The organism is Bradyrhizobium sp. WSM471, assembly GCF_000244915.1.
Taxonomy (GTDB): Bacteria; Pseudomonadota; Alphaproteobacteria; order Rhizobiales; family Xanthobacteraceae; genus Bradyrhizobium.
In genome coordinates this window covers 2,386,426-2,444,096 of the sequence record NZ_CM001442.1, presented here as the reverse complement: position 1 = coordinate 2,444,096, position 57,671 = coordinate 2,386,426, and the positions used below count along the sequence as shown (strand labels likewise).

The following is a 57,671-nucleotide window of genomic DNA, read 5'->3' as shown; positions in this document are numbered from 1 at the left end:
CCGCGGACATAGAGGAGACCGTTGATCGAGCTCGATCCGCCCAGCGTCTTGCCGCGCGGCTGGAACACCTGCCGGCCCTTCAGCTCGGGCTCGGGCTCGGTCTGGTACATCCAGTTGACGGTCTTTTCCTTGAACAGCTTGCCGTAGCCGAGCGGCACGTGGATCCAGATGTTGGAATCCTTCGGGCCTGCCTCGAGCAGCAGCACGCTGTGCTTGCCGTTGGCAGATAGCCGGTTGGCGAGTACGCAGCCGGCGGAGCCGGCGCCGACAATGACGTAGTCGAATTCAGGGTCGGAGGGCGTCAGGGAGGAAGTTGCGTTCATGCGCTACTGTTCTTTTTGTTTGGTGTGGGCGTTTCCAATCATCACTTAGCACGATCATGCAGCGACGCGCAGCGCCTCGACCAGCGACCTGAATGCACGGGCGTATTCCGCGCCCGCCCTTGCGATATCGGCGCGTCCGGCGCAGGCGACCGCGGCCTCCGTCACCGCGCCCAGCAGCAGCCGGGCCAGCGGCTCGACCGGCTGCCGCGCGATCAGGCCGGCCTCCATCGCCGCCGCAATCGCGCGCGGCAGCTTGCCGCCGAAATGTTTGGCGTCGATCTCGCGCCAGCGCTCCCAGCCGAGCACGGCCGGGCCGTCGCGCAGGATGATCTGGCTGGTCGGGCCCTTGGCGGTCGCGGCGAAATAATGCTGGGTGCCTGCGACCATCGCGGCGAGCACGTCCTTCTCGGCACGGGCCGTGCTGTCGATCTCGGCGACGAGATCGCGCGAGACCTGGTCGAACACCGCTTCGAACACCGCCTCCTTGGTCTTGAAGTGATGATAGACCGCGCCCTTGGCGACGTGGGCGGCTTCGGCGATCTCGTCCATCGTCGTCGCGGCAAAGCCTTGCGTCCCGAACAGGCGGCGCGCCGCCGTCAGGATCGCCTCCGATGTCGCTGCGCGCCGCTCCGCCTGTTTGGCCATGGGTCTGCTGTAGTCGAAACGGACGAGGACAGCCAGTTGACTTTTCGACCGTCGGTCGGTATTTACCGACTATTAGTCGGTTTTACTCGTGAGGTGCGCCATGCCGAGCCGTGATGTCGTCGAAGCTTTTGCCAAACGATTGGAGGACGGGGATTTCGTCGGGGCGATCCTCGACTACTGCACGCCGAACGCTGCCACCTGTGAAAACCAGGCCGAACCCCTCGTCGGACGCGACAAGCTCGCGGCCAAGGAGCGCGGCGTGCTGGCAGCCTTCAAGGAGGTCAAGGCAGTGCGCATCGGGCCGAGCCTGATCGAAGGCGACCATGTCGCCACGCGCTGGACCTTCAGATTCACCAACGCCGAAGGCATCATCCGAACGTTGGATGAGATCGCATGGCAGACCTGGCGGGACGACAAGCTGATCGAAGAACGGTTCTATTACGATCCGAAGCAATTGGGACGCTGAGCCATCTACCGAGGTCTTGCGGCCGCACCAGCGTCGCCGTCACCTATCGACGCCTATTTCGTTGCGATTGGCCGCGTCGGCGTTATCGTGCTGGTGGGTGCCGTTGGTCAAATCGAAAACGTCAGCCAGGTATTCCAGCCCGCCGGCCGGTTCGCGGCAGCGAATTCACCGTATCCCTTCAGATTGAGGTACCCCTGCATGTCTCGAACAGGAAACAGAAAGCCGACCTGAGGGCCTACGCCGAGGACGCGTGACCGGAAGCCACCGAGGATCGGGTGTTGTCCGGCATCGTCGGTGATCTGCTGATAGGCATATCCCACCAGCCCGACAAAGACCTGCTTCGAGAGAAACTGGGAAGCGCCCCAATCGAAGTGAAAATCAATGCCGTTCTGATATTGGGTGTCGTTGTTCTTGAAATTGTAGGTAAGTCCCACGACGGCGGAAAATTCGTGCCCTGCTTGCGGATTGAAGTAGGTGTAACCGCCGCCGCCATCGATAGCGCCGCGGCCAATGCCGAGATTGGCAAGGCGGTTTGGATCGTAGGCGCCGACTGGAATGTCGCCCGTCACATAAGTCATGAAGTTGTGAACGCCTGTATTCCACTTCAGTGTCGCCTGGGGATAGAGGTCACCGATGGAAGTGATGGAGTCGCCGATGCTCCCCGAGCGGGTTGCCCCGAACGGTCCGATGCCCGCCATCAGCGTCCCATTGAGGCCGGCGCTCGATCGCCCGAACAGGCCCGTCACGCCGATGGCGAATTGTCCGCCCAGCAGCGGCGTCGCGAACGTGTAAGTCGGATTGAGCAGCAGGAGATCGGCCTGCGCATTGAGATGTAGATCCAGACTGACGTTCACTGTCCTTGGAATTCCGCCCAACCGAATTTCTCTGGCCGCAGCTGTGGCCCCGAACGCCGATATGGACGTGTGATAGTATACCTCCGCCATGGACCAGCCCGGCACCGCGGGGGCTGCCGCGAGGCTACTGAAGCGGCCGGGGAGCCAGTACGAAACACCACTTTCATCCGCGTATGCCGCATCGGACACGCAACCGAGTGGCGCCATAGCAGCGCCGAAACTCAAGAGGATGAGCCAGAGCTGACATGTCTGCCTGGACGTGGCGCGCATCATTTGTCTGCCCCAAATTGCTGGCGAACAATTCGACCTATTTGCGCTAGTGCCTCAGCTCACCTTCCTCGCCGGCGGAAGTTTCCAGGAGTCATCGATGATGGAGGGAGCCTTTTCGCTCGGCCAGTACAGCCGCATCATCAGAACGAAGTCGCCGGAGGGCGCCGGGAGCCAGTTGGACTCCTTGTCCTTGCCCGGGGATTCATTCTGAATGTAGAGATCGGTCGAGCCGTCCGGATTGGATTTCAGATTTTGTCGCGCGCTGATCGAATAGCGGTCGATCGGATTGGCCACGAAGAAATACTCGCCGTTGTACATCGTCACCGACCAGAAGCCGAGCGCCGGCGGAAGCTGGCCCTTGGCAAAGTGCATGACGTATTTATGCGCGCCGCTGTATTTCCGGTCTTCCGCGTCTTTCTGCGAAGTCGGATAGACGGCATCCTGCGGCCGGTTGGCGCCGAGTCCAATGGCGGTGACGAGCGCCCGCATCAGGTAGTCGGTACCGTAGATGCCGGTTTTGGTCGTGAAGGCCCAGCCATTCTCGTCCTTGACGTCCTTGTTGACCTTGAACTGGAGCATGATCCGATCAAAGCCGACCTCGGGCACGCGCTTGACGAAATCCGCCTTGAGCTTGCTCGCGTCGAAGTCCTGGCCCGGTACGATGCCAATCCGGGCGAATTTGGCGATTTGCGGTGCATCCGCGGTCGTAGGCGGATTGCTCTTCATCAGTTCGCAGAGCAGTGTGAAATAGGCCACCGCGCCCATGCGGTTGACCTGCTCGCGCACCGCCGTCTTCATGTCGAGCGATTGATCAACCGTGCCCGCCGGCGGCGTGTACGGTTTGCCGTAGGCGCTCAGCGGCGCCAGCTTGAATTCGTCCTGGAGTTTGTGGACCTCCGCGTAATCCTCCGGCGTTCCGGTGCAATAGATACGGCCAAGCAGCCAAACGATGCTTGTAGGCGATTTGTACTCCGTGGCGCCCGCCGGCAATTCGCCTTTCCAGCCAGGGCCTGTGATCGCGCAGGTTTGCGCGCCGGTGCCTGTGGTCCGCTTGCCCGGAACCTGGAACACCGTGGTCCAGCCGTCCAGCATCGGAAACAGCGCGTAACGGTCTTTCATGTCGGGGATGCTGAGCACCCACGGCTCCTTGCCCACATCGAAAAACGCAGTCGTGTAAAGCGTGTCCGCATTCGGCGCCGTCACGTCGCGGAAGGACGCGTCGGGATATTTGCGCAGCTTGATGATCTGGCCCATCGGCGCCCGCGTCCCGACCGGCGTCGCGACGTTGGTGATGATTCTCCGCGTCATCTCCATCGTCACCAAAGGGTAGCCGAAGATATAAGCGTCTGTGGCGAGTGCGAACTCCTCAAGTCCGTCGCCGATGCCGAAGAATTCACCATGCTCGGCACGAGTTGACGTGGCCGTGGAGGCGCCGGCGAGCAGGCTCATACCTCCAGTCGTTACATTGCGACGGGTGATGTCCATGGAAATAAACTCCGTTGGCGTAAACCCCAAAATCCCTTGATCTCGCAAAGTCGGTCAGTTCTCTTGATCTGTGTCAAGCGTGCGTGGGCCGGCGTAGGCGCGCCAGAGAACGTGCAACATTTGCCGCACTGCGACTTGGCTCACATTCTTGGAATTGAAGGTGCGGCCTGGCTGTTCGGAGTGCCGGGTGGTGTGAGGAAGAACCGGAGCGCAAGAATCTCTTCCGGTCCGCCGCGCGGTTGAAGGATACCAGCTTCCATATTGCGCCCGTGTCCGTGGCGCTCTCGTCGGAGAGACAAGCTCCTTCGTCCTCTTGATTCAGATCAATAGGACACAAGCTCGCCCGTCGTCTGATAAATCGACTTCAGTAAGATCTCGCCAGGGGGAGTTCTGCATGAAGATTCTATTTCTAGCCTTCGCGATGATGGGCGGCCAAACAGCGATTCCAGTCAGCGAACGCGTGCCCCAACTCAATGTCGAAGCGACCTGCAAGGCGACCGTAGCCACTGACAAGGCGATGGCGCTGGATCTGCCGCAGTCCTACGACGACTGTATGCGCGACGAAAATTCTGCCCTGCAACAGCTTCATTCCGTATGGCTCACGAATTCCGGCAGCCTTCGAGACCGATGCGAAGGCGAAGCAACGGCTGGCGGCAGTGACAGCTATGTTGACCTGCTTACCTGCCTTCAAATGGCCGATTGGGCGAAATCGACGCCGGACACTCCGAAATTGAGGGGAGCGAGCAAGAACAGAAACAAGCTGTGACGCCAAACAGGCGATTATCATCCGTTCATTCCGGTCCAGGAGCTTCACCCCAAGTCCGCGACCGCGGTAACGCCAGCGCCAGGCATTTGTATCGATTTGTTATCGATACGACGTCACGAACACGCAGAAGTGGTCACAGCAATCGTCACAAGCTCGGATCATTCATAGTTCGTCAAAGGTTTGCAGCGAATTCTCCGGACCGGGCCGGACAAGCGGCTCGTGCTGCTGGGCTCTGGAATGCGGACTCAAACGACCAGCTATTTCGCGCGGCTGTTCGCCGGCGATCTGTCGGCCTTTGGCGGTCCCGCAACCGACGAAGCCGTCACCGGCCATATCCGCGCCGAACAGATGTCGCTGGTGCTCGGCTATTCGGTCGGCATCATGCTCGCCAATGCCTGCAACGCCATCGTGCTGGCGATCGCGCTGTGGCAGTCGCCCGACCGGATGTTCGCGCTGATCTGGGCCCTCACAGTGGCCGGCGCCGCGATCGCGTTCGGTCTGCAATCCCACGCCGCGCGCCGCATCACCAAGCCGCAATTCGTCTCGCGCCGCGCCATGCACCGGCTGGTGCGCAATGCCGCTCTTCTCGGCGCCGCCTGGGGCATCGTCCCGGTCGCGTTCTTTGCAGGCGCCTCGACCGGCGGGCAGCTCGTCATCACCTGCCTCTGCTCGGGAATGCTGGCCGGCGGCGCGCTTGCATTCGCCACGATCCCGATCGCGGCCATCGCATTCACGGCGCCCATTTTCCTGGGGATCGCCATCTGCCTCGGCAGGAACGGCGACCTCGCCTTCCTGCTGATCGCCTTTCTCGTCGTGGTCTACGGAAGCGTGTTGTTGCGCGGCGTGTTCGTCAATTCATTCGCGTTCGCACGGCGCGTGATGCGGCAGATCGAGGCCGAGCGTTCGGTGCGGCAGGACCCGCTGACCCATCTGCCCAATCGCGTCGCCTTCAGCGAAACGCTCGATGGCGCCTTGAAACGGCTCAGCCTCTCCGGCGAGGAATTCGCGGTGCTTCTGCTCGATCTCGATCGTTTCAAGGAGGTCAACGACAAGTTCGGCCATCCCGCCGGCGACGAGTTTCTGGTCGAGATCGCGAGTCGCCTGCAACGCTGCACCCGCGCGGCCGAGCATGTCGCACGCATCGGCGGCGACGAGTTCGCGCTGGTGATGGCCAATCTGGTGCGGCCGGAGGATGCGCTCGAGATCGCCGAGCGCTTCGTCGCGGCCTTCGACGAACCGTTCCGGATCGAGGGCCGCCAGATCGTCGGCGCGACCAGCGTCGGCATCGTGCTGGCGCCGCGTGACGGCAATACGCCGCTCGATGTCATGAAGAACGCCGACGCCGCGCTCTACCGCGCCAAGAAGGCCGGGCCGGGCACGGTCTGCTTCTTCGAGGAAGCGGACGACCGCTCGTCCCGCGACCGCAAGGCGCTGCAATCCGATCTGGAAGGCGCCATCGCCAGGGACGAGCTGTTCCTGGTGTTCCAGCCATTCCTCGACCTCGGCGGCAACCGCATCACCGGCTTCGAGGCGCTGCTGCGCTGGCAGCATCCCCAGCGCGGGCTGGTGCCGCCGAGCGAGTTCATTCCCATCGCCGAGGAAACCGGCTTGATCCACGAGATCGGCGAATGGGTCGTCCGCCGCGCCTGCGCGATGGTTGCCGAGTGGCCCAAAGAGATCAGGGTCGCCGTGAATTTCTCGGCCGCGCAGTTTCACAACAACGGCCTCCTCCAGATCATCGTGCAGGCGCTTGCGGACGCAAAGGTCGCGCCGCACCGGCTCGAGATCGAGATCACGGAATCGATGCTGCTGTCGAAATACGGCTCGGCCGCGTCCGTCCTGAATGCGCTGCTGGAGCTCGGCGTCACCGTGGCACTCGACGATTTCGGCACCGGCTTCTCCTCGCTGACTTACCTGCGCAAGCTGCCGTTCAGCCGCATCAAGATCGACCAATCCTTCATCCGCGACATGCTGGTGCAGCCGGACTGCGCCGCGATCGTGAAATCGGTGATTGGGCTCGCGCGCGACCTGCGCATCGGCGTGGTTGCGGAAGGCGTCGAGACCGCCGACCAGCTCGAATATCTGCGCCAGATCGGTTGCGACGAAGTTCAGGGTTATCTCATCAGCCGGCCGGTGTCGGCGGATGGCGTCCTGGCCCTGCTCGAAACGAAGAAGTTGCGGGCGACATACGCGGCGTAGACCCTCTGCGGCGCATCCTTCGAGACGCTCGCCTTTGGCGAGCTCCTCAGGATGAGGTCCTTCTTCGCGGCGAGACTTTAGACCCTCATGGTGAGGAGCGCCGCCTTACGGCGCGTCTCGAACCATGAAGGCCGGGCAGCTGCCTCAGACCGGATCCGCCCGCAGCAGCGTGTCCACCGTGATGGTGCCCCGTGCGCGCGAGACGCAGGCGCAGATCTTCTGGTTGCTTTGCTTCTGATGGTCGCTGAAGAAGACGTCGCGATGGTCGATCTCGCCGTCGATGGCAACCACGTCGATGGCGCACAGGCCGCATTCGCCGCGCTTGCAATCGTACATCACCTCGTGGCCGCTGGCATTCAGCACGTCCAGCATCGAGCGCTCGCGCGGGATCTCCAGCTCGACATCTGAGCCCTTGAGCCGCACGCGAAACGTCTCGGTCGGCAGCGTGCCGCTGGAGCCGAACGTCTCGTAGCGGAGATCGGGAAGCGGATGGCCGGCGCCGATCCAGGCGTGGCGCGCGGCATCCAGCATCCGCATCGGGCCGCAGAACAGCGCCAGCGCTTCCTTGGGCACCGAGGCGAACAGGGCGTCGAGATCGAGCCGCCTGCCCTCATCGCTGGCGTGAACGACCAGGCGATCACCGAGCGTTGCGGCGAGATCGTCGAGATAGGCGGCCTCGGTGCGCGAGCGCACCGCGTAGTGCAGCGTGACATCGGCGCCGCGCCGCGCGAGCGCCTGCGCCGCACCGAGGATCGGGGTGATGCCGATGCCGCCGGCGATCAGACAGTAGTTTTGGCGCGCCCAATCAACCGCGAGCAGCGAGGCGGGCGTCGTGACGTCGAGCCGCGCGCCCGGCTGCAAGGACCACATATAGCGCGAACCGCCACGTGAATCCTCGGCGCGGCGCACCGCGATCCTTAAACCCCGCGACGAGGCTTCCCCGACCAGCGAATAGGACCGCGTCTCGGGCTGCCCGTCGATGGTAACGCTGATATTGATGTGGCTGCCGACCGGATAGGCGGCGCCGTCGAACTGATCCGGCCGGATCAGGAATTCGCGGATGCCGGGCGCGAGATCGCGCGTCGAGACGAGCGTGGCCGGACTCCAGGTTTCGATGAAGCGCATGGCACTTCCCTCAATCGGTTGCGGACTTGATCAGCGCCAGCGCCGGCAGCAGGTCGAGATGGGTCCGGTTGCGTAGCGCGAGCCGCAGATTGCGCACCGCAAGCCGCGCGTGCTCGCGCATGACCGCCTCGGCGCGGGCGCCTTCGCGGTTCTCGATGGCGTCGATCACGACGCGGTGGTGCTCCTGCCCGATGAACAGGATTTGCTGTGCCTCGGGCAGCGCCGACTGCGCCATCACGAAACCGCTCGGGGACGCAAACGGCAGCGACGAGGCGCGGTCGATCTGCCGGATCAGCGGCGGGCTACGCGACAGTTCGGTGAGCAGGGCGTGGAAGCGCGCGTTCAGCGTGACATAGGACGAGAACGCATCGACCGAGATCGGGACCTGGCGCAACAATTCGTCAATCGCGGCCAGGCACTCCTTCAGCGGCTCGAGCTCGCGCGCGGAGACGCCGCGCTCGGCGGCAAAGCGCGCGGCGAGCCCTTCCAGCGTGCCGCGCAGCTCGATCGAGTCGGAGATGTCGCGCTCGGAGAACGCCTTCACCATGAAGCCGCCAGAGGGGATCGCCTCCAAGAGGCCCTCCTCCTCCAGCCGCACCAGCGCCATGCGCACCGGGGTGCGCGAGGCGCCGGTCGTCTCCACCGCCTGGAGCTCGGAGATGCGCTCGCCGGGGCGCAACGAGCCCGAGAGGAGCTGGTCGCGCAGCGCGAGCTGCGCCTTCACGGTCTGCGAGACGGAGCGGTCGACCTCACGCTCGGCCATGTCGGCTTACTCCGCGGCCTGGAGATGCTGGGGCGGGTTTTCCTTTGCCACCATCTTGTCGATCAGCTTGCGCGTCCACATGGCGCCGGCGTCGATGTTGAGATTGTAGAAGATGCGATCAGGATTCTCGTCCATCGCGCGCTGCTGCGCCTCGAGGATCAGTTCGTCCTCGTGGAAGATGCCGGAGACGCCCTCGCGGATCTCGGTGGTGATGCGCTGCTCGCCGAGCTGGTAGTTGCGAACGAAGGCCCAGAAATAGTGGCAGGTCTTCTCGGTCTCCGGCGTGATGGTGTTGAGCACGAAACCGTTGACGCCCTGCGAGCGGTCGCCTTCGGGCGCGCCGGTGCCGGTCGGCGCCACGCCGACATCAATGGCGATGGTGCACGGCGCCTCGAAGCGGATGATCTGCCAGCGGTCGACGAGGCCGGACTTGCCGGGTTCCTTGCCGAGCTGCTTGGCCCAGAACGGCGGCGCCTCGATGCCGCGCATCCAGCGCGTCACTGTCACCGTCTTCTCGCCATGGGTGACGTCGAACGGCGCCTCCGCGACCGCCTCGTTGCCGATGGACGAGCCGTGCACGAAAGTCTCGTGGGTGAGATCCATGAGATTGTCGAGCACGAGGCGGTAGTCGCAATTGACGTGGATGGTCTTGCCGTCGCCGGCCCAGGCGGGATCGTGATTCCAGTGCAGGTCGGGCACCAGCGCGGGATCGGCCAGCGCGGGATCGCCCATCCAGAGCCAGATGTAGCGATGACGCTCGACCACCGGATAGGCGCGCACGCAGGCCGACGGGTTGATGGTCTCCTGCGAGGGCATGAAGGTGCAGCGCCCTTGCGCGTTGTATTTCAGCCCGTGATAGCCGCAGACGACCGTGTCGCCTTCGAGCCGTCCCTTGGACAGCGGCACCAGGCGGTGCCAGCAGGCATCCTCCAGTGCGGCCACCGAGCCATCGGCCTTGCGGTACATCACGACGTGCTTGCCGCAGATCGTCCGCGGCAGCAGTGCCGGCTTGACGTCGGCGTCCCAGGCGGCGGCATACCAGGCGTTCATCGGGAAGGGTTTTGTCACCGGTCTCACTCCCAAGGCTTATGAATACGTTATGTATACAATAGCGGAGGAAGAGAATCATTCAAGAGCCAAAATTTCGTACTATAGTACCTTTATCTTAAATCGTGTATACAAACCCGTCCGCTGTCATTCCCCGCGAAAGCGGGGAATCCAGTACTCCGCGGCGGTCGTTGGTTCACTCAACTGGCGCCACGGCGTACTGGATCACCCGCTTTCGCGGGTGATGACACCTGTTGATGCGGCGAGTCTCCCCCCTGGAGGAGCAGTGGCAGCGGCGCTTTGGCTCGACGACTACGCCCCGAACACCTTCGCCAATCCTGCCTGAGCCTCCTGTTGAATCGCCTTCAGGTGCTCGGGACTGCGGAAACTCTCCGCGTAGATCTTGTAGACGTCCTCGGTGCCCGAGGGCCTGGCGGCGAACCAGCCGAAATCGGTTTCGACCTTGATGCCGCCGAACGGCTGGCCGTTGCCGGGCGCCTTGCTCAGGGTGGCGCGGACGGGATCGCCGGCGAGATCCTTCAGGCCGAGCTGCTCCGGTGTGACGGATTTCAGGATGTTCTTCTGCGGCGTGGTCGCGGCGACGTCGATGCGCGCGTAATGGGGCATGCCGAACTCAGCGGTGAGATCGTTGAAGAGCTGGCTCGGATCGCGGCCGGTCTTGGCCATGATCTCGGCCGCCAGCAGGCCGAGGATGATGCCGTCCTTGTCGGTGGTCCACACCGTGCCGTCGCGGCGCAGGAACGAGGCGCCTGCACTCTCCTCGCCCCCGAAGCCGAAGCCGCCCGTGAGGAGGCCATCGACGAACCATTTGAAGCCCACAGGGGTCTCGACCAGCTTGCGGCCGAGTTTTTTCGCGACGCGGTCGATGATCGAGCTCGACACCACGGTCTTGCCGATCGCGGCGTCCTTGCCCCAGTTCGGGCGGTGCGCGAACAGATAGGAAATCGCGGTCGCGAGATAATGGTTCGGATTCATCAGGCCGCCGGTGCGCGTCACGATGCCGTGGCGGTCCGCGTCGGTGTCATTGGCGAAGGCGACGTCGAAGCGGTCGCGCATCGCAATCAGGCTCGCCATCGCATAAGGCGATGAGCAGTCCATGCGGATCTTGCCGTCCCAATCCACCGTCATGAAGCGGAAGGTCGGGTCGATCGCCTTGTTCACCACGGTCGCCTTCAGGCCGTAGCGCTCGATGATCGGATGCCAATAATGCACGGCGGCGCCGCCGAGCGGATCGATGCCGATATTGACGCCGGCGGATTTGACCAGGTCGAGATCGATGACGTTGCCGAGATCGGCGACATAGGGCGTGATGAAGTCATAGGCGTGGACGTTCGCAGCTTTGCGTGCCCTGGCGTAGTCGATGCGCTTCACGCCCTTCAAGCCGTCGGCGAGATAGGCATTGGCTCGCTTCTCGATCACGGAGGTCGCGTCGGTGTCGGCCGGTCCGCCATGCGGCGGATTGTATTTGTAGCCGCCGTCCTCGGGCGGATTGTGCGAGGGCGTGACGACGACGCCGTCGGCAAGGCCCGAGGTGCGGCCCTTGTTGTAGGTCAGGATCGCATGCGAGATCACCGGCGTTGGCGTGTAGCCGCCGTCCTTGTCGATCATGATGTCGACGCCGTTGGCCGCGAACACCTCGATGGCGCTGACCAGCGCAGGCTCGGCCAGCGCATGGGTGTCGATGCCGATGAAGAGCGGGCCGGTCAGCCCCTTTTCACGTCGATAATCACAGATTGCCTGTGTCGTCGCCAGGATATGGCCCTCGTTGAAGCTGGTCTTGAACGAGGTGCCGCGATGGCCGGAGGTGCCGAACGCCACCCGCTGCGCGGGATCCGCGACATCAGGCTTGCCGGCGAAATAGGCCGTCACCAGCTGCGGAACGTTGGTGAGCGCGTCCGGCGAGGCCTGCTTGCCCGCCGCGGGATGAACATCAGCCACTGGATATACCTCGTCCTGTCGTAGAATTGCGCGATACCATAGCATCGGCCAAGCCCCCGCCAAGGGCACAACACCCGCGATGGGGCGGCCGTTCCTGAGATCATGCTATGGTCTTCCGATCGGGGCTTTTCGAGTCGGGGCATGACGCTGTTTCAGAGGCTCTTGGTTGTTCTGATGGCCTGGCTTGCGACGGCGGGCATCGCGCCCCCTGCGATCGCCGCGGAGTTCTACACCGAGGATTTGCGTATCCCGATGGCCGAGGCCGGACCGCAGGGGTTGGAGGCGTTCCTGGTCCGGCCGGCCGGGACCAGGCGCTATCCGCTGGCGCTGCTCAGCCACGGCTCGCCGCGCAGCTTCGACGATCGCGCGACAATGTCCGCGCACAAATATTACGGCATCGCTCTCGAATATGCCCGGCGCGGCTTTGCCGCGCTGATCGTGATGCGGCGCGGCTACGGCACCTCGCCCGGCGGACGCATCGACAGCGTCGGCGGCTGCGCCAATGCGGCTTATCTGCCGGCCGCGGCGGTCGCGGTCGCGGATTTGCGCGCGGCGATCGAGGCGATGGCGCGCAGGGCCGACGTCACCACATCAGGCATGATCGCTGTCGGCCATTCCGCCGGCGGGTTCGCCACCGTCGCGTTGACCGCGCAGGCGCCAGCGGGTCTCGCCGCCGCGATCAACTTTGCCGGCGGGCGCGGCTCGCGCGACGACGACGACGTCTGCAATCCCAACGGGCTGGTGCAGGCCTTCGCCACGTTCGGCAAAACCTCGCGCGCGCCGATGCTGTGGGTCTACGCCGCCAACGATTCGTACTTCGGTCCCGAACTCGCGCGCCGCCTCCATGACGGATTTCGCGCCAGTGGCGGCAACGCGAATTTCATCGCGGCGCCGCCGTACGGCGACGATGGTCACTATCTCTATTCGGTGGTGAGCCGTCCGCAATGGACGCCGTATCTCGACGCTTTCCTGCGCGAGCGAGGTCTCGGCCACGATGCTCTGAGCCCGCCTGATCCGCTCCCGCCGCCGGGCCAGCTCAGCGAGGCCGCGCGCGCCGAGTTCGCGCGCTATCTCGCCAGCACGATGCCGCACAAGGCTTTCGCGGTGTCGCCGAACGGCGGTTACGGCTGGCGTTCGGGGCGGGCGACAGTCGACGACGCCCAGCGCGATTCACTTGGCGCCTGCACAAAATGGTCGCCCACCTGCACGCTCTATGCGGTCGACGACAAATTGGCCGGGGCTGCGCCAAGCACATCAACCGACCAGAGCTCGCGGTCGCGATAGCCTCGCTGCGCCGCTGGCCGCTCGCGCCGTCCGAACCGGGCCGCACGACGGACCGCCAGAAAATCGGTTGTTAACTCGAAAGATATAATACGTGGTCCATGCTGCGGGATCGAACACACATCAATGCCCGCGCGACGTGGACACACGTTGCGATTGCCGTGCTTTGGTTGGCATCCAACTCCGTGCACGCTCAGGCTCTGAACGCCGCGGAACCGGCGTTGGCGGCTGGCGGTCACGATGCAGATCTCGGCGCTGGAGAGACGCCGGCCTCGCGGGCGGCGATTCGAAAAATCATCGAAAGAGAAACGGCCAAGACCGATCTGCCCGCCGACATAGCCGAGGCCGTCGTCTTCGTTGAAAGCGGATACAATCCGGCCACCATCGGCGCCGTCGGCGAGATCGGCCTCATGCAGGTTCGGCCCGAAACGGCAGCGATGCTCGGATTTCGGGGACATAACGCAGAGCTCGCAGAGCCCGACATCAACATCCACTACGGCGTTCTCTATCTGAGCCGCGCATGGCGCCTGGCAGGCGGGGACCTTTGCCGAGCCCTGATGAAATATCGAGCCGGTCATGACGAGGAGTCCATGACTCCGCGCTCCCAGGTCTATTGTCATCGCGCCCGCAATCGTCTTGTCTCCATGAACTCGACGAATGTGGGAAACCAGGCCGCCGCCGTCCAAGACGTAGCACCGGCGCCAACTCCGGCGCCCGCCGTCTCGAAGTCAGCACACAATCAGAAGTCAGCGCACAATCAAAAGAGACCGGCACAGCCGAAGGACGTTTACGCGCGTTACCGTCAAGGCACGGCGGTCGCGAGCAGGGCATATTGGGCAGCACAGGAAGCCCGGGTCCGCCTGATCAAGGCTCGCGTCGAGGCCAAGTGGAAGCGGGTCGCATCACGCCAATAGAATTAGAGTTGGCTGCCTTGAGACGAGCAGCGATTGGACGAACGGCATTTTTGAAACCGAACTTTGAAACCGAACCTGAATAGAGATCATGCACAACAGTTTGAGAGTTTTGTTTGCAATCGTCGCGACCGGCGCCGTGGCCTTGTCGGCCTTTCTCGCGATTCGGTTCCTGGTCGGTTTCAGTGGCTGAACCCGATGGCGCAGCTAGCACCATATCGTGCTGCGCCTGCGTCTAGAGCCGCTCGCTCAGCGCGAGCTTGTAGCCGACGCCGGTGACCGTGGTGACGACGGGCGTGCCGCTGCCGACGAGCTTGCGGCGCAGCCTCGCCACCAGGGCATCGACAGTGCGGATGTCGACCTCGGCCTGGCGATTGCTGACGACCTCGATCAGATAGTCGCGGCTGAGCGGTCTGCCGTCGGCGCCGACGAGCGCCGCGAGCAGGTCGAATTCGGCGCGCGTCAGCGCCACCGGCTTGCCGTCGCTGCCGAGCAGCTCGCGCCGCGTCAGGTCGATGATCCAGTCGCCGAAGGCGATCGAATTGTGGTTGCGCGCCGCCTTGCGGTCGATCGAGCGCCGCCGCAGCACGCTTCGCGCGCGCGCGAGCAGGTCGCGCAAGTCGATCGGCTTGGTGACGTAGTGGTCGCCCGCGACCTCGAGGCCGAGGATGCGATCCACATCGGTGTCGCGGCGCGTCACGAAGATGATGCCCGCATTGCTGGTCGCCTGGATTTCCTTGGCAAGATCGAAGCCGTCGCCATCCGGCAGCTGCACGTCGAGGAAGACGAGATCGGTCCGCGTCCGCAGCGCCTGGCGGCATTCCGCGCAGGAGCCGGCGCCGACCACGTCGAAATTGTTCTCGCTGAAATAACCGACCAGCATCGTCCGCGTCACCGGATCGTCCTCGACGACGATCAGTCGCTCGCGGCCGGCGACACGCAATTCCTGACCTGCGGAATCAGCCACGATGTTGGATGTCCTGTGTGCTTGCGAGCCGACCTGGAAGCTCAGGTCGCCGAGCGCGCCGTCCTGTGAACGTACATTCACGACTGTTCGAGCCCCCTCGAATTGCCTGCTGCAATACTAGGCGCGTTATCGCGCCCAAACAACATTGGTCACGATCTAGCCGTATTAAGTATGAATTGGCCCACACTTCTCGTCCCGCGCATCATGTTCGGGAGCCCCGCACAAGCAGCAGTCGTGCAGGGCTGAAGCCCCTTCCGCCGCCGCTTGCCTCGCCAAACGCTTCAAATCTACTGTGGCGTCCCGAAAAGTCTGCCCCAGGAGGTGGCGCCATGGAAGTCATCCTGCTCGGCACCGGCGGCCCGCGCCCGGACCCGCGCCGCATGGCGACGACCACGCTGATCAGGCTCGGCGAGGAAAATATCCTGATCGACGCAGGCCGCGGCGTCATGGTGCAGCTCAGCAAGGCCGGCGTGCCGCTCGGCTCCATCAACACGGTCTTTCTCACCCATCACCATTTCGACCACATCGGCGACCTCTACGATGTGATGCTCAATTCATGGTTGCACGGGCGCAAGGGCGACCTGCGCATCTATGGACCACCGGATACCGAACGGCTCGTCGATACGCTGGTCACGCAGGTCTACGACAAGGACATCGCCTGGCGCGATCAGGGCGAGCCGAGCTTCGGCGGCTGGAAACCGGTCGTCGCGACGGACATTATACCCGGCCCCGTTCTCGACACCGGGCGCTGGAAGATCAGCGCCGAACTCGTCTCGCATGGCGACGGCCTCGACATGTCGCCGGCCTTCCTCGCACGCTGGATGTGTCTCGGCTATCGCTTCGAGGCCGAGGGCAAGGTCATCGCAATTTCCGGCGACACCGTGCCCTGCCCCGGTCTCGAGCGACTGGCTGAGGGGGCCGACCTGCTGGTCCAGTGCTGCTTCCTCGCCACGCCGGAGATCGACAACGAGCACCTGCGCCGGCTTGCGAAATTCACGATCGCCTGCGGCGATACAGTCGGCAAGGTCGCGGCCAAGGCCGGCGTCAAGAAGCTTGCGCTGACCCATCACCGGCCTCGCACCGACGATTCCATGCTGGATGCGCTGCTCGCGGACGTCAGGCGGGACTACGCAGGTCCAGTCGTGCTCGGCGAGGACCTCACGCGGATCGAGGTCTGAGAAACTCGAGATGCGCGACGGCCGTGCGGCCTCAGGACGATCCAACCTCAACCCGAAATGACAACTGCTCTTCCGTTCCAGGCGCGATGTGCATCAGGCCCGGCTTGTCAGTGAATTCGCCGTCGAAGCCGGCGGGACTGGCATAGCCGCGCCAGGGCTCGATGCAGAGGAACGGAGCGCCCGACGGCTTCGACCAGACGCCAAGCTCGCGAAAGCCGCGCCATGACATTTCCAACCACGGCCCGGTGGACGCGCCCTGCTCCGCGGCATAGCGGACCGAATTGCTCGCGATCCGATCGAAGATGAGTGCGTCGTCGACGAACAGGGTTTCGGACAAGGGCAACACGGAGCCTTTGATCGGGCTCGGTTCTATTGCCGGACGCAGCAAGCCGCCGTCGAGACGGCGGACGGGAGATGGCTCTGCGTGCGCGAAGCTCAGCGCGTAGCTCTCTTTCGCCAGTCCCGGTTGGAGCGGCCAATTGAAAGCGGGATGGCCGCCGAGCGAGGCCGGCAACATCTCCTTGCCGGTGTTCGCGACCACGAGTGAAAGATCGAGACCGGATTCGTCGAGCGCATAGGTTGCCGTCAGGCGGAACGCGAAGGGGTAGAGCGCGCGCGTCGTATCGCTGTCTTCGAGCACCAGGACACAGCGACTTTCGCCACGTTCCGCCCACGCGAAGCGGCTGTCACGCGCGAAGCCGTGCTGGGTCATCCGGTAGCTCCTGCCCCGGTGCCGCAATTCGTCTTTGGCGAGACGCCCGACGATCGGAAACAGCAGCGGCGCATGTCGCGGCCAGGCCGGCTCCGCCTGCCAGACGAACTCGACGCCGGCATCGCTCGCCAGCGAACACATCTCCGCGCCTTGCGCCTTGATGGTCGCGGTGAGCCCGCCGCAGCGGATCGTGTGCGTGTCGTCGGTCATAACATCCTGTTCCGATCATGGCAGTTCACAGGACAGTTTCCAAATGTTCGCGGAATGTTGGAGCGACACTCTGCTCAAGAGCGCTGATAGTCGTCTTCAATCCGGATGATGTCGTCTTCCCCGAGATAGCTTCCAGTCTGGACCTCGATCAGCTCCAGCATGATTTTACCGGGGTTCTCCATCCGGTGCACCGCGCCCATCGGGATGTAGATCGACTCGTTCTCGTGCACGCTTTTGACGGTCTCGTTGACGGTGACGCGGGCGGTGCCGCGGACCACGATCCAGTGCTCGGCACGATGATGGTGCTTCTGCAGCGACAGCCGCCCGCCGGGCTTGACCACGATGCGCTTGACCTGATGGCGCTCGCCATTGTCGACCGATTGGTAGCTGCCCCAGGGCCGATGCACCTTGAGGTGCTCCTCGGTGACCTTCGGTGCGACCGCCTTCAGTTTTGTGACCAGCCGCTTCAGCCCGTTGGCATCCTTCTGGCGCGAGACCAGCACCGCGTCGGCAGTCGCGACCACGATGAGATCGTCGACGCCTTCGAGCGCGACCAGCGCGGAGTCGGTGGTGACGTTGCAATTGCGGGAATCCTCGAACACGGCGGTGCCGTGTGCGGCATTGCCTTGCGCGTCCTTGTCCGACAATTCCCACACCGCGTGCCAGGAGCCGACGTCGGACCAGCCGCAGGACACCGGCACGACCGCTGCGCGCGCGGTCTTCTCCATCACCGCATAGTCGATCGAGATCGCCTTGGCCGCGCCGAACGCCTCCGGCTCCAGCGTCACGAAGCCGAGATCGCGGCCGGCATTGCTCACGGCACTGGAAATCGCCTCCACGCTCGCCGCGTCGACCTTGCGGTATTCGTCGAGCAGGACGCTGGCCGGGAACATGAAGTTGCCGCTGTTCCAGAGATAGCCGGAATTGACGTAGTCGGCCGCCTTCACCGCATCCGGCTTCTCGACGAAGCGCGCGACCGCGTGCACCTCGCCGGAGATGACCTCCCCCGGGCTGATATAGCCGTATTCGGTCGCCGGCCGCTCCGGCTTGACGCCGAAGGTGACGATGCGCCCGGCGCTCGCGGCGGTGAGGCCCTGGCGGCACGCCGCGACGAAGGCGGCGTTGTCCTGCACCACGTGGTCGGCGGCGAGCGCGAGCACGATTGCCTCACTCGAGCGGTTCTGCGCGAACACCGCGCCGGCGGCGATCGCCGGGCCGGAATCGCGCCGCATCGGCTCCAGGATCACGTCGGCTTCGATGCCGATCTCGGCGAGCTGCTCCAGCACCATGAAGCGATAAGACGCATTGGTGATGACGATCGGGCGATCGAACAGCGAGGCCTCCGAGACGCGCAACAGCGTGTCCTGGAAGGTCGAGCGCGTGCCGAACAACGGCAGGAACTGCTTGGGGCGCACCTCGCGCGAAGCCGGCCACAGCCGCGTTCCGGCACCGCCGCACATGATCAGGGGAATAATTTTTTGAGACACGTGTGAGCTACTCGAGAGAGGGGTTTATACGCGGTGATAATTTCGATACCATTCGACAAAGCGGCCCAAGCCATCCGCCAGCGGAGTCGAGGGCGTAAAGCCGACGTCCCGTTGCAGGGGCGAAATGTCGGCGCGCGTCTCGAGGACGTCGCCAGCCTGCATCGGCAAAAGCGTGCGGATCGCGGGCTTGCCGATGATCTTCTCTAGTGTCTCGACGAACTCGATCAAATTGACCGAGCGGTTGTTGCCGATGTTGTAGACCCGATACGGCGCATCGCTCGACGAATTTTCCGGCTGCTCGGCGTTCCACGCGGGATTCGGCGTCGCGGGCCGGTCGAGGGTGCGGATCACGCCCTCGACGATGTCGTCGACATAGGTGAAATCGCGCCACATATTTCCATGATTGAAGAGCTTGATCGGCTCACCCGCAAAGATCGCGCGCGTGAAGAGCCAGGCGGCCATGTCGGGCCGGCCCCATGGACCATAGACAGTGAAGAAGCGAAGACCGGTCACCGGCAGCTTGTGAACATGTGCGAACGTGTGCGCCATCAGCTCGTTGGCCTTCTTGCTCGCGGCATAGAGGCTGACCGGATGATTGACCGAATGCTCGGTCGAATACGGCAAGGTGCGATTGGCGCCATACACGGAGCTCGACGAGGCGTAGACCAGATGCGCCAGACCGTGGCGCCGGCCGGCTTCGAGCACGGTGACGAAGCCATCACAATTGGCGCGGATGCTGGTGATGGGATCGTCGATCGACGCGCGCACGCCGGGCTGCGCCGCAAGGTGCACCACGCGGTCGGGCGAGACCTCGTCGAACACACGCGTCACCGCAGCGAAATCTGCAAGATCGATCTCGTGGAACGTGAAAGCATCATGCTTGAGCGTCTCGAGGCGAGCGCGCTTGAGCGCGGGATCATAGTAAGGGGTCACTGCGTCGATGCCGACAACCCGTTCCCCGCGCGCGAGCAAGCGCTCACAGACATGCATGCCGATGAAGCCGGCAGCGCCGGTAACCACCACGGGGGCCAAAATAAACTCCGTTGTTCGTCCTCATATACCGCATTGCCAGACTGAACCGGCAGAGGCAAGGGTTCAGCATCGGAGAATAGCACCCTCGCATCGGCAAGCTTAATGCCGGGCGCTTCGGATGTCAGCCTCCCCAAGTTAACCAGAAGCGGCGCCCTTTGCCTGTCGACGAAACATCGGACGCGCGTCCATAAAGGGCTCCCGACTGCCCGGAAGTCTTTCAACGAGTGTTCCCGGGGAGCACCGAACGAACAGCACCTGGCGGCATTCGGCGCAGGGCTCGGCCAGGCCCCCTCCGCCTGCCAGACGAACTCAGCGCCGTACTTCTGCTTGAGCCAGCACATCTAGGCGCCGTGGGCGTGGATGGTCGCGGTGAGGCGGCCGCTCCAAAACCTGTGAATTTCCTTACTCAACTCCCAACCTCGCGGGCGATCCGACCTTTTGCACAGATCACATCGGCGGCAACTTATTTCCCTGCAATCAGGGAAATAAACAGCGAAAGGATGGCACATAGTCGGGTGGCTCCAAGCCGAAAGACCGGAAAACCTCAGCAAGACTCGAGAGTGACGATGCTCGCGCGCAAACGTATCAGGGAATATCAAGACACCTAACAGGGAAAGAACAGAGCAATGAACACGCGGACCAGGTATCTCATACGCAGTGGAGACGCCCAAGAGTTCTAAGAACACTAAGCCGACCCAACTTTGAGACCCGCCGTCCTGCGAAGTGCGCCCCCTGTCTTTGAAGGAAGTAGGCGCCCTTACTGGTATCGCTCCAAACGATTTCAAGTAGAATAGCAGAAGCGTAGAGGGCAACGACTGCTGTCAGATCATAAAGCCTGAACTTCCGCGACGAGCGGGAGTTGCGCGAAATGATCGGTCGTGGCTACCGGTCCGCCGAAGTTGCTGCAGTCTTGGATCGAGCACGCCACGTTGCAGATGCCTACGAGCCCCTCACGTTTCGATTGGTCCTTCTCGTCTCCGGTGCTGTCGCCGTCCTGCCTACAACCATTTGGTTAGGGCGATTGGCTGGATGCTTGGCAGCTAGTTCGCTTCCCGCCCGCCTGCGTTTTGCTTAACATGGCCCATGGCAAGAGGGTATTCGAAGGCGATTCGATCACTTCATTCTGCCGCTATACGCGGTCATTCCCCTTGCGGTAAGAGCCCAGGCCGTGACGGGCAGATGCCTTGGTGGCTTGCGGACAAGTGGCGCGCGAGGCACTTTTCGCACCAAATCGAGCGACTCAGCCCCTATTGGCTGGCCTCAGTCATCTACAAATGCGCACCGACTATTCTCCGGACGACGATCTGAAACTATGTCCCCGAAGCCAGGCGTCGCGACTGAGTGTGGTCGGCTGCTGGAACTATCCGGATCAGCATCACCGCTTCACTGATGCCGCAGAGACGATCGCGGCAGCATACCCGGGACGAATAGGCCTTGCCCCGCTCCCTGCAGCCTAAATTCAGAGGTAAGCCGCATATGCGTGCTTCAAGCCGTCGTGAAGCGGTGTCGTCGCGCGCCAGCCGAGTCGGCTAGACGGCTGACGTCGAGCAGCTTGCGCGGCGTGCCGTCGGGCCGCGAGCTATCGAAACTGATCTCGCCGCTGTAACCGACGATTTCGGCAACCAGGCGCGCGAATTCGGCGATGGTTATGTCCTCGCCGGTGCCGATATTGGCCAGCTCGGCACTGGCATAGGTGTTCATCAGGTGCACGCAGGCATCTGCCATGTCGTCGACATAATGGAACTCGCGCCGCGGCGTGCCGGTGCCCCAAACGACGACATTCTTCGCGCCCGAAACCTTGGCCTCATGGAAGCGACGGATCAGGGCGGCGACCACGTGACTCATTTCGGGATGATAATTGTCGCCGGGGCCGTAGAGGTTGGTCGGCATCACGCTGATGAAGTCGCATCCGTACTGGCTGCGATAGGCCGACCATCTTGATCCCGGCGATCTTGGCAATCGCATAGGCCTCGTTGGTCGGCTCTAGCGGACCAGTGAGCACGGAGTCCTCGCGCAAGGGCTGCGCGGCGTCCTTTGGGTAGATGCAGGGCGGGCCCAGAAACATCAGCTTCTCGGCGCCGTTTCGATGCGCGGCCTGGATCAGGTTAGCCGCGATCGCGATGTTGCGCAGGGTGTTGTTGGCGACGATGCCGCCCACCTTTGCAGCGGCGAGGAAGATCACTCGCGTCTTCCCGAACCAGTCGAACCGCGGCCTCCTTGCGGAGATCGACCTCGCGCCGGTCCACGGTGATGAGTTGAGGCGCGCAAGCGCGCTGCCGACCATGCCGTGATGGCCTGCGACGCTCTTGCCTGCAGTTCAAACGGTACGTTTGCAACTCGTCGTGCCCGTTTGGCACCGCCAGATCGCTCTCCATCATCTCGGCGACGAGCTCTAAAAAGCTCTGCTTCGGCGTTCAGCCAAGCACCTCGCGCGCCTTGCTGGCGTCGCCGACGAGGAGATCGACCTCGGTAGGGCGGAAATAGGTCGGATCGATCTTCACGACCTTCTTGCCGGTCTTGGTGTCGACGCCGGTCTCGTCGACGCCCTCGCCGCGCCACGCGATGCGTCAGCCGATTTGGGCGAACGACAACTCGACCATCTCTCGCCCCAAGTGCATCTCGCCCGTGGCGAGCACGAAATCGTCGGGCTTGTCGGCTTGCAGGATCTTGTGCATGCCCTCGACATAATCGCGCGCATGGCCCCAGTCGCGCTTGGCCGAGAGATTGCCGAGATAGAGCGTCTGCTCCAGATGCGGGCGACGCCACGCGTGATCTTGCGCGTGACGAAGGTCTCGCTGCGGATCGGACTCTCGTGATTGAACAGGATGCCGTTGCTCGCGAACATGCCATAGGCTTCGCGGTAGTTTACCGTGATCCAGTAGCCGTAGAGCTTGGCAACGCCATAAGGCGAGTGCGGATAGAACGGCGTCGTCTTCTTCTGCGGGATCTCCTGGACGAGACCGTAGAGCTCCGAGGTCGAGGCCTGGTAGAACCGCGTCTCCTTCTCCATGCCGAGGATGCGGATTGCTTCCAGCAGGCGCAGGACGCCAATGCCGTCGGCATTGACGGTGTATTCCGGGCTTTCGAAGCTGACGGCGACGTGGCTTTGGGAAGCGAGATTGTAGATTTCGGTCGGTCGGATCTGCTGTACCAGACGGGTCAGATGGGTCGAATCCGTCATTGTCGCCGTAGTGCATCAGGAACGGGAGTTGCCGACATGCAGGTCCTGGTAGAGATGATCGACTCGCGCGGTGCTGAACAGCTCATTAACGCTTCTGGCGAATGACTATCGATTTTTGTCGTGGAACGCCGAATAGTGGAGATCGCTTGCATCTGACGTAATTCAAAGCATTAACCATGCGCCGCGACAAATGGCCAAGGTTTTAAATGCACTTTTTTTGTTGCCTTATCGATTTAATGGTTTAAAATTTAATAATCGTAACTCCTCGCTTCGGAATGCCGGCTCGACATTCGAACTAGGCCTGCGTTAGCGGTAGATTGGTGTTGGTAGGAGTATTGTCTTGGCCATCGAATTCAACTGGGCAGAGTCGGGGAACTCCAATTTTCAGCTCGCGACAGGCGTTACTCTCACCGCCGGCACGATCAATCCGAACGATCTGCTGATCGCAGTTGTCGTGCCGCTGGTGCCCCACACCGGCGACCACGGGGACGGACCGCTTGTTGGCCCTCCGTCTGGCCCTGTCACGCCTCCTTCGGGTTGGATACAACTTGATAATACAGCGCTGTCGCTCGATGGCGTGCCAGCGAACGCATCGGTCTTTTACAAGGTCGCAACAGGAAACGAGAGCGATAACCTCCATTTTGGTTGGACCAGTCAGTCGGACTATTCCTGGACGCTTCTGAGCTATTCGGGAGTGGACCCGACCTCGCCGATCGACGTCTTCGGAGGCGAGACCAACACGGGCGACTACGTTGATGAAACAATAGCCCCCTCGGTTACGACCACCAGCGCGAACGATACGCTCGTCAGCGTCTGGATCAGCAAGGGCGGCGCTGAGGACTATACAGCAGATCCGACGACGACGGTTCGCTCCAACACCAATTCGAACACGTACGAATTCCCGCAGATCATGGTCGGAGACGAACATCTGACGTCGGCCGGAGCAACCTCTCCTAATGAGATGGATCAATTGTATCCGACTAGGGACCAGCGCGGATTCTCGATCGCGCTTCGGGAGGCGGCATGCTTCATGGCGGGAACGATGATCCGTACGCCCGACGGAGAACGTGCGGTCGAGACGATCGTTCGCGGAGACCGAGTCGTTACGTCCGACGGCCAGCCGGAACGAGTGGTTTGGGTCGGGCGTCAGACCATTTCCATGCTGTTCGCTGATCCGCTTCGTATACTGCCGGTTCGCATTCGGGCCGACGCCCTTGGTGAGGGCGTTCCTTCGCGCGATTTTCTGCTATCGCCTGATCACGCAATCCTTGTCGGGGGTGTGCTCATTCAGGCCGGTGCGCTGGTTAATGGCACATCGATTGTACGCGAAACCAAAGTACCTCTGACGTTCACCTACTATCATGTTGAACTTGAACATCACTCGTTGATCCTGGCCGAGAACACGCCGGCGGAGACTTTCATCGACAATGTCGATCGTCTCGCCTTCGACAACTGGCACGAACACGAGGAACTGTACCCGGAAGGCAAAGCCATCGTCGAAATGCCATTTGCCCGCGCCAAGGCACACCGACAAGTACCTCGGGTCGTTCGTGAACTCCTCGCCGCAAGGGCAACTAATATGGCGGCGTCCAGCGCGCAGATAGTTGCCGCCTGATATTTCATGCTCGAACGAGCCGCTCGGGCATCGGGTCTAGGGTGGGCATCCGGGATAGATGGGTCTGGGCCAAGACACAACATCTTTGATGGCGTATCGCGATGAACCGTAGCCAACGAGGGGCAATAGACCGATCTTATCTCGCGGGGCCTTGGCGCGCGCGCGAGGTGATCTGCGGCAGGATCGCACGGGGATGACCCTTGGCGAACTTGCACTCGTCGTGTGCGCCCAGGTCGTGATCCTGGGTTCGATCGGTGCTCTAAAATTGCATGCTTGGCGATCGGACGTCTTAAATCGGAACTTCAGCTCCTCCTCCTGGCGTGATCAGGATGGTTCGCTTGAAGCCTCCTCCAATCCGCCCTCGTTCGACGCGCCGGGTCATGACGGAAGCTTTAAACCGAGGTTTTGGCAAACGTTTCCCGAGCCGGTTCTGACGATGGTCCGGCTGGTGACCGGTCAATTGGCCAGACCGAGACGCTTGGATAGCGCACGGAGATTACGCCCGGCGGCACGAAGCGGCAGCGCGCATCCTATGGTCTTCGATGCGGGACGAAGCATTCGTATCCCGGCTGGCCTCCCCACTGGCGTGAGGATATATGCAATCGGAGATATCCATGGCCGCGCGGACCTGTTGCGTTCGGTGCTCGAAAATATCAATTCCGACTACACAAGGAGTCCGGCCGAACGGCCAATTCTCGTTTTCCTGGGTGACTACATCGATCGGGGACCATCATCGAAGGACGTCCTGGATATCTTAGTCGAATGCAAAGCCAGAATCGAAAGCGTATTCCTGAAAGGGAATCACGAGACCTTCGTTTTAGCCTTTCTTCAGGATCCGACGGCCCTGGACTCATGGCGGACCTGCGGCGGCCTTGAGACGCTCCACTCCTATGGTCTGAAGCCCACCCTGCAACCCGACATGCAGGAGCGAATTGACCTCGCAGTGCAACTCGCCACGACCCTACCCGACGATCACCGGGCATTTCTTGGCTCGCTGCAAACATGGTTTCAATGCGGAGACGTCCTGTTTGTACATGCGGGAATTCGTCCGAATATCCCCATCGCTCAGCAGGACGAAAGCGATCTCCTCTGGATCCGCGAAGACTTCCTCGATTTCCGGGCGCCCTTCGAGGCTTTCGTCGTCCACGGCCATACGCCAGTACGTGTCCCCGATGTGCGGACCAACCGCCTGAACATTGACACCGGAGCCTTCGTGACGGGACGCCTGACCTGCGTCGCAATCGAAGGCTCAGCAGTCAGACAAATCTCAGAATTGGCATCGAACGTGGGCGGACAAGCGACTGTGCACTAAGCCAACTCACCTCTCCTTGAACGCGTGCTCAGCCTGGTCCATCAGAGGTTTGGTCAGATAAGACAGTGCCGTCCGGCCGGCCGTCTTGATGAACACTTCGACCGGCATGCCGGGCACGAGCTTGGCGGTCCCGAGTTTTTCGAGCTCATCCGCGCCAAGTCCCACCCGCACTGTATAGAAGCTATTGCCGGTTCTCCGATCCTCGGTCAAATCCGGCGATACCATTGTTACCGTGCCTTCGATTTCCGGCGTGGTTTTCTGGTTGAACGCTGCAAATCGCAAGGCCGCCTGTTGGCCGAAATAGACCTGGTCGATATCGCGCGGCGAGATTTTCACCTCGATGGCAAGCGCGTCTGCATCTGGAACAATGAGCATGATCTGCTCACCAGGCGCAATCACACCACCAACGGTATGAACTGTCAGTTGATGCACACGACCACTTTGCGGAGCGCGAATGTCCACGCGGCTCAGTTGATCCACCGCCGCCGTCTTGCGTTCCGACAACTCCGAGAGCTTTGCGCGCGTTTCGATCAGGTCCTTGCCGACCTCAGTTCGCAAATCCTGATCAATCTGGATCATTTGGAGCTGAATTTCGGCCGTCTTGCCCTTGGATTGCGCGATGGCCCCGGTCAATTGACTGCGCTCACCCTCAAGTCGCGCTGAATCGCGCTCAAGCGCGGTTAGTCGTGCGATCGGGATGAGGTTCTTCTGCCAAAGGGCACGAACACCCTCGAGTTCCTGACGGATCAGATCGATTTCCTTGAGCTTTGCGTCGACCTGGCCCGAATATCCCTTTACTTCTTCCGCCAGTTGCGCAATTCGCTCCCTCAGCTGGGCTTTCTGGCCAGCCCTGGCTTCCCTTCTCAAACTGAAGAGGGCTTTCTCGGCAGCGACGACATGCGCAGCCACAGAAGAGGTGTCGCGCGCGCGCTCGATCAAAGACATCTGGAAGACGATTTGCTCGGAATTGTCGCGCTCCGCCTCGAGACGACCTTGACGAGCAAGGAGTTCATCGACGCCTTGAATAACAATTGTGGCGTTGGCGAGCGTTTGGGTCTTGTCCAGTCCGATCAGGATCTGCCCTGCATCGACATGGTCACCTTCACGCACGTGCATCTCACCAACGATGCCGCCTGTTGCGTGTTGCACCTTCTTGACGCTCGAATCGACGACAACAACGCCCTGCCCGATCACGGCCCCGGTCAATTGTGAGGTCGCGGCCCACCCGCCAATTCCAAACGTCGCAAATAAAATAATGAGAATGCCAACGATCATGTAGCGCTGAATAGATCGTAACGCTGGCGTTGCGGCTTCGCCCTCCATCACGCCCCTCCTTGTCCGTCGGCGACAACCCTCAACGGTACCGGCGTGCGCAAGACTTTCCTCAGTACCTCTTCCTTGGGCCCGAACGACTGCACTCTGCCTTCCCCAACCACCAGAACGTGGTCGACCCCTTCAAGGGCCTTGGGGCGGTGAGCAACGATGATGACGATCCCGCCACGGCGACGCACACCAAGGATTGCCTCGGTCAGCGCATCCTCACCCTCTGAATCGAGATTGGAAGTGGGCTCGTCCAAGACGACAAGAAATGGGCTCCCGTAGAACGCGCGGGCAAGGCCGATACGCTGACGCTGTCCGGCCGACAGCGCCATGCCGCCCTCGCCCACTCTCGTTGAATAGGCGTCGGGAAGAGACAGGATGAGATCGTGCGCTCCGGCAGCGTTTGCGGCTCCCAAAACCGCTGCAGGAGTGGCCTTGACGTCAAACCGGGCGATATTGACGGCAATGCTGCCGTCGAACAATTCGACATCTTGAGGAAGATATCCGATGTGTTTGCCGAGGGACTGGGATGACCAGTGCTCCAGTGCGGCATTATCCAGTTTAATCTTGCCCCGTGCATGTGGCCAAACCCCCACGAGCGCCCTTGCCAAAGTAGATTTGCCTGCTCCGCTTGGGCCGATGATGCCAAGCGCTTGCCCGCCTTTCAACGCGAACGATACGTCCGACAGCAGGGGTTTCTGGGAGCCCGGGGCCGCGACATGAAGCTGCTCGACGACCAGGGCACCGGTCGGCGGCGGCAACGCGAGCGGCTCTTCTTCGCGCGGCAGGAGCTTGAGCAAATCGTCGAGGCGCCGACCTGCTTGCCTTGCGGAGACGAAGCCCTTCCAGTTCGCGATTGCGATCTCGACAGGAGCAAGTCCCCTGGCAGTCAAGATTGAGCTTGCAATGATAATACCTGCAGTAGATTCCTGATTGATGACCAGATAGGCACCGACCGCGAGGATAAGCGATTGCAGAAGCGACCTGAACGTCTTTGAAATGCCGCCGAGCCCGCTTCCGATATCGCTGGATCGCTCATGGGCCGCCAGGTATTTCTGATTCACGTCCTGCCATCGCTCGGCGGCCTGACGCCGCATTCCCATGGCCTGAAGTACTTCAGCGTTTCGTCGTCCCTCAGCCGCAAGGGCACTGCGCAGGACTGCATGTCGTGAAGAGGCTTTGGCCGGACCGCGGCTTTGAATTTCCGTGAGAGCGGTGAGGCCGACCAGTATGATACCGCCGAGCAGCGCGGCTATTCCGATCCAAAAATGGAAGAGGAAGCAGATACCCAGATAGATCGGTATCCATGGCAGATCGAACAAAGCGGCCGGGCCGCTGCTCGACAAGAAGCTGCGAACCTGGTCGAGATCGCGCAAAGGCTGCAACCCGTCGCCGTCGCCCCGCGTCTTGAGGGGCAATCTGACGAGCGCATCAAAGACCCGCAGTCCCAGTCGTTCGTCGAGATAACGGCCGATGCGCAGGCTTATCCGGCTTCTGACCAGGTCAAGCCCTCCTTGAAGCACATATAGCATCGCCACGAGGGCCAACAGCGCGACAAGAGTCGGGATGCTGCGGCCTGGCAGAACCCGGTCGTAGACCTGCAGCATGAAGAAGGAGCCATTCAGCATCAAAAGATTGCTGAGGCCGCTGAATATCGCAAGAGCCCAAAAGATGCGACGGCAAGAAACGACGAAGGTGAGTACTTCGGAGCGCGCGTCCCCGTAGACCGCATCCGCCCCTGCACGCTCGCGGAAGATTCGGGAGCGCATTGTCTCCAGCGCCCCGCCGGAGACCTTCGATCGAACCCGATCGACGATGATCCCCACTGCGGCCTTAGCCACCTGCCAGTGAGAAACCTCGACCGCAGAAGCGTCGGGCGGCGGGAGCTCCCGCCGCGATCCCAAATCACTCATAAGTCCCCCGCAAAATCGTCTGCCCCTAATCGTCAAGTGCTATCCAAAGTGGAAATCGTGGCTATCGAGTGCGCTCAATTTCGTGTTTTTCAGCGTGAGGCTGTCGGAGCCGGCGGAGATGACCACATCGCCACCGCATTGCGAAGCGTGAGCCAAAACGCTGGCGAAACTGTCGAAAGCGGTGTTGTTGAATTGTATCACATCGTGATTCCAACCGCTGGCGTGGAAGTCCTTGATGACGTCATTGCCGAAGTTGGCCGCGAAAACGAACGTATCAATGCGTCCGTTACCCAGGAAAACGTCATCCCCATTCGTGCCGGTGAGTGCGTTTCTTCCGGTTGTTCCCAGAATTGCGGCCCCATCACTGTTGGCAACAACGTGCCCAGAGCTGTCGACTTCTTGCGCCGTGAATTTATGAACGGTGTTGGGAAAGCCGGCTTTAGTTGTGTACGTCCAAGTTCCATCCGACCCCACGGTGGCCGAACCAAGGGCCTTCGTGTCATCGAAGAGTTTGATAGTGCTGTTGGGATCGGCCGTACCCTTCAGTGTGACGGCACCCCAACGGTTCTCCGAAAGATTCGTGAATTCGACATGAGCCTGCGCATCGATCTCAAGGTGCGTGGTAGCGGAGGTTTGACTGGTGTTGCCCGCAGCATCGGTCGCTGTCGAGGTCAAATCGTGTCCACCAGCGCTCAGGTTGCCCGCATCGAAGCTCCATACCCCCGTGCTGGTTGCAGTTGAGGTCCCGATCTGGACCGAGCCGTCAAAGATCTTGATCAGGCTGTTCGCTTCTGCGGTGCCCTTGAGCATGACGTCGTCGGCGATGGTGCTGGCTTTCGCGGTGGTCCCGGCCTGCGAAGCAACATCCATCGTCGGCGCAGTCGGAGCATGTGTATCAATCGTGATCGCAAATGTCCCCGACGCGGGACCGCCGGATGCATCCTGCGCGGTGAGATTGTGAATTCCATCGTTGAGCGTGGGCGTCGCTAGGGACCAATGGCCGCTGCCGTCAACATTGGCGCTACCCAGCTGAGTGGAGCCATCGAAGACTTTCACGGTGCTGCCGGCGACGGCCGAGCCCGTCAGCGTCAGCGTGTTGTCGTTGGTGATGTGGTCGCCGACAACACCGCTGTCGGTCGTGAACGAGGCGATCGTCGGCGCCGCAGGCGCCGCGGCGATCGTCACCGAGACCGGCGAAGACGCCGTGCCGGTGTTGCCCGCAGCATCGGTCGCCGTGGCCGTGAAGCTGTGACCGCCGGTCGACAGCGCCGCAGTGGTATAGCTCCATGCGCCGCTGGCGTTGGCGACCGCGGTGCCGAGCTTGTTCGCACCGTCGAACACCGTGATCGTGCTGTTGGCTTCCGCCGTGCCCGTCAGGACCTCGACATGCGTGCTCGCAAGCGTCGCTGCAGACGTCGATGCGACCAGCGTCGGCACACCCGGCGCGTGCGTATCGATCGTGACGGCCAGGGCCGTCGACGCAACGCTGGTGCCGCCCGAGGTCGTCGCCGTCGCCATCAGCGAGTGACCGCCGTCGGAGAGCGCGGCCGTGGTCAGCGTCCAGGCGCCGCTCGAGTTCGCCGTCACGGTCCCCAGCACCGTCGAACCGTCAAGCACCTTCACGGTGCTGCCGGCGACGGCCGAGCCCGTCAGCGTCAGCGTGTTGTCGTTGGTGATGTGGTCGCCGACAACACCGCTGTCGGTCGTGAACGAAGCGATCGTCGGCGCCGCAGGCGCCGCGGCGATCGTCACCGAGACCGGCGAAGACGCCGTGCCGGTGTTGCCCGCAGCATCGGTCGCCGTGGCCGTGAAGCTGTGACCGCCGGTCGACAGCGCCGCAGTGGTATAGCTCCATGCGCCGCTGGCGTTGGCGACCGCGGTGCCGAGCTTGTTCGCACCGTCGAACACCGTGATCGTGCTGTTGGCTTCCGCCGTGCCCGTCAGGACCTCGACATGCGTGCTCGCAAGCGTCGCTGCAGACGTCGATGCGACCAGCGTCGGCACACCCGGCGCGTGCGTATCGATCGTGACGGCCAGGGCCGTCGACGCAACGCTGGTGCCGCCCGAGGTCGTCGCCGTCGCCGTCAGCGAGTGACCGCCGTCGGAGAGCGCGGCCGTGGTCAGCGTCCAGGCGCCGCTCGAGTTCGCCGTCACGGTCCCCAGCACCGTCGAACCGTCAAGCACCTTCACGGTGCTGCCGGCGACGGCCGAGCCCGTCAGCGTCAGCGTGTTGTCGTTGGTGATGTGGTCGCCGACAACACCGCTGTCGGTCGTGAACGAGGCGATCGTCGGCGCCGCAGGCGCCGCGGCGATCGTCACCGAGACCGGCGAAGACGCCGTGCCGGTGTTGCCCGCAGCATCGGTCGCCGTGGCCGTGAAGCTGTGACCGCCGGTCGACAGCGCCGCAGTGGTATAGCTCCATGCGCCGCTGGCGTTGGCGACCGCGGTGCCGAGCTTGTTCGCACCGTCGAACACCGTGATCGTGCTGTTGGCTTCCGCCGTGCCCGTCAGGACCTCGACATGCGTGCTCGCAAGCGTCGCTGCAGACGTCGATGCGACCAGCGTCGGCACACCCGGCGCGTGCGTATCGATCGTGACGGCCAGGGCCGTCGACGCAACGCTGGTGCCGCCCGAGGTCGTCGCCGTCGCCATCAGCGAGTGACCGCCGTCGGAGAGCGCGGCCGTGGTCAGCGTCCAGGCGCCGCTCGAGTTCGCCGTCACGGTCCCCAGCACCGTCGAACCGTCAAGCACCTTCACGGTGCTGCCGGCGACGGCCGAGCCCGTCAGCGTCAGCGTGTTGTCGTTGGTGATGTGGTCGCCGACAACACCGCTGTCGGTCGTGAACGAAGCGATCGTCGGCGCCGCAGGCGGGGTCGGGGTGGAGGTCGTGCCAGGATCTACCTGCAGGCCAGTAAAGGTCTTCAACGCGCCGGTGAGTTCGGCCGCATCCCCAAGCGAATTGGCGATTTTCGCACCATTCGCCAAGTTGACCTGGGTGATGGCCAGTGCAGACACCTTGGTATCGCTCGCAGCGACAGTATAGCTGAACGTCAGCGTGTTGGTGCCTGCCCCCCCTGTGTATGTCGCCACACCTCCGTCATTCAGGACCAACGACGGCTTGCCGGTCACAGTCATGGCTTGGTCGAACTTGACGGTGAATACGATCGAGGTTCCAACGCCCTCAGTCCCCGAACTCGGCGAAGGAACGACGCTGACAACATCGGTTGTCGCAAAGCTGCCGGCCGTGGGGCCCGTCTTCTTGCCAGTCAGGAGATTGATGTTGTTTTCGATGGTGAGATTTGATCCCTGCACTTCCGAGGGCAGATCGCCAAAGCCCGTATCCGTGAAGGTACCCGTGGGATCGACGTAGTTGTTGCTGACAATCACTCCATTGAGGACGTTTCCGCTGTCTTGGAACAGCCCAATGTTCAACGAGATCGACATGTTGGGGCCGGTCGCGATGATAACATTGTTGGCGATAGTCGTATTGGTAATCGTCGAGCCGAGTTGGGCTTGAACGGCGAGCCCTTCGTTCGGTTCAACTCCCTGAGGTTGATAGATTGTATTATAGGCAATCATCGCATTATTCACGACGTCGCCAACAAACTGGATGGGGTCAGGATGCGACCCCGGCGTATACCCCAAGCCCTCAAAGACGTTGTATTGGATCGTAGGTGTAACAGTCCCGTTGCCCAAATCGATACCATCGGCGGGCATGTCGTGAATGTAGTTGTATTTGGCGACGAACGTGCCAGTGCCATTATAGTTGATGGCGGCGCCCAGTCCCGTTCCTGCCGGCGGCGGCTGCACCGACGGAATATTCATCTGATTTCCGTCGAAGGAGCAGTTCAACACCGTGAGATTTCCCACGTTGGTCGAACCTGCATCGATGGCAACGGGCTGGTTTGCGCCAAGCGAGAAGTTGCAGTTCTCGATCGTCGTCGTGCCCGTAGTTCCCGGCTTGACGACGACTGTCCAACCGCCACTCAGCGAGAAGTCGAAACCGTCAAGCGTAACGTTGTTACCAAGGATGCTCACGACATGGTTGGCAGTGTCGATCGATACGCCAGCCGGAAGATTTGCAGCAACGCTCGGATCCTTGAGCGCCGTGCCCGCCGGAACACCAACCGCGTAGTCTACGCCCGCGACCTGCCAGGGTGGGCGAACCGCATAGCTGTCCAGCAACGACGCCAGCTGTGGCGTGCCGATATGCGCACTGCTCGATCCATCTGCGTAGCCTGAGGATGCCGAATTGACCGTCACGTTGAGACCGGCGGATGCCGCACTCACGTTTCCTGCCGCATCCGTTGTCGTCGCCGTAAATTTCTGAGCTCCATTCGACAGCACGCCGGTATCGAAGCTCCACGCGCCACTGCTGTCCGCGGTCGCGGTCCCGATCTGGGTTGAGTTGTCAAAGATCTTGACTGAGCTATTGGCCTCCGCGGATCCCTTCAGCACGAGGTCGTTAAGGGTCGTCGTGCTTCCCACCGACGATCCTGTTTGCGAATACGCACCAATGGTCGGAGCAACCGGGGCGTGTGTATCGATCGTGATCGACAGGGGCGCCGATGCGAGGCTAACCTGCCCCGAAGAATCGACATCCTGCGTCGTGAGGATGTGGCCTCCGTCACCGAGCGCCGCAGTTGTGAATGACCAGTTCCCGCTACCATCCACATTGGCCGTACCCAATTGGCTCGAACCATCGAATATTTTCACAGTGCTGCTGGCAACGGCCGAGCCGGTCAGCGTCAGTGTGTTGTCGTTGGTGGTGTGGTCACCGACAACGCCGCTGTCGGTCGTGAACGAAGCGATCGTTGGAGTGGCAGGAACTGCAGCACCGATGACTGGATCCAGGGGCTGTGAAAGCGCACTGACATTGCCTGCGACGTCGGTTGCCGTTGCTGTCAGGAAATGAGCTCCTTCTGATAGTCCGACCGTCGTAACGGTCCAGTTCCCTGAGGAGTTCGTCGTTCCCGTCCCGACGAGGGTCGCGCCATCGTACACCTGGACCGTGCTGTTTGCTTCGGCCGTGCCTGTTAACACCACCTGGTTGCCGTTGACGATTGAGTCGCCGGCCTCGAAGGGCACACCCGGCGCGTGCGTATCGATCGTGACGGCCAGGGCCGTCGACGCAACGCTGGTGCCGCCCGAGGTCGTCGCCGTCGCCGTCAGCGAGTGACCGCCGTCGGAGAGCGCGGCCGTGGTCAGCGTCCAGGCGCCGCTCGAGTTCGCCGTCACGGTCCCCAGCACCGTCGAACCGTCAAGCACCTTCACGGTGCTGCCGGCGACGGCCGAGCCCGTCAGCGTCAGCGTGTTGTCGTTGGTGATGTGGTCGCCGACAACACCGCTGTCGGTCGTGAACGAGGCGATCGTCGGCGCCGCAGGCGCCGCGGCGATCGTCACCGAGACCGGCGAAGACGCCGTGCCGGTGTTGCCCGCAGCATCGGTCGCCGTGGCCGTGAAGCTGTGACCGCCGGTCGACAGCGCCGCAGTGGTATAGCTCCATGCGCCGCTGGCGTTGGCGACCGCGGTGCCGAGCTTGTTCGCACCGTCGAACACCGTGATCGTGCTGTTGGCTTCCGCCGTGCCCGTCAGGACCTCGACATGCGTGCTCGCAAGCGTCGCTGCAGACGTCGATGCGACCAGCGTCGGCACACCCGGCGCGTGCGTATCGATCGTGACGGCCAGGGCCGTCGACGCAACGCTGGTGCCGCCCGAGGTCGTCGCCGTCGCCATCAGCGAGTGACCGCCGTCGGAGAGCGCGGCCGTGGTCAGCGTCCAGGCGCCGCTCGAGTTCGCCGTCACGGTCCCCAGCACCGTCGAACCGTCAAGCACCTTCACGGTGCTGCCGGCGACGGCCGAGCCCGTCAGCGTCAGCGTGTTGTCGTTGGTGATGTGGTCGCCGACAACACCGCTGTCGGTCGTGAACGAAGCGATCGTCGGCGCCGCAGGCGGGGTCGGGCTCGAGGTTCCGGATCCGGCAATGACCGCGCTCACCGCCTGAGAAGGCGCGCTGACATAGCCGAAAAAGTTGTTTGCCTTTGCCGTCAGGCTATGCGTCCCGGCAGATAGCGTCGCCGTAAAAGTCCAGGCACCGGATGAATCGGTGTCGACCAGACCGATCTGCGTCGCGCCATCAAAAATCTGTATGGTATAACCGCTAATCCAGGAACCAGAGCTCGCCTGCCCCTTTAGCGTGACTGCGTCCCCACTCACTGTCTCACTCGTGACAGTTACGGTCGGCACCAACGTCGAATGTGTCACAACAGGTTTTGCGGAGTTCGTCTGAGCCCCGACAGGTGCGGTTGGCGAAGGTGTGATGTTCTGGAAATACAGCCCACCCGTCTCCATATTGGTGTTGTTGTAGTACTTGGCATTGGGGGAATAAGTCGGATCGGAGAAGAAGCTTTCGTTGCCGAAAGTGCCCCCTCGCGTATCGGCGAAATTATCGTGGATCAGCACGGTTCCAGCCAGACTCGATCCCCCATTGACCGTCGTCATGACGCCGACGTTGGAGCCCGGAAGGGCTATGATCGTATTATAAGCCAGTTCCGCGCTCGTGACCGTCGAACCGTTGTCATTGAGCATGAAGCCCTGTGTACCGTCCGAATTTGACACGACGGTTTGGTACACAGTGTTGTACATGATGGTTTCAGTGAAGGGATTGCTCCCCATTGTCTGAAGCCAATCGGGATGCGCATTAACGTTCCCGTTGTCATTCAGCACATTGTACTTGATGGTGACCTGCCCACCACCCTGTGCCTGGATAAAATCGGAATAGGCATTCTTGAGCAGCGTATACTCAACGGTGAGGCCCGACGTACTTGTGTAAATGAGACCGTTGTTGAGCTGATCCGACTGCATATTGCCGTCGATGACGCAATTCTTGACCGTCAGATTTGAAGAGCCGTTGTCTCCGTAGATCGTGAAATTGCTGTTTGATCCAATCTTGAAGTTGGAATTGGAAATCGTCGTATTCGCAGCCTGCGTGATGACGGACCAACCGCCGGCGAGCGAGAAGTCGTAACCGTCAAGCGTGACGTTGCCCCCCGTGACCGTGACCTGATGGAGCGAGGAGTTAACTGAAACCCCAGCCATTTTTATTGTTGAAGGGTCCTTCAGGACGGTGCCCGCGGTAATGCCGACGGCATAGTCGACGCCGGCCACTTCCCAGGAAGGGCGCACAGTGTAGCCGTCCAATATTCCAGCCAATTGCGGGGCTCCGCCAGGCGCTCCAGCAGAACCATCGCCAACCAGCGGAGGATCGACGATCAACGTGCCACCGTGACCGTCGCTCGATGCCGTGAAGTTCGCCAGCGAATAGTTGCCCAGCAACTCAATACTGGCGGTATGCGTGCCGTCGCTGACCGTGAGTATGCCAGGCGAGTTGTTGCCGGTGTAACTGATCTGCGCGTTTGCGCCAGCTGTGACGTCCGCAAGATCAATGACATCGCCGATAGCAAGTTGACCGGCAATTTTGCCGCTGAATGTCGAGGAATCGTCGATCTTGAGGGTGCCGGTCGCTCCGTCGAATGCGACGGCACCCGAGAATGAAGACGAGAGCTCCAGAGTGCCACCGTCCGAGACCACGGCAAGCTGAGCGCCGGCATCCGCGGACGCACCTCCGCTACCAGCGACCTCCACCGTCGGGGCCAAGGAATGAGCGGGCGTATCGACGATCGTGACATCGCTCGGCGAACCCGAGCCCACCTCGCTATTCGCGTCCGACCGCAAACCTACCCCTTGGTCAAGCTCGGCCGTATGCCCGTGATGAAACACGTCGCGATGAAGAGACTGGGCGATTGCCATCCGAGATGCAGCACCCGTCGATCGGATGGCCATCAATGCGTCAGCCGCCGCGGCTTCAATCGACGCGATGATATCTGAAGAGCTGTGGCGCTCGGCATGATCAAACTGCACGGATGGATGCGTTTTGCGAGTCAAATTTGGCCCCTTTGTTCACGCACGTTTGGAATTCCCGCCTCAGCCGCTCAAGTTGCGCACCCCTGCGCTTTAAACCTGATGAGCTGTTACCCCAAACCCAACTCCTCGACTGATCCTCGGTCTGGTCTTTTTTAAGACGATTTCTAGGACTTCCTACGAAACGTGCCGGTGAATATTTCGCACAACTGAATCATTGAACGAAGTAAAAAAGGACAACAACGCCGCCAATCCGCCACGCTTGCTAAAAGCGCCTAAGCGAAATAGGTTCTTTTTTACAGAACGGCCGAATTAAATGGGTTTTTAAATCTACTTTAAATAAGACAGCTGCTTGAAGGTGTCGTCCGCTGAGAAATCGGCCGACTAGTGGAAAATGCCTCGATTCAGCCCCATCACGAATCAGAGCATACGGGCGCTCGCACAGGTGATTGGTCAATGTTGATGATTCAAATCGTCGCAGGCATCCAACGCTCTTCATGGGAGCTGCCGAGAGGGCAATCATTGATTTTATAGATCTCGACGCGCCGCCCCTTGTTGACGCTCAATATGGAGATCGCCCAAGTGATGCGGTGGACGAGGAAGGCGCCAAACACACAAACAGACGCCTCAACCAGCGCCGGCCCGACTAAGCGTGAGAGCCAGCCCCAGCCTGGGCGCCCCCGTAATTGCACGGATTGGCCCTCATCGTGCAAACCACTCATCGGACCGACCTGACAACCGATAGATCAGCAATCCCAACCATTCGTGGACGGCGATATCGACACGTCGCAAATTGTCCGTGGCCGTGTCTTCCGGCACCCACATCTCCTGCCAGCCATGGGTCCGCGACCCCACCGAGAAGGCGAACACATCAAAGCCAACCTTTCGGAAGGCACCGATCGCTCGTGGCATATGGTAGGAGGAGGTTACAAGGAGCCAATGCGATCCAGGCCGTGGATTGATGAGGTGCGCCGTATACCGCGCGTTCTCTGCTGTCGTCAGCGAATTCCCTTCGACCAGAATGCGATCCGCCGCAATTCCGAACGAAATGAAGTACTGCTTGACGACCGATGCCTCACTTGGGCCGTCGACGCCATCTGTCCCGCCAGAGAAGATGATCTTAGCCGCTGGGTATCTTTTGGCCAAGGCAACCATGACCGCCATCGGCTCTGTATCGTCTCGGAGAACGATGGTGCTGAGATAGCCGTGGCTTTGTGAGTCATACGATCCGCCAAGCACAATGATCCCATCGACCTGCTCGCGAGGAAGCGTCATCTCCGGGAATCGCTGCTCGAGAGGCGTCAGGAGCATATTTCCGATCGGTGACAAGCCTCCGGCCGCCAAGACAGCCAGAGACAGTGCGGCAAACAGCATCGCGCTTCGGCGGCGAAAAATAAGCAGGATCAGCGCCAGCACTGCGAAGGAGGCAATGACATTAGAAGGGACAAGAAAGAAGCCAATCAACTTCGAGAACGTAAAGTGCATCGCGACATCCTTTCAAACCATTGCGGGCGCACCCTCACGAAGCTCGCAACGATCTGACTTGTACGAGAGTTCTCAGGACGCCAAACCGGAGCGGCGAGGATCAATCAAGCGATTCAATTCAGTCAAATGCGCCTTCAGGCCAATCAGGAGGCCGGTCAAAATCCAACCGGATCCCCATATGTGCACGGTGAATGCAATGTAGAGAGTGAGAAAAAGCACGATCCCAACGATCGTTGCGAGCTTCTTCTCGGTCGGCGTCAGGTGTTGCCCACGACTCCCAATTGGAGCGGCCCCCATCAACGAAAGCCCGACCAGCACAGCCCCAGGATAGCCAGACTGGATCGACAGCACGAGCCATAAAGAATCGATGGAATGGTCTATCTCATCCGGGAGCTTACCAAACCCAAGCCCGAACCAGGGCGATTGTGACACGTAAAGAGTGACCATGTGCCAAGTCCATTCGCGGTAATAGCCGGACTCGGGCGAGAAGGTCAGGTTCGAGATTATGAACCCGACGGGATTATTGCTGATCACGAACGCAGCGCTAACCGCAAGTATACCTATCGCGACCAGAACCAGCCAGCGGCCAGCCATACGTGAAAACATCGAATTGTAGGCAAGCAGAATGAACCCGATAATCATCACCTGAAGCGGTGCCGACGAAAAGGCCAGGACGGCTCCGAGCCCGCACGCCCCAATGACGAAGAACCGCCCGGGGACAGGGACCGAGGCCGCGATAAGTATGCCGATCGTGGAGATAAAGCCAAACAGAATAGGATGCTCGATTGTTCCTGTCGCCCTCAGCAAACCAAGGCGATAGGCGTCGTCCCAGGAATCGATGCTATGCATCGGGCCTGCGATTGCGGCGGCCAGATCGTGCGCGAACCGATGGTTAGTCACAGGATCGAGCGCCCCGACGAGCGCAACCACTGCAATTGCTCGACAAAGCAGGTTGGCTAAAGCCAGCGCATGACCGCGCTCAGACAACAGAATTCTGGTCGCCATGTAGGCGACGCCAAACTCAAGAATTGTGGGGCCGGCATGATTGAGCGCCGATACCGGATCGTCGACGTTGGCGGGTCCATAGACCAGCCAGAACCCGGCTAGGAGGACAAGAAGATCCGATAGCACGAATCTGTAGCGTCCAGCCGATGCCTTCTGTAGTCCCTTCACAATCAGGATCGGCGCCAGCAACAGACAGAGCAGCCTAACGACAGTCAGCCTCAGCCCGAATATATAGAAAGAAAGTTCCTCAGGCAGGAACAGGCCGACGACAATTGCAGTGACCATGAACGGAAGCGCAGACGCGCGCCCCGAAATCGAGGCCGGTTGCCTGCCCGGAAGATGGGTCAAGACTGCGGACGCCGACGGTCTCATTTCACTCGATATCCGCGGTTAACGGTATCCCCCTCGTAGCCCTAGAATATCACGTGAGGGGACGACATCGTCAAATTTAATCGGTAGAGTCGTTTAAATAATATCATTAATACTGCTTCTCCAGCCGACAATGTGTTTGCCTCCAAGGAGCCTCGAAGCAGTCGGCGCCAATGAGCGCGCAAACTGTCGAGCGTGGCCCGGAAAAACATGTTCCGACGTGTTAAATAGGCGTTTTCCATCCGGCCGCCGGAGACCTTGCATCCAAGTATCTGCCGATCCTGGAGCTGCTTTGCCAACTCCCTTGTCCACGAACATAATGTCTTTGCCGCGCGACTATCCCGCTAAATGGATCCCGCATGACCGCTGGCAATACACGCTAACCGCTGACAGCCCTCCTCAGGTTCAACGATCGCTTCGGGATCATTGCCGCGGTGAAACTGGTAACGTTACTTCCGTCGAGACGCCTACCCGCTCCCGTCGAGAGAACCACTGCAGGAGCCCGGCCTCCGGGTTTCGGCAGCAGGATTTGCAACCGGCGGCCCGATTGGCAGATTAGTGCCAATCGTGAGGCCGTAACCCAGCGCCTTTGTACAACGCGTGGGCAACTCTATGGCGCTCTAGAAGCGTTGTCCGGATCTCAAGAGGGTGTTGCCGCTCTTACGGTACCCTTGGCCCGGCGACGGGGTCGTCGAAATGACCCCGATCATATTCGTCAGATCCGCAAAGTTATCGTGGACATAGGCGTCCGCTATCGTGCCTTTGACCTGAGATACCCGGAAAAAGGTGCTCCCCCTAAGTCCCCCGACGGCTGTATTCGACGCGGTATTGTACGCAACTTCCGGTCCATTCATCACTTGCGTGCCTGACCCGAGTTGCGTCTCCAGGTCGATGAAACTGCTCGGACTCGCTTTGGTCGCAACCATATGAACGTAGGTGTTGAATAGGATCTTTATGTTGTTGGCCCTGCCGTCACCCGCGAATTGTATCGCATCGGCGTGAGCGCCGGCTTCATAGCCCATGGTGTCGAATAGATTGAAGCGCGCATCGATATCGGAGGTCGCCAAGTCGATGAAATCATTCTGCGCACTATGTAACCAGTTATACCTCCAGAAGGACGTTACGCCGGTTCGCAAAAAGGCCAGGCAACCGAAGACTGTTTCCCCTGCCGAGCCCAGCCCGTCGATCTCGCAATATTTAACTGTCAACGGGCCGGTATCTATGTCGATACAGAGGTTTTGAAGCCTGGAGTTCGAGATCGTTAGATTGGCATGGCCGTTGCTTCGAATTTGCCACCAACCTCCCATCGTAAAATCGTAACCATCGAGGACAACGTCGTCAGCTTCGAGCCGCAGCACGATCGGGTTCGTTCCCGAACGAGAGGCTACATTCGGCATGATGCTTGCCGGATCCTTCAACTTGACACCAGCACTTACCCCCACGCGATAATCCACCCCGGCGACGGGCCAGGGTGGACGGACCGGATACGGCGAAATTCCGTTCAAGCTGGTGAAATATGTTGGATATTGCGCTACCCCGGCCGGCGCATCCTGGCTGCCAGAATCCGCGGCCGATGGGACAGCCGTTTCATTCGACGATAAGGCAGTCGCAGCTCGCACGATTGCAGGTGCCGCGATCAGGTTGATCAAACCCGTCAAGACGCTTCGTCTAATGATACGCGAACCGTCCATAACGGGGATCCTTCGAAGCCAATGTTCGCTATCCTGACCGGGCCAGAGCGATAACCCGATGAGCGACGGAGTTGCTCTCTGCCAGATCGCAGGTGGCAACTCAAGCGTTAGTGAAAGAGACGCTGCCATAGCTTCTCGGAGCAGAACGAACGATCAAACGCAAATCAAACAACGAAGCCTAGCGCAGACCTTACCTTGCGGGCTTCCAAGCCACCGGCGGTTGCGAAATCTGACCGGCGGTTTGCTGACCAAGCATGATGTATTGCTTTGCCAAATGATGCTGCAAACCGCCCAGGGAAAGCATATTCATCAACCTCGCCCGCGGGCCTTGCATTCCGGACATCAAACCTGCGATCACCGTCAAACTTGCATCGTTGAGAAGCTTCACCGCCGAACTCTCGACGAAGAACCTGAGATGCGTACGGTCGAGGATACCGGAATCCTGATAGGTGAAACGTCGCGTCAGCAGGAGTGGCAGCGAGACACTCAGATGCGCAATATTTGGCACTGAAACGATGATATGCCCTCCGGGGACCAGAAGGCTCGAGAGCTTCCGAAGCACTCCGACCGAGTCGGTCAGATGTTCGAGCACGTCAAGGAGCAAGATCAGATCGTAAGTTTTCAGTGCGGGCAGGACATCTTCAATCGGACCGATAAGTGCGACATCCACGTTCTGTGTCAGCTCGTCGCGCAGATCCGAATTTAGTTCGACCGCCGTAGTCTCTGCGCCTGGATACTGGGCCTTTAGCCACTTCAGCGTGCCCCCCGCCCCCGCGCCCACCTCGAGTATCCTAGTCGGATTAGGTGGCAATAGCGGTTCAATCTCACGCCGAACAAAGTGATAGTAATCCATGCTTCAAACTCGCCTTACGAGGGCACCAGGACTAATGCTCATCGATTTGCCTCTGCTGCGAGAGCCTCACATAGGTCGCGTTGATGCCTCGCGTCAGCCAAACGGCCACGGCCCCCTTTTGCGCGAGAGCTCTCTCCTCCACGAAATGCCAGGAAACAACGGCCAGGACTACCGTTATCGGCATGGACATCGCGACCATCATGACCGGCGTGCTCTTGACGTAAAGAGACGCAATGATCTGCTCGACGGGAAAAGCGTAAATATACATACCGTAGGAGTAATCACCTAGTCGGTTATATGCAAACAATAGTCGGCATTTCAGAAAGCCGATGTAGAAAATGGTGTACGACCACGACACGACAAACAACTCGTGAAACCACGGTCGACCGTAGGAGATGGCCGTCCCCAACGCCAATAAAGTGACGATGAGAAGCCGCAACTGCATTCGATCACGAAACTGGAAGATCGTCATGCCCGCGACGAAGGGTAAGGACAGCAGATGCAGATTTCGAAGGATTGTGATGTGCGGGTAGTCTTCCCGGATTAGTGGGATGCTCGCAATATACCAGAAGGCGTAAACGGCCAGAAACAGCGCATAGCGACGCCAATTGGAGGTGAGGCCCGCGAGACCCACGACCGTGAGCATGATGTAGCAAAGCACCTCGTAGACAAGCGTCCAAAGCGACCCGTTGATCGCTACGGGATACGGATTCTCTACGAATACGCCGGGCAAACCGAATTGCAGCGGCCAGAGAGCAAGATTTCTCGGTATGTACAGGAACGTCTCTTGATCCGACAGATACCGGGCTAATCCAATCTTGGTGGTTGCTGGACCGAGTATAAGCGCGGTGAGTACCAGCACGCAAAGCAGACCCGGGTAAATTCGCAATGCCCTCGCGGTCGCGAAGTGTACGAAACTTCGCCGATTGTGGAAGCTCAGGGAAATAAAATATCCGGAAATAGCAAAGAACGTCAGTACAGCGAGCGTGCCCAACGTCATTCGAAGGGCTGTCTCAAGAGGCTCCGACGTCCCGGGACCGAACGAGAGCGGATAGGCGTGCGAGATCAAGACCGCACCGGCGGCGATCATTCTCAGAACGTTGAAGCTGTTGTCCCTGCCTTCGGTGACGCTTGACTGCAACAACATCGATTGATGGCCTCTGATGGTACCTTACGCGGAGTACCGATCATCCGCAAAGATTAGGGATTCGAATGCTTAATCCAACGCCGATCCTCTATGTTTGAACAGACCGGCGCCGCACGAGCCAGTCGCCAATAGCGTTAGAAAGCGCCCCGCGAAGACTGCGGTTGGTGTGCAATTCGAACCACACTTGCGAACCAATAAGTCCGAGCCCCAGCAGAAAGAGCATTCCGCGCGCCGGCCACGTCGGATCCGGTTCAAGCGCAAGAAAAGCGGCAAGCGTGGCTGGCACAAAGATGGCTGATATCACGTCCCGCATGACCACCGCCGGCCCTCGGCGAGACTGCTTGTCGCCCAGTGATGCAAAGAAGACCAAGAAAGAGATGAACTCCCCGATTGCTATGCCCACGAGCATGGACTCCAGACGCGGCCAAATAGCTATGCAGCCTGCCGCGAAAAGCAATCCGAAGCCAGACGACAAGTTCAAGACCGCGAGCTGCTTCGTACGGCCACCCGCCAAGAGAAGTGAAGTTGGTGCGCCCGAGCGCTGAAGTCTCAGGCAAGCGATCAGCACGAAGAGGACATGAGCCAGCGCGCTGATCGCAAAGGACTTCCCGTATATGAGCGGGATAATTCCGTCGAGAGTTAGCACCATCCAGAGCGCGTAAAGACTTGTTATAACTGAATAGACGCCTTGTAAGACGCGATAGCGTTCCTGCCGGAGTGCCACATTAGCATTATCGGCGAGCAGAAATGAAAACCCAGGCCCGCCGAGAACGTTCACGATCAAGTGCGTCGGAATCACGCTCATACTGAACATGACAGCGTATGTGCCTAGCTCCCTCACACCGAACCAATATCCGACCAGGACGCGGTCGAGTTGGGACATGATGGCGAGACCAATCCCATTGAGCGTCAGAGGGAGTCCGAACGCGAGAGCTTGTCGTAGCTTGGTCTTGTTAAAGCGAACCCGGTATGGAGAACGCGCAAGCGCATGAGACAGGCCAACATAAACCGTCCATTGGAACGCCATGCTTACGATGATCGCCCAATGATTGCGCAGCGTTGCCGCAGCGAAAAGTAGAACGACAACCGAGGTGAGGTTGGCCACGACTTGGGCAATGGTGTCCGGGCCATAATTATAGGTCCGCTGAATTTGTTTGGTACTCAAGTGACCAAACGACCCAATCATCGAGATGCAGGCTGCCCAGGCAAAACTCGATGAGAAATCGGGCACCCCGAACAGCCGAGCGGATAATGGCGAACAGACCACGAGCAAGATTGTAAGCAAGACGCCATTGGTTAACGACAACAGGTGTGCCGTCGCCAGCGCTCGCGCCGATCCATTGATCATGACGAAACGGTCCAGCGCAACGTCGGTCGCAAGGCCGCCAAGACTCAAGACGACGCCAATCGCAATCGCCGTCCCGAACTCGTCCGGCGCAAGCAATCTCGATAGGATAATATTGCCGACAAACCGCGAGCCGAACACGACTAGCGGCGCCAGGCCACCGACGAAGACACGTTCCGTCCACGTCCTAAGCAATGTCACGCGCGTCTTTCCATACCCTGCGATTCGGTGCGCGGTGAACGCTTCGTTTCACCGAGACGCACCCGAGCTCCTATCGGGCATATCCTGCCAAATCCCGCGCATATCGATAACTGCGAGGTGGCGGCGCTCAGCGAGAGGAACGAGCTTGAAATCGTCGTGATCGACCAGGACGATCGCTACATCGCACGTCTTGATGGCTTCATTGAGGTCGGTCAGGGTGGCACCGTGCTTGGAAATACTCGCGGGCAGTTCGCGAATATTCGGTTCGACGATTTTCACGCGACCTCCATAACGCTCGGCGAGCTGATGCGCCACTTCCAGGGCCGGGCTTTCCCTGAGATCGTCTACGTTCGCCTTGAATGCCAAGCCGCAACACGCCACGTTCGCGTAAGGATGCTCCTCGATCAGGGCCATGGCTCGCTCCACGGTCCATGAGATCTTTGAATCATTGACTTCACGGCTCGTCTTAATGAGGCGCGCGAGATCGGGCGCCGAGTCGACGATGAACCAGGGATCGATCGCGATGCAGTGCCCGCCCACTCCAGGACCGGGGCGCAGGACATTAACGCGGGGATGGCGATTGGCGAGATCGATGACCTCCCAAACATTAATTTTGTAACGATCACAGATCAGGGAGAGCTCGTTTGCAAACGCAATATTCGTATCGCGGAACGCATTTTCAGTCAGTTTGACCATTTCTGCGGCACGGGCACTGGTCGGAACGCACGCACCTCTCACGAACGTTTTGTAGAACCGCTGCGCTCTTCGGGCGCAATGAGGCGTCACGCCTCCAATGCATCGATCATTGTGGACCAGTTCGGTTAGGATTCGTCCGGGCAAGACGCGCTCCGGGCAATAGGCCACCGAGATTGCCTGTTCGTCCCCATCGGCCAAACCGATTTTCAGGTCGGGCCGAAGATCGGTGATCCGCTTTGCAACGGCTTCGGTTGTCCCGATCGGCACGGTTGATTCCAGAATCACCAGATTGCCAGGGCGTATAACTCCGGCAATACTCTCCACAGCGCTCATCACGCTTTTGAGGTCTGCTCGCTTTTCCTCGTCGATGGGTGTGGGGACCGCGATCATGAAGACGTCTGCGTTTGGCGGATCTTTTGCAACCCTTAGAGATCCCGCCGTCACAACCTTTTGAACGAGACCTTCCAGGTCGGGCTCTGCGATGTGGATCGAACCCGAGGCGACGGTCTTGACCACACGCTCGTTGACGTCGACACCCACGACCTGCATGCCACGGCTGGCAATGACAGCAGCCGTGGGCAAACCGATATATCCCAACCCGACCACGACAATATTCTGAAACTCAGCCATTTAGCATTACCTTCACAATTCGCGTGCTGGCGTGACCATCCCCGAACGGATTATGCGCACGCGACATTTCCGAATAGTGGGACGGATCATCAAGTAGTGAGAATGTCTCGGCGACAATCCGGTCGCGGCTGGTCCCGACGAGCCGGGCGGTCCCGGCCAGCACACCCTCTGGGCGCTCCGTAGTATCGCGCATGACGAGGACCGGTTTTCCGAGCGAGGGGGCCTCCTCCTGGATACCACCGGAGTCTGTCAACACGATATGAGCCATGGAAAGCAGACCGACAAAGTCGGCGTACTCCTGCGGCTCGATGATTTCGGCGCGTGGATGCCCCGACAATCGGCCCTGCAGAACATTTCGAACATTCGGGTTGAGATGCATGGGCAGAATCAGCATCACGTCTTCTCGCTCGAGAATTCGCTCAAGAGCATCAGCGATGCAATCCATCCCCTGGCCAAAATTCTCGCGCCGGTGCGTGGTCACGAGAACGATACGTCGGCTGCCTCGCCGCTTTTTGAGATCATCCCAACGTCGCGACAGCTGCGGATCGGCCTCGACGAACGCCTTGGTCGCCACCAGCGCATCGACAATCGTATTGCCCGTAACGTGGATCCTGTCCGCAGGAATATTCTCCTTTAGCAACACGTCGGCAGCGAGCCTAGTCGGGGCGAAATGCTGATCCGCGATCGTTCCGATGATCTTTCGGTTCACCTCTTCGGGCCAAGGAGCATAAATGTTACCGCTGCGAAGACCCGCTTCGACATGCGCAACGGGAATGCGCCGATAGTAGGCCGCCAGGGAACCCATCATTGCGGTGGCCGTATCCCCCTGCACGACCACCCGATCGGGGCGGACCCGGTCGAGCGCTTCGCCAACGGAAAGCAAGATCCTGCTGCTCAACTCGTCCAAGGTCTGATTTTTCTTCATCAGATCGAGGTCGATGTCGGGAACGATCTTCACGAGGCGCAACACCTGGTCCAGCATCTCGCGATGCTGGGCCGTCACGCACACCGTCACATCAATCGCGTCGAGGGCCTGAAGCTCCTTTACGACGGGAAAGAGTTTGATGGCTTCAGGCCGCGTCCCAAACAAGACAAATATTCGCTTCGTCACGCGCGACGCCTCCTCAACCAGAACGAGACAGTCGACCAGGGCCAATGCTTTGCTGGCTGAGGAAGGCGCGAACCAGTATTGCCGCGAACATGACGTTGGTCTTGGTGTATCGCCACCACATTCGACGCGGCTCCTGATAGACCCGATAGAGCCATTCAAGTCCCATTGACTGCATGAGAGGCGGGGCTCGCCGCACATGTCCCGCGATGACGTCGAGCGAGCCCCCAACGCCCATAATAAACGGCACAGAGAGCCGGTCCTTATGTGCGGAAAGAAACCGCTCCTTGCGTGGCGTCGGCATAGCGATGAACAGACAGTCGGCCTTGCTGTCGATAATCTGCTGGACGACCTCTTCCTCTTGATCGGTACGGAAGTAGCCATCCCTCGAGCCGGCGATCTGGAGCGACGGAAACTGCTTCTCAATGACACCGGCAGCACGATGCAAGACATCAGGGGTCGCACCCAGCAGGAATGGCCGGAACCCGTCGCGCGCGCAAACTGAGAGCACCTGCCAGCATAGATCGATGCCGGTGACACGCTCCTGGACCGGAACCCCGAGCATCCGGAGCGCGAGGACGATGCCCATGCCGTCGATGCCGATCAGGTCGCTGCCCAGCACGTCTGAACGGAGGATGTTATCCGAACGCATATTTACGAATTTTGCGACGTTCAACGCGACATGATGGAGGCGCCGCCGATCGCGCATTGCCCCCTGCACTCGCTCGACGGTTTCGGTCATGGTTAAAATGTCGACGGAACATCCCAGCAGATCTGCCCGCATGCTAGGCTCCTAAATCGATTAAAAAACGCGCCGTTGGCGCACCAACTGATTTCAATAATAATCCGTGCTCATTTATTTAATTATATTATTATCTTGTCAACAGCGATAATAATTTTTCGGTTAAAATTGATAGCAGGCCTTGAATGCCCACCTTTTGGATGGTGCCCGGAGAAAGCAGACGATGAAGCCCCCTAAACCCTCTATCTCCGTCATCATTCCTCACCTCAACCAGCCTGACCAACTGGCGGCATGTCTTGCAAGCCTGAGTGCGCAAAGCCTGGATCGAACCTCATTCGAAATCATCGTCGTCGATAACGGCTCCGCCTCGCTTCCTTGGCAGGTCATCGAGCGATATCCGGGAACTCTTCTTCTACAAGAAGCCAAACCCGGTCCCGGACCGGCTCGCAATAGGGGGGTTGACGCCGCCAGCGGCGAGATACTTGCTTTCATTGATGCTGATTGCCGCGCGCACAAGGATTGGCTCGGGTGCGCCTTCGAAACCTTGGACCGGGCGCCAGCGCAAACAATTTTAGGCGGCGACGTGAGGATATGGCGAGAGCCAAATCTGCCGATTACCGCTCTCGAAGCGTATGAAAGCGTGTTCGCGTACCGCTTCAAGCTCTACATCGAGCAGCACGGGTTTTGCGGCACCGGCAATTTGGTCGTCAGAAGATCGGATTTTGGGCGGATCGGCCCGTTTCGTGGAATTGATATCGCCGAAGATATCGACTGGGGACAACGCGCCTGTTCTGCCGGGTACACGTTCAACTACGTTTCCGGTATGATTGTCTTTCATCCGGCCCGAGAAACTCTGCACGAACTGCTTGTCAAATGGGATCGGCATATCCAGCACGCGGTAAACGCCGGAAGACACACAGCAAAATGGCAAGCTTTATGGCTGTTGCGAGCTGCAGCCGTACTGCTCTCCCCCGCCCTCGATTGGGTCAAGATTTTTGCCAGCGACCGCGTCGACGGTGTAATGGCGAAGGCGAAGGCTCTACTGGTGCTGGTAATCGTGCGGGCATACCGGGCGTACAAGATGCTCCACCTCCTGATTTCGCGCAGAGAGGTCGAATGGAATCGCAAGCCCCACCCTGGCTAGGTGTCTGGTCGTGGGGGAAACCAGCCAAGCTGATCCCTCATTCCGGGAGGAGTTATGGGACAGATACTTCACGGCAGCGCCACGACCACGCACGCCAACCGAGCGGCAATACAGCTATCGAAAGCTCCGCTCAAAGATCTAGCCGCCCGGCACGCCCTTAATCAGAAAACAGTCTCCAAGTGGCGCAAGCGGACCTTTGTTCACCGCCGATGGGTCCGAAGATCGACGGCTACAACCTCGCCAAGCGGCTGAAGACACTACGCGGCCTCACACCCTACGAGGCCATCTGTACAGCTTGGGTAACGAGCCAGACCGCTTTCGGCTCGATCCCATCCACTTGACCTCGGAACTGAACACCTAGTCCTAGAACGACAGGCATATTAGGTCTGGTTAGCCCGTGTGAAAGCTGCATGATGTGTCAGTTCCGGCAGGTCAGAACGACTTCCAAACGACCAGAGAATCCAACCAAGCTCATAGCTTCGACACTCGAGGCGAAGTTCAATTTCTGAAGGATCAATCAGCGAGGCGTCGTGCTGGAGTAACGCATTGCTAATCGAACGCATGACTCTCGGCCCCTTTGATTTCAGTTCCCCTCGTCGAACTTGCGAGCGGATGCTCAAGTGCAAGTCGGGCACAAGCATCGACTTGGAGAGCTGGTTTTGGCCCAGGACCCACCGAAATCCCTTGCAGATCGCATCGCGCGCCTCTTGTACGCCGTGTTGCTCGGCCATTTCAAGAAACGCCGGAGCCATACCGTATTGGTGAACCGAGTACACCTCGTAGAAGTCGAGCACCCTTCCGCTTGCTGCATCGAAGAACCACGGCCATTCGCCAGCTGGGCCCTGAAGGCCGATCAGCTTTCGGGTGGTCGCGTTGGCGATCTCTATGAGCCGGCTGTCATTTGTCAGCTCGCCATAAGTGTAGCAAGCAAGAAGCAGATAAGTTTGGGTCGCAAAAGACGCAAACCGACGCCTTGGTCCCTGAGCCGCGTCGAAAAATAGACCTGATGGCGAATGGTATCGATCACGCAAAAATTGAACCAGCTCAGCAGCCCTCGACGTCCACTTTCTATCGATCTTCGCTTGCGCCACCACACCGGCGATGATCATGCCAAGATCTTGCGCACGAAAGGACCGCCACTGGTTCCGGTCGGCAACGAGCCCTTCAATATGGCGAAGAATATCGTCGGGCAACGCCACGCCTAGCTCCGCTGAAGTCCAGAGTGCCACGCCTAACGCGTATTTGGAAACGGGGAGCGCCTTCAACTGTCGCGCATTGCGCAAGAAGATCTCGCGCAGGTTAACGTGAGCGGGGACTGATGGTACTCGCGTCATCCCAAGGAGCACATTGAGAGTATAGAATACATCGCTTTGAGGAACCGATTCATTTGGCTCGCTGCGCCCGTCCAAATGATAGATATGAGACCAGCGACCGCTTTCGCCGAGCCAGCATCGATCCAGACCTTTCAGGGCATAATCCACCAGCGGAGAATTTGCCGGTGTCAAAGCATCTCGGACATTCATAATGGATCCGCTAAAAATTAACGATATTGATTGCGTCGACCTCTTGCACATCGATTATTTAGCCGACTTATCCGAAAAGGCAAATCAAGCGAGGCATTTTACTGATACATCGCAATTGCTCAGGCTCGTATCGGCGCCCCGCCGTTCTGGCGCGATGCCCACAGGAGCCGGTTGGTCATGCTGTGGGCGAGGGGGCAAGTCCCGAACGTACGTTTACCAGCACTTCAAGCAAGCGCGACGCAAAGATTGTTCACGGCACGGCGCGGTCCTACAAAGCCAGTTCACCCCCTGCGCGGGACGCCGCAAAGAGTCGGAACAGGAGTTGCAGTTCGGTGAAATATCTCTCTAATGCCGATGATCCAGACGCCCAGATGTCTCCCATCCGGCGTTCCTGGCATCGGCTTGCATTGGCTCTAACGCATCAATCTGTTCTCGATAGGATTCTTTGAGTGAAGGTAAATGGCCCTGGATCAGCACCGCATTGCGATCATCATTGTAGGCTTCCGCAACCCCGAAGACGTACGGGCTTGCCTCGCCGCGCTGTCGCGCTCGACGGATGAACCGCACTTTGACGTCTTCATTTGCGAGAACGGCGGAGATGAAGCGTTCGTTCTGCTGTGCGACACACTGATCGGGCCGGGAGGGCCCTGCACCAGAGGCTCGGATCCGCCCCCGGAAGCACCGCCGGCCGTTCCTTCCCGACAGATCGAGATCGCCCGGTTTGCGCTCAAGGGGCGCAGCACCCGTGTGTGGGTTGGCTGCGCAACGCAAAACTTGGGGTACGCCGGAGGCACCAACGTCTGGATTCATCGCGTGTTGCCAAATCCAGAGTGGGATGGAGTATGGGTGCTCAATCCGGACTCGGAACCCGAACCGGACGCTTTAAAAGCTCTGGTGGATCGCTCTTCGGCTGGCAACAAGGGGATGGTCGGCAGCACTATCGTGCCTGATGTCCACAGCACGTATGTTCATTGCCGCGCCGGTCATCGATGGCGCAAGTTTCGAGCAGATCTCGCGCTGATCGGCCTCGGAGAGCCCATCAACACTCCTGTGGACCTCAAGTCGATAGAGGCTGATCTCGACTGCATCGCCGGTGGATCGATGTATGTTACGAGGCGCTGCCTCGAGGACATTGGCCCCATGGATGAACGCTTCTTCCTATTCTACGAGGACGCCGATTGGTCAAAGCGAGCAAAAAAGCACGGTCTTGGATACGCGCCGGACTCGATTGTACCGCACAAAGGGGGCACGACAATCGGATCGGGCCGTCGTCGAGCACAAAGATCCTACCTTTCGGTCTACCTTGAAAGCCGCAATAATCTCACTTTCGTCCGGATGCACTGGCCCCGCTACGTTTTGCTGGCAGGATTGTTTGGTTGCATCCACGCGATGATGTATCTCGTCGCGCGCTCGCCAAGAAACTTCGAAGCGGCTGCGAGAGGTTTGTTCGCGGGGATACGAGGCGAAACAGGCCAGCCGCAGTTTCACGATAAGTGAATACGTTCGCCACGTTCGCTGCAGCGATATGAGAGGGACACGGGTTTCGGCGCCCCATTCATCGGGACGTGACTTGGTCGCGCGCCCCCCCACCCTTCATTGATCCCAAGAACCGCTTGAGTGGGGTTGTCAATCTCGTCCACTGATAGGCGCCGTTGAACTTCAAAAAGAACTCCAGCGGGCCATCGGACGGATCCACCTTTGTCCGTCCACGCAACATATCAGGAGCCGTTGTATCGATCTCTTGCGAAGATATTGAGTACACCGTTTCATAGCCGGCCGCCCTACAATCGGCGAGCATACCAACGTCATACTCTCCGTAGGGAAATGAGAAATCGAGAATTGGTCCCCTGTTCAATTGCATCAATCGAACTTTCGAGTCCTCAAGCTCCTCCCGCAGCTGCTTCGGACCGAGAGATGGCATTAACGGATGGCTTATCGTATGTGACCCGAGCGAGACCAGCGAGGCACTAAGAGCCTGCAATTGCTCGCGGGACATAACCACCTCCTGGGCCTCCGAACTTCCGCCGGTACCGATTGCGCCTTCGATCTCGTTCATAACCCATCCCGGCGCGCGCCCAAGCCAGCCCACGGGTACGAATATGGTGGAGTGGAACGCATACTCAGCAAGCTTGGGAAGGGCATTTTGGGCGACGCTGACGAACGCGTCGTCGAACGTGATTGCAACGCATTTCTTGCCTTCAGGGAGGGGGCCGCGGTGTGAGGCCGGCACCACCTGGGCTCTGCGGTGAAGAGCATCAATCTGACGCTCGAACGCTGGCCGGTCTTCAGCCGAGATACCGTGGTAGTAAAGTACGGTAAGGCGCTGCGCGGACGACCGCCCCAAGATGAAACGCAAGATCGTGCGACCAGCATAATAACTCAGGCTGATCAGGATCTTCACGTACCGGCGAAATTCTATCGCTCTCATCGTGCGGCACTTAAGAAATTGATGAAAGTTCATGCTACTCCATATCATGAGATCAGTAAAAAGATTGCTCCAACCGCCTGGAATTAGGCTCCGAGTCAAAAAATAAGGGAGGTCAATTGTCCTGGAAGTAAGCTTTAACACTCTTCAGCCGCGCGCGCCGGAGGGGCCGTCAAACCGAGGCATCTGACGCTCATACCTCAGGTCGGCTCGAGCGAACGCAGCATGCTCCATGGCAATTGGTCCGTCTCACAAGAGGCAACGACAGCGAGGACGGGGGGAACCCGGGACACGAAGCCGAGTTCGCGAAGAAACCTGAACCAGATATAGTTGACAACCGTCAGGTAGACTGGTTGGTCCGAGTAGACCACTCTTCTGAACACAAAATACGTACGACCGTTCAGCTCGTTCAACCTGCGAATGAGATCCGCCTCGTGGCCAAGCGGCGAGACCCTGGCTACCCGCAAATGGCACGAGGGTGATCTTGCATCCACGATATGCATGTATTCGAGGTTCTCGTCGCTGACGACGACTTCAAACTTCTGCTCGGCCAGAAACACAGCAATCGCATTTTGTATCTCGACCGGATCTTCCGGCTTCAACATCAATTTCCACCCGATCGTCAGCGGGATCAAAACGATGAGCATCCACTTAAGCGCGGGAGAATATGTCACGTCTAACGCCTAGCATGCTGATTGCAGCGACGAGGATCAGAATAATGACGTTCACAGCCAACTCGGATAGCGGGCTGTGAAGCATCGCGTAATGCGCGTAGCTCAGCCCCATGAGGCTCATACGAAGGACGTTCACTGCGATGACGCATGCGCATACAAGTCCGCACCAGAGGATGTCTTGCGGGCGCCTTCTGTGGCCTGTCATTTCGCTGATCGCGATCCAACACAGCAGGCCGAGCGATACATTTGCGAGCGACGAACACGACGGGAAGATCGCGAGTGTTCCCGAGTGATCAGCAAACTCGACCATATTGGCGTGCCGATCCGTTCCCAGCATCCATCCGACAAGCCACGCATCGATTGCCAGCACATATTTTGCGAACATATCAAAGATGAGGCGGCTCCACAGCATAGGAACCGTGGTGGCCAGGAGAATGACTGCCCCGCGACGCAATGGTTCGGATACCTGCTGGGTCGACAACACGTAGATGCTCAGCATGGCAACAGCGATCCAACTAGCCGCGCCAATGGGAAGTGCGATGACCAGCAAGAGAATGGCCGCAAGGGCAACGTCGACGGCACGCGCCAGCTCAGTTCTGTCGGACAGGACCAGCGAAATTCCTGCAAAGCATGCCGCGATAACCACGGCGCTCACATCGAACGTGCCCAAAACGGCATCCTGCCATCCGATCCGATGCACCGACGAAATGGCTTTCGCGGCCAAGCCGTTGATGCAACCGATTATGAATACCCCCGCATAGAGCTCGCCGCGGGTCGGGCAATATTTCAAGATGGCGGTCATATCTTCAGCCATTTCGCTCGATGACCTGCTCCTGGACTTCAAATTCCAGGCGCGCCCCGCGGCCAAGGAAACTCATCTTGCTTCCGAGTGCCAGTTGCGGACCAAGTCCGACTTCCAGAATAGCTGAAAGACCCACTTCAAAACAATAAAATTAAATAGCGACAAAAAAGCGTGACGCTCATGCAGCGCTTCTCCATACTGATTTTATTGTTCTTTTCCCCCTTGAAATAATTTACCATAGCAGTGCTATTTAATTAAATTTGGAAACGCTCTATGATTATTTAGGGACCTGGCGGACGCGTTTCCAGGACGCGGGCACAGCTGGGAAGCTTTTTACGCGGGCAAACAGTTTGTACGGTTGCGAACTACCGGGAGGCGATTTGTGTCATTGATAGAAGCGTTGCCAAATCCATCGAAGGAATATCGCTCCGACATTTGGGGCACCTTGTCCGACAAGGAGCGAGCGCAACTGCGCGCGTGGAACGACACTCAGGCTGATTTTCCGCAAGTTTGCGCGCAAGAATTGTTTGAGGCTCAGGTCGAGCGCACGCCGGACGCAATTGCGCTTACATTCGGAGAGCGCCGCTTAAGCTATAGCGATCTAAACGAGCGAGCCAACAGTGTCGCTCACTATCTCCGCAAGCGTGGGGTTGGTCCCAACACTCTGGTGGGTGTTTGCTTCGAGCGCTCTCCCGAACTGATCGTGGCCTTGTTGGCCGTTTGGAAAGCAGGCGGAGCATACGTTCCCCTTGATCCGGCCTATCCTAAGGAGCGGTTGTCCTTCATGATCGAGGACGCGAACCCGCTCGTCCTTCTAACGCAACAAGGGTGCCTGTCGCTCTTAACGACGCCTGTAGACAAGGTCATCTGCCTGGATGTCGATTCGCCAATCTTGAGCGGCGAGTCCAAGGCTAATCCCCCGTCGGCAACGATCCCCTCAAATCTGGCCTACGTCATGTACACGTCCGGCTCGACGGGCAGGCCGAAGGGGGCGATGATCGTGCATCGGGGCCTGGTCAATTACCTGTGGTGGGCGATCAAGACTTACCCCGTGGCTGCAGGGTTTGCCGTACCGGTTCACACATCGATATCGTTCGATTTGACGGTTACAAGTCTCTACACCACCCTTTTGGGCGGCGGGACCGTTGAACTTTTGCCAGAGGATGTTGGCGCTCAAGGGCTCATGGCCGCCCTCAAAGCCCCCGGAAAGCGAGGTCTCGTCAAGATCACGCCCGCGCATCTCGAGTTGCTTAACGCACAAATCGCGCCCGAGCAGGCCGCAGATGCAGCCAGCGCATTTGTGATCGGCGGGGAAAACCTCGTTGCCGAAACTCTCCGCCTCTGGCGCGAACATGCGCCTGCGACGCGTTTGTTCAACGAGTACGGTCCGACCGAAACAGTCGTCGGCTGCTGCGTGCACGAGGTTCAAATTGGTGATCCGACAAGCGGCTCTGTCTGCATCGGACGTCCAATCGCCAATACACAGCTCTACGTTCTGGAGGAGAACATGAAGCCGGTCGCGCCCGGAGTGGCGGGCGAGCTGTTTATCGGTGGGACTGGCGTTGGCCTCGGTTACTTGAACCGGGCCGAATTGACCGCGGAACGATTCCTGTCGGACCCATTCAGCACTGAAACAGACGCGCGCCTCTATCGAAGCGGAGACCTGGCTCGTTTTCGCAACGACGGCATCCTGGAGTATCTCGGCCGAGCGGATGATCAGGTGAAAATTCGCGGCTACCGCATCGAGCTCGGTGAGATCGAAGCCAATCTCGCGGCCGAACCCAACGTGCAAGCGTGCGCCGTGATTGCTCGCGAGGACGAGCCAGGAAACCGTCAGCTCGTGGGATACATCGTCCCCCGTTACGGTGCGCTGGACATGAACGAGCTAAAGGAATCGTTGGGAACCCGCCTGCCCGAATACATGGTCCCTTCGCAATTCATGCTGCTCGAAGCCCTCCCGCTCACCCAGAACGGGAAGGTCGACCGAAAGGCTCTCCCCGCGCCTCTTGCTGCCAGCAGGGGCGAGGGCGGCCCCCCACGAACCGAGACTCAAAAGGCCATTGCCGCTGTCTGGCACGAGCTGTTGCGGACGGAAGGGATCGGCATTCAGGATGATTTCTTTGATCTTGGCGGGCAGTCTATGACTGCCGTCGGTCTTGTTGCGAGACTGCGCGCGCTCTTCAATATCAACCTCGAGATTGCTGTTCTGTTCGAGCGACCGACGATCGCCGGACTTTCGGAGGCGATCGATATGCTCGTGATCACCAACCAGAGCACCAGTACTTCTCCAGGCGCTCGTGAAGAGTTCAATCTGTGATGGATGATGCAGCCCTCCTTTCGACGCTTCGCGCCCGCGACGTCCGCCTGTGGATCGAGGATACGCAATTGAAGTGCAGCGCCCCGGTAGGGGCGTTGGATGATGAGCTAAAGCAGGCGCTTGCCAGCCGCAAGCAATCGATCATGACAATTCTCCGGCAAGCCGAAGCCCGGAATATCGAACGAACCTCGATCGTGCCTATCAAGCCAGATGGATCGAGGCCTCCGATATTTGCAGTTTCTGGCCACGGCGGCGACATCTTTTGTATGCTTCCGTTAGCGCGACACCTGCACGCGGAGCAGCCGATGGTCGGCATTCAACCGCCTGGTCTCGATGGCAGTGAGCCGCTCTCAACGGTCCAAGATCTCGCACGTTATGAAGTCCAGCAAATCCGCAAGTACCGTCCGGAAGGCCCCTATCTGATTGCAGGGCACTGTGCAGGCGGAGCTTTAGCCTTCGAGGTCGCGCAACAGCTCACAGCAATGGGACAGAAAGTGGCCCTGCTTGCGCTCATAGGCAGTGCGTATCCGACGATGTTCAATCCAACATCGCTGTTGCTCGTACGCCTTTCCA

The 57,671-nt window shown here is 60.0% G+C and carries 42 protein-coding genes and 3 pseudogenes (2 of these 45 only partly in view); 14 read left to right on the top strand and 31 right to left on the bottom strand.

Annotated features, from left to right (window positions below; genetic code table 11):
- On the bottom strand, window positions 1-323 hold the 5' portion of the coding sequence (locus tag BRA471DRAFT_RS10475; RefSeq protein WP_007606907.1) for a GMC family oxidoreductase. It extends 1,303 nt beyond the left edge of the window; only the first 323 of its 1,626 coding nucleotides appear in the window; it begins with the start codon at window positions 321-323; its stop codon lies beyond the left edge, outside the window.
- Between the two features lie 54 nt (window positions 324-377).
- Window positions 378-968 (bottom strand): TetR/AcrR family transcriptional regulator, encoded by a 591-nt coding sequence (locus BRA471DRAFT_RS10470; RefSeq protein WP_007606906.1) that lies wholly within the window; start codon window positions 966-968, stop codon window positions 378-380.
- A gap of 100 nt (window positions 969-1,068) precedes the next feature.
- On the opposite strand from BRA471DRAFT_RS10470, the gene BRA471DRAFT_RS10465 reads away from it, so the two are divergent.
- On the top strand, window positions 1,069-1,434 hold the full coding sequence (locus BRA471DRAFT_RS10465; protein ID WP_007606904.1) for a nuclear transport factor 2 family protein: 366 nt from the start codon (window positions 1,069-1,071) through the stop codon (window positions 1,432-1,434).
- A 107-nt stretch (window positions 1,435-1,541) separates the two neighbouring features.
- Here the strand turns inward: BRA471DRAFT_RS10465 and BRA471DRAFT_RS10460 are convergent, their stop codons facing one another.
- Complete coding sequence (locus tag BRA471DRAFT_RS10460) at window positions 1,542-2,561, bottom strand: transporter (protein ID WP_007606901.1); 1,020 nt, start codon at window positions 2,559-2,561, stop codon at window positions 1,542-1,544.
- A gap of 51 nt (window positions 2,562-2,612) precedes the next feature.
- Window positions 2,613-4,043 (bottom strand): DUF1254 domain-containing protein, encoded by a 1,431-nt coding sequence (locus tag BRA471DRAFT_RS10455; protein WP_007606899.1) that lies wholly within the window; start codon window positions 4,041-4,043, stop codon window positions 2,613-2,615.
- A gap of 394 nt (window positions 4,044-4,437) precedes the next feature.
- Between BRA471DRAFT_RS10455 and BRA471DRAFT_RS10450 the strand changes: the two genes are divergently transcribed.
- Both BRA471DRAFT_RS10450 and BRA471DRAFT_RS10445 read left to right on the top strand, forming a co-directional pair.
- Window positions 4,438-4,809 carry a hypothetical protein gene (locus BRA471DRAFT_RS10450; RefSeq protein ID WP_007606898.1) on the top strand — a complete coding sequence of 124 codons (372 nt, stop codon included), beginning with the start codon at window positions 4,438-4,440 and terminating at the stop codon, window positions 4,807-4,809.
- Window positions 4,810-5,046: 237 nt separating this feature from the next.
- Complete coding sequence (locus BRA471DRAFT_RS10445; RefSeq protein ID WP_035974857.1) at window positions 5,047-7,008, top strand: bifunctional diguanylate cyclase/phosphodiesterase; 1,962 nt, start codon at window positions 5,047-5,049, stop codon at window positions 7,006-7,008.
- A gap of 144 nt (window positions 7,009-7,152) precedes the next feature.
- Here BRA471DRAFT_RS10445 and BRA471DRAFT_RS10440 read toward each other — a convergent pair whose 3' ends face one another.
- The 4 genes from BRA471DRAFT_RS10440 to pgm form a co-directional block, all read right to left on the bottom strand.
- Window positions 7,153-8,133 (bottom strand): PDR/VanB family oxidoreductase, encoded by a 981-nt coding sequence (locus tag BRA471DRAFT_RS10440; protein ID WP_007606896.1) that lies wholly within the window; start codon window positions 8,131-8,133, stop codon window positions 7,153-7,155.
- A gap of 10 nt (window positions 8,134-8,143) precedes the next feature.
- Window positions 8,144-8,896 carry a GntR family transcriptional regulator gene (locus tag BRA471DRAFT_RS10435; RefSeq protein WP_007606895.1) on the bottom strand — a complete coding sequence of 251 codons (753 nt, stop codon included), beginning with the start codon at window positions 8,894-8,896 and terminating at the stop codon, window positions 8,144-8,146.
- A gap of 6 nt (window positions 8,897-8,902) precedes the next feature.
- On the bottom strand, window positions 8,903-9,964 hold the full coding sequence (locus tag BRA471DRAFT_RS10430; RefSeq protein WP_007606894.1) for an aromatic ring-hydroxylating dioxygenase subunit alpha: 1,062 nt from the start codon (window positions 9,962-9,964) through the stop codon (window positions 8,903-8,905).
- 291 nt (window positions 9,965-10,255) lie between these two features.
- Window positions 10,256-11,902, bottom strand: a complete 1,647-nt coding sequence (pgm, locus tag BRA471DRAFT_RS10425; RefSeq protein ID WP_007606893.1) for a phosphoglucomutase (alpha-D-glucose-1,6-bisphosphate-dependent) — start codon at window positions 11,900-11,902, stop codon at window positions 10,256-10,258.
- A 141-nt stretch (window positions 11,903-12,043) separates the two neighbouring features.
- On the opposite strand from pgm, the gene BRA471DRAFT_RS10420 reads away from it, so the two are divergent.
- The gene (locus tag BRA471DRAFT_RS10420; RefSeq protein ID WP_007606892.1) at window positions 12,044-13,186 is read left to right on the top strand and encodes a S9 family peptidase; all 1,143 of its coding nucleotides are present in this window, start codon (window positions 12,044-12,046) and stop codon (window positions 13,184-13,186) included.
- Between the two features lie 98 nt (window positions 13,187-13,284).
- Window positions 13,285-14,097, top strand: a complete 813-nt coding sequence (locus BRA471DRAFT_RS10415) for a transglycosylase SLT domain-containing protein (RefSeq protein ID WP_007606889.1) — start codon at window positions 13,285-13,287, stop codon at window positions 14,095-14,097.
- Window positions 14,098-14,329: 232 nt separating this feature from the next.
- Here BRA471DRAFT_RS10415 and BRA471DRAFT_RS10410 read toward each other — a convergent pair whose 3' ends face one another.
- The gene (locus tag BRA471DRAFT_RS10410) at window positions 14,330-15,142 is read right to left on the bottom strand and encodes a response regulator (protein WP_035973838.1); all 813 of its coding nucleotides are present in this window, start codon (window positions 15,140-15,142) and stop codon (window positions 14,330-14,332) included.
- Between the two features lie 248 nt (window positions 15,143-15,390).
- Here BRA471DRAFT_RS10410 and BRA471DRAFT_RS10405 point away from each other — a divergent pair, with 248 nt between their 5' ends.
- A complete protein-coding gene (locus BRA471DRAFT_RS10405) occupies window positions 15,391-16,239 on the top strand; it encodes an MBL fold metallo-hydrolase (RefSeq protein WP_007606878.1) in 849 nt (282 codons plus the stop codon).
- A gap of 31 nt (window positions 16,240-16,270) precedes the next feature.
- Here BRA471DRAFT_RS10405 and BRA471DRAFT_RS10400 read toward each other — a convergent pair whose 3' ends face one another.
- From BRA471DRAFT_RS10400 to gmd, 6 genes and pseudogenes are all read right to left on the bottom strand, one after another.
- On the bottom strand, window positions 16,271-17,161 hold the full coding sequence (locus tag BRA471DRAFT_RS10400) for an aldose 1-epimerase family protein (RefSeq protein WP_007606876.1): 891 nt from the start codon (window positions 17,159-17,161) through the stop codon (window positions 16,271-16,273).
- Window positions 17,162-17,235: 74 nt separating this feature from the next.
- Window positions 17,236-18,648 (bottom strand): mannose-1-phosphate guanylyltransferase/mannose-6-phosphate isomerase, encoded by a 1,413-nt coding sequence (locus BRA471DRAFT_RS10395; RefSeq protein WP_007606874.1) that lies wholly within the window; start codon window positions 18,646-18,648, stop codon window positions 17,236-17,238.
- A 24-nt stretch (window positions 18,649-18,672) separates the two neighbouring features.
- On the bottom strand, window positions 18,673-19,680 hold the full coding sequence (locus tag BRA471DRAFT_RS10390; protein WP_007606872.1) for an NAD-dependent epimerase: 1,008 nt from the start codon (window positions 19,678-19,680) through the stop codon (window positions 18,673-18,675).
- A 1,485-nt stretch (window positions 19,681-21,165) separates the two neighbouring features.
- On the bottom strand, window positions 21,166-21,570 hold the full coding sequence (locus BRA471DRAFT_RS39975; RefSeq protein ID WP_256379927.1) for an NAD-dependent epimerase/dehydratase family protein: 405 nt from the start codon (window positions 21,568-21,570) through the stop codon (window positions 21,166-21,168).
- Entirely contained in the window at window positions 21,485-21,964 is a 480-nt protein-coding gene (locus BRA471DRAFT_RS39970) for an NAD-dependent epimerase/dehydratase family protein (RefSeq protein WP_256379926.1), read from the bottom strand. The genes BRA471DRAFT_RS39975 and BRA471DRAFT_RS39970 overlap by 86 nt, the downstream gene beginning before the upstream one ends.
- Before the next feature lie 133 nt (window positions 21,965-22,097).
- Window positions 22,098-22,939, bottom strand: a pseudogene (gmd, locus tag BRA471DRAFT_RS10380) (GDP-mannose 4,6-dehydratase); the annotation flags it as partial.
- A 262-nt stretch (window positions 22,940-23,201) separates the two neighbouring features.
- Here gmd and BRA471DRAFT_RS39700 point away from each other — a divergent pair.
- Window positions 23,202-24,476 carry a Hint domain-containing protein gene (locus BRA471DRAFT_RS39700; RefSeq protein WP_007606870.1) on the top strand — a complete coding sequence of 425 codons (1,275 nt, stop codon included), beginning with the start codon at window positions 23,202-23,204 and terminating at the stop codon, window positions 24,474-24,476.
- A 193-nt stretch (window positions 24,477-24,669) separates the two neighbouring features.
- Entirely contained in the window at window positions 24,670-25,788 is a 1,119-nt protein-coding gene (locus tag BRA471DRAFT_RS10370; protein WP_007606868.1) for a metallophosphoesterase family protein, read from the top strand.
- 6 nt (window positions 25,789-25,794) lie between these two features.
- On the opposite strand, the gene BRA471DRAFT_RS10365 is transcribed toward BRA471DRAFT_RS10370, so the two are convergent.
- The 12 genes from BRA471DRAFT_RS10365 to BRA471DRAFT_RS10310 all read right to left on the bottom strand — a co-directional run bounded on the left by BRA471DRAFT_RS10365 (window position 25,795) and on the right by BRA471DRAFT_RS10310 (window position 48,255).
- Entirely contained in the window at window positions 25,795-27,111 is a 1,317-nt protein-coding gene (locus BRA471DRAFT_RS10365; protein WP_007606867.1) for an HlyD family type I secretion periplasmic adaptor subunit, read from the bottom strand.
- On the bottom strand, window positions 27,111-29,021 hold the full coding sequence (locus BRA471DRAFT_RS10360; RefSeq protein ID WP_007606866.1) for a type I secretion system permease/ATPase: 1,911 nt from the start codon (window positions 29,019-29,021) through the stop codon (window positions 27,111-27,113). Before BRA471DRAFT_RS10360 ends, BRA471DRAFT_RS10365 begins: the two co-directional genes overlap by 1 nt.
- Window positions 29,022-29,060: 39 nt before the next feature.
- A complete protein-coding gene (locus BRA471DRAFT_RS10355; protein WP_157234067.1) occupies window positions 29,061-36,965 on the bottom strand; it encodes an Ig-like domain-containing protein in 7,905 nt (2,634 codons plus the stop codon).
- Between the two features lie 678 nt (window positions 36,966-37,643).
- Window positions 37,644-38,426 carry a YdcF family protein gene (locus BRA471DRAFT_RS10350; protein ID WP_007606863.1) on the bottom strand — a complete coding sequence of 261 codons (783 nt, stop codon included), beginning with the start codon at window positions 38,424-38,426 and terminating at the stop codon, window positions 37,644-37,646.
- A 72-nt stretch (window positions 38,427-38,498) separates the two neighbouring features.
- On the bottom strand, window positions 38,499-39,779 hold the full coding sequence (locus BRA471DRAFT_RS10345) for a hypothetical protein (RefSeq protein ID WP_157234066.1): 1,281 nt from the start codon (window positions 39,777-39,779) through the stop codon (window positions 38,499-38,501).
- A gap of 641 nt (window positions 39,780-40,420) precedes the next feature.
- Window positions 40,421-41,458 carry a hypothetical protein gene (locus tag BRA471DRAFT_RS10340; protein ID WP_157234065.1) on the bottom strand — a complete coding sequence of 346 codons (1,038 nt, stop codon included), beginning with the start codon at window positions 41,456-41,458 and terminating at the stop codon, window positions 40,421-40,423.
- A gap of 223 nt (window positions 41,459-41,681) precedes the next feature.
- Window positions 41,682-42,344, bottom strand: a complete 663-nt coding sequence (locus BRA471DRAFT_RS10335; protein WP_007606852.1) for a bifunctional 2-polyprenyl-6-hydroxyphenol methylase/3-demethylubiquinol 3-O-methyltransferase UbiG — start codon at window positions 42,342-42,344, stop codon at window positions 41,682-41,684.
- 31 nt (window positions 42,345-42,375) lie between these two features.
- A complete protein-coding gene (locus tag BRA471DRAFT_RS10330) occupies window positions 42,376-43,491 on the bottom strand; it encodes an acyltransferase (RefSeq protein WP_007606851.1) in 1,116 nt (371 codons plus the stop codon).
- Between the two features lie 88 nt (window positions 43,492-43,579).
- Window positions 43,580-45,037: an oligosaccharide flippase family protein gene (locus BRA471DRAFT_RS10325; protein WP_007606850.1), complete on the bottom strand. Its 1,458-nt coding sequence runs from the start codon at window positions 45,035-45,037 to the stop codon at window positions 43,580-43,582.
- Between the two features lie 48 nt (window positions 45,038-45,085).
- Window positions 45,086-46,363: a UDP-N-acetyl-D-mannosamine dehydrogenase gene (gene wecC / locus BRA471DRAFT_RS10320; protein WP_007606849.1), complete on the bottom strand. Its 1,278-nt coding sequence runs from the start codon at window positions 46,361-46,363 to the stop codon at window positions 45,086-45,088.
- The gene (wecB, locus tag BRA471DRAFT_RS10315) at window positions 46,356-47,474 is read right to left on the bottom strand and encodes a non-hydrolyzing UDP-N-acetylglucosamine 2-epimerase (RefSeq protein WP_007606848.1); all 1,119 of its coding nucleotides are present in this window, start codon (window positions 47,472-47,474) and stop codon (window positions 46,356-46,358) included. The genes wecC and wecB overlap by 8 nt, the downstream gene beginning before the upstream one ends.
- Window positions 47,475-47,487: 13 nt before the next feature.
- On the bottom strand, window positions 47,488-48,255 hold the full coding sequence (locus BRA471DRAFT_RS10310; RefSeq protein ID WP_007606847.1) for a WecB/TagA/CpsF family glycosyltransferase: 768 nt from the start codon (window positions 48,253-48,255) through the stop codon (window positions 47,488-47,490).
- Window positions 48,256-48,436: 181 nt separating this feature from the next.
- Between BRA471DRAFT_RS10310 and BRA471DRAFT_RS10305 the strand changes: the two genes are divergently transcribed.
- The 3 genes and pseudogenes from BRA471DRAFT_RS10305 to BRA471DRAFT_RS38295 form a co-directional block, all read left to right on the top strand.
- Window positions 48,437-49,357 (top strand): glycosyltransferase family 2 protein, encoded by a 921-nt coding sequence (locus tag BRA471DRAFT_RS10305; protein WP_007606846.1) that lies wholly within the window; start codon window positions 48,437-48,439, stop codon window positions 49,355-49,357.
- Window positions 49,358-49,411: 54 nt separating this feature from the next.
- Window positions 49,412-49,558, top strand: a pseudogene (locus tag BRA471DRAFT_RS39695) (IS481 family transposase); the annotation flags it as partial.
- A 20-nt stretch (window positions 49,559-49,578) separates the two neighbouring features.
- Window positions 49,579-49,718: pseudogene (locus BRA471DRAFT_RS38295) on the top strand (IS481 family transposase); the annotation flags it as partial.
- A gap of 19 nt (window positions 49,719-49,737) precedes the next feature.
- Here the strand turns inward: BRA471DRAFT_RS38295 and BRA471DRAFT_RS10300 are convergent.
- Window positions 49,738-50,880 (bottom strand): hypothetical protein, encoded by a 1,143-nt coding sequence (locus BRA471DRAFT_RS10300; protein WP_007606845.1) that lies wholly within the window; start codon window positions 50,878-50,880, stop codon window positions 49,738-49,740.
- A gap of 459 nt (window positions 50,881-51,339) precedes the next feature.
- Here BRA471DRAFT_RS10300 and BRA471DRAFT_RS10295 point away from each other — a divergent pair, with 459 nt between their 5' ends.
- Entirely contained in the window at window positions 51,340-52,377 is a 1,038-nt protein-coding gene (locus tag BRA471DRAFT_RS10295) for a glycosyltransferase family 2 protein (RefSeq protein ID WP_007606844.1), read from the top strand.
- A 58-nt stretch (window positions 52,378-52,435) separates the two neighbouring features.
- On the opposite strand, the gene BRA471DRAFT_RS10290 is transcribed toward BRA471DRAFT_RS10295, so the two are convergent.
- From BRA471DRAFT_RS10290 to BRA471DRAFT_RS10280, 3 genes are all read right to left on the bottom strand, one after another.
- Window positions 52,436-53,341 carry a polysaccharide deacetylase family protein gene (locus BRA471DRAFT_RS10290; RefSeq protein ID WP_007606843.1) on the bottom strand — a complete coding sequence of 302 codons (906 nt, stop codon included), beginning with the start codon at window positions 53,339-53,341 and terminating at the stop codon, window positions 52,436-52,438.
- 164 nt (window positions 53,342-53,505) lie between these two features.
- Window positions 53,506-53,952, bottom strand: a complete 447-nt coding sequence (locus BRA471DRAFT_RS10285; RefSeq protein WP_035973830.1) for a hypothetical protein — start codon at window positions 53,950-53,952, stop codon at window positions 53,506-53,508.
- A gap of 4 nt (window positions 53,953-53,956) precedes the next feature.
- On the bottom strand, window positions 53,957-54,793 hold the full coding sequence (locus BRA471DRAFT_RS10280; RefSeq protein WP_007606841.1) for a hypothetical protein: 837 nt from the start codon (window positions 54,791-54,793) through the stop codon (window positions 53,957-53,959).
- A 370-nt stretch (window positions 54,794-55,163) separates the two neighbouring features.
- On the opposite strand from BRA471DRAFT_RS10280, the gene BRA471DRAFT_RS10275 reads away from it, so the two are divergent.
- Together BRA471DRAFT_RS10275 and BRA471DRAFT_RS10270 are read left to right on the top strand one after the other, a co-directional pair.
- Window positions 55,164-57,098 (top strand): amino acid adenylation domain-containing protein, encoded by a 1,935-nt coding sequence (locus BRA471DRAFT_RS10275; protein WP_007606840.1) that lies wholly within the window; start codon window positions 55,164-55,166, stop codon window positions 57,096-57,098.
- Window positions 57,098-57,671 carry the 5' portion of a thioesterase domain-containing protein gene (locus tag BRA471DRAFT_RS10270; protein WP_007606839.1) on the top strand. Its footprint extends 350 nt past the window's final position, so 574 of the gene's 924 nt are visible here — the first part of the coding sequence; its start codon is at window positions 57,098-57,100; its stop codon lies off the right edge, out of view. The genes BRA471DRAFT_RS10275 and BRA471DRAFT_RS10270 overlap by 1 nt, the downstream gene beginning before the upstream one ends.

Coding starts and splice junctions, on each gene's coding strand:
- BRA471DRAFT_RS10280 (WP_007606841.1), bottom strand. CDS start 54,793: ATGGCTGAAGATATGACCGCCATCTTGAAATATTGCCCGACCCGCGGC.
- BRA471DRAFT_RS10305 (WP_007606846.1), top strand. CDS start 48,437: ATGAAGCCCCCTAAACCCTCTATCTCCGTCATCATTCCTCACCTCAAC.
- BRA471DRAFT_RS10445 (WP_035974857.1), top strand. CDS start 5,047: ATGCGGACTCAAACGACCAGCTATTTCGCGCGGCTGTTCGCCGGCGAT.
- BRA471DRAFT_RS10455 (WP_007606899.1), bottom strand. CDS start 4,043: ATGGACATCACCCGTCGCAATGTAACGACTGGAGGTATGAGCCTGCTC.
- BRA471DRAFT_RS10330 (WP_007606851.1), bottom strand. CDS start 43,491: ATGTTGTTGCAGTCAAGCGTCACCGAAGGCAGGGACAACAGCTTCAAC.
- BRA471DRAFT_RS10405 (WP_007606878.1), top strand. CDS start 15,391: ATGGAAGTCATCCTGCTCGGCACCGGCGGCCCGCGCCCGGACCCGCGC.
- BRA471DRAFT_RS10285 (WP_035973830.1), bottom strand. CDS start 53,952: ATGCTCATCGTTTTGATCCCGCTGACGATCGGGTGGAAATTGATGTTG.
- BRA471DRAFT_RS10360 (WP_007606866.1), bottom strand. CDS start 29,021: ATGAGTGATTTGGGATCGCGGCGGGAGCTCCCGCCGCCCGACGCTTCT.
- BRA471DRAFT_RS10295 (WP_007606844.1), top strand. CDS start 51,340: ATGGCCCTGGATCAGCACCGCATTGCGATCATCATTGTAGGCTTCCGC.
- BRA471DRAFT_RS10470 (WP_007606906.1), bottom strand. CDS start 968: ATGGCCAAACAGGCGGAGCGGCGCGCAGCGACATCGGAGGCGATCCTG.
- BRA471DRAFT_RS39970 (WP_256379926.1), bottom strand. CDS start 21,964: ATGGTCGGCAGCGCGCTTGCGCGCCTCAACTCATCACCGTGGACCGGC.
- BRA471DRAFT_RS10435 (WP_007606895.1), bottom strand. CDS start 8,896: ATGGCCGAGCGTGAGGTCGACCGCTCCGTCTCGCAGACCGTGAAGGCG.
- BRA471DRAFT_RS10370 (WP_007606868.1), top strand. CDS start 24,670: ATGACCCTTGGCGAACTTGCACTCGTCGTGTGCGCCCAGGTCGTGATC.
- BRA471DRAFT_RS10310 (WP_007606847.1), bottom strand. CDS start 48,255: ATGCGGGCAGATCTGCTGGGATGTTCCGTCGACATTTTAACCATGACC.
- BRA471DRAFT_RS10420 (WP_007606892.1), top strand. CDS start 12,044: ATGACGCTGTTTCAGAGGCTCTTGGTTGTTCTGATGGCCTGGCTTGCG.
- BRA471DRAFT_RS10400 (WP_007606876.1), bottom strand. CDS start 17,161: ATGACCGACGACACGCACACGATCCGCTGCGGCGGGCTCACCGCGACC.
- BRA471DRAFT_RS10350 (WP_007606863.1), bottom strand. CDS start 38,426: ATGCACTTTACGTTCTCGAAGTTGATTGGCTTCTTTCTTGTCCCTTCT.
- wecC (WP_007606849.1), bottom strand. CDS start 46,363: ATGGCTGAGTTTCAGAATATTGTCGTGGTCGGGTTGGGATATATCGGT.
- BRA471DRAFT_RS10440 (WP_007606896.1), bottom strand. CDS start 8,133: ATGCGCTTCATCGAAACCTGGAGTCCGGCCACGCTCGTCTCGACGCGC.
- BRA471DRAFT_RS10365 (WP_007606867.1), bottom strand. CDS start 27,111: ATGGAGGGCGAAGCCGCAACGCCAGCGTTACGATCTATTCAGCGCTAC.
- BRA471DRAFT_RS10450 (WP_007606898.1), top strand. CDS start 4,438: ATGAAGATTCTATTTCTAGCCTTCGCGATGATGGGCGGCCAAACAGCG.
- BRA471DRAFT_RS39975 (WP_256379927.1), bottom strand. CDS start 21,570: ATGCCGACCAACCTCTACGGCCCCGGCGACAATTATCATCCCGAAATG.
- BRA471DRAFT_RS10335 (WP_007606852.1), bottom strand. CDS start 42,344: ATGGATTACTATCACTTTGTTCGGCGTGAGATTGAACCGCTATTGCCA.
- BRA471DRAFT_RS10460 (WP_007606901.1), bottom strand. CDS start 2,561: ATGATGCGCGCCACGTCCAGGCAGACATGTCAGCTCTGGCTCATCCTC.
- BRA471DRAFT_RS10465 (WP_007606904.1), top strand. CDS start 1,069: ATGCCGAGCCGTGATGTCGTCGAAGCTTTTGCCAAACGATTGGAGGAC.
- BRA471DRAFT_RS10300 (WP_007606845.1), bottom strand. CDS start 50,880: ATGAATGTCCGAGATGCTTTGACACCGGCAAATTCTCCGCTGGTGGAT.
- BRA471DRAFT_RS10290 (WP_007606843.1), bottom strand. CDS start 53,341: ATGAACTTTCATCAATTTCTTAAGTGCCGCACGATGAGAGCGATAGAA.
- BRA471DRAFT_RS10415 (WP_007606889.1), top strand. CDS start 13,285: ATGCTGCGGGATCGAACACACATCAATGCCCGCGCGACGTGGACACAC.